The organism is Flavobacterium sp. TC780 (genome assembly GCF_056783245.1).
Genome location: NZ_JBXBAV010000152.1, coordinates 1 through 57,671, shown reverse-complemented (window position 1 = coordinate 57,671; position 57,671 = coordinate 1). Strand labels below are relative to the sequence as shown.

Here is a 57,671-nt window from a genome sequence, read left to right as displayed (position 1 = left end):
TTCTCTTAATGAAAATATAACAAAACTTACTGAAATACAGCAAAATATAAATTAAAACCTACATGTTAGAAAAACAAATTATCTATTTCGCCTGCAGTATACTATTCTGACTAACTACATCATTTTGAATCAAATAGACTTAATCGCAATTTAAAAATATTCAAACACATACTCGAAAAAAGAAAAATTCTTTAACGAGGCTAATCAATTTACTTATCAATACTATACTCAAACCTGTTTTTCAATCTTAATTCACTATTTCATTGACCCTAATGGTATCAAAAATAAAATCTAATCTGCATATATTTTAAAAAATTACACCTTCTACAATTAAATTATTATTTTTTCATACCGTTCCCTTTATAAAGCATAATTGTATCTAAGTCACTCTTAAACATTTTACAAATGGCTTATCTTTGTACAAAATAAATTCTGATGAACAAAAAAGTAATCCTTATGATTTTAGATGGTTGGGGAAAATCTCCTGACCCTAAAGTATCTGCAATAGACAATGCAAATGTTCCATTTATAAATAGCCTTTACAAAAACTACCCAAGCGCACAACTTCGTACCGATGGTTTAAATGTGGGTTTACCTGAAGGGCAAATGGGGAATAGTGAAGTTGGTCATATGAATCTTGGTGCAGGAAGAATCGTTTACCAAGATTTAGCAAAAATCAACCTTGCAGTTGCTAATAATACTTTAGCAAAAGAGCAAGTACTTGTCGATACTTTTACTTACGCTAAAGAAAACAATAAAAAAGTTCACTTTTTAGGTTTAGTTTCAGATGGTGGTGTTCACTCACACACTTCTCACCTAAGAGGATTAATAGATGCTACTCAAGAATACGGCTTAGACAAAGTATTTGTTCATGCTTTTACAGATGGTCGTGATGTAGATCCGAAATCTGGAGCAACTTACATCCAAGATTTAGAAAACCATATTGCAAATACTCCAGTTAAAATAGCTTCTGTTATTGGTCGTTATTATGCAATGGATCGTGACAAACGCTGGGAACGTGTAAAACTTGCTTACGATTTAGTTGTAAACGGGTTAGGTACACATTCTAAAGATGCTGTAACTTCTATTAAAGAAAGTTACAAAAATGATATTACTGATGAGTTTATTGCCCCAATCGTTATGGTTGATGCAGACAACAAACCTTTAGCAACTATCGAAGAAGATGACGTTGTTATTTTCTTCAACTTCAGAACCGATAGAGGTCGTGAACTTACCGAAGCTCTTTCACAAGAAGATTTTCATGAGCAAAACATGCACAAACTAAACTTGTACTACGTTACGCTTACCAATTATGACGAAACTTATAAAAATGTAAAAGTTGTTTACAACAAAGACAACATTACTGAAACTCTAGGTGAAGTTCTAGAAAAAGCCAATAAAAAACAGATTCGTATTGCCGAAACTGAAAAATACCCTCACGTAACTTTTTTCTTTTCTGGCGGAAGAGAAGTTCCTTTTGAAGGCGAAACTAGAATCTTAAGAAACTCTCCAAAAGTAGCTACTTATGATTTAAAGCCAGAAATGAGTGCTTTTGAATTAAAAGATGCATTAGTACCTGAACTAAACAAAGGTGAAGTAGATTTTGTATGCTTAAATTTTGCCAATGGAGACATGGTAGGACATACAGGAATCATGAGTGCTGCTATATTAGCTTGTGAAGCTGTAGATACTTGCGTAAAAGAAGTTATCGAAGCTGCTCTAGCAAATGATTACACTACTATTGTAATTGCTGATCACGGAAATTGTGAAACTATGATTAATCCTGACGGAAGCCCTAATACAGCACACACGACTAATCCTGTGCCAATTATTTTGGTTGACAAAGAATTAAAAACTATACACGATGGTGTTTTAGGAGATATTGCTCCTACTATTCTTGAATTAATGGGAATACCACAACCTGCAGCAATGACTTGTCATTCATTATTGTAAAAGTATTTCAAACAAATAAAAAAAGCTGTTCTTTATCTGAGCAGCTTTTTTTTTGCATAAATAAAAGTTAAATACGCTAACTTAAAAGTAATACTATTACATTTGTATTAAAAATAACTTTTATGGAAATTATACTGTCAAATTTAAAGATCCAAGTCAACGAAAAGATCTATGTAAAAGATCCCGAAACATCTGTATTAGGAAAAAAGATTATTGAACAAAGTATATTACTTATTGATGCTATAGGTTTTGATAATTTCACATTTAAAAAATTAGGCGAAAAAATAGGCTCAAACGAAAGTTCTATTTACCGTTATTTCGAAAACAAACATAAATTATTAGTATATTTATCTTCTTGGTACTGGAGCTGGATGGAGTACAAACTGGTCTTCTCTACTACTAATATTGTGGATAAAAAAGAAAGGCTTAATAAAGCAATCACTATTGTTACTGAAAAAATAACTGATGATACCGCTACGGAACACATTAACGAAGCGATTTTAAATAAAATTATAATCGCTGAATTTACAAAGACACTTCACACTAAAGAAGTGGATAATGAAAATAAAGAAGGTTTTTTTTTAATATACAAAAGAGTCATTAATCGAATTGTTTCTATTGTGAAGGAAGTAAATCCCGAATATCCATTTCCAAAATCTCTAGTATCAACCATTGTAGAAGGAAGCTTGCATCAACATTTCCTAACAGATCATTTAAAGACTATCACAGATTGTAATGAAACTGTAACAACTACTCAATTTTACTTAAATCTTGCAGAAAACGTTTTGCGCTAAAAACAACCAATATGACTCCACTAAAAAGATTTTACAATTTACTTGAGCTAGACAAGAAAGATATTTATCAAATCTTTTTCTATGCTATTTTCGCTGGATTAATAAGTTTATCACTCCCGTTAGGTATCCAAGCAATTATTACTTTTATACAATCTGGCAGGGTAAGCGCATCTTGGATTGTTCTCATAATATTAGTTGTTGCTGGAGTTGCACTTGTTGGAGTTTTATCTTTTATGCAATTACGAATTACAGAAAACTTACAACAAAAGATATTTGTTCGTGCTTCATTTGAATTTGCTGCTCGCTTGCCAAAAATAAAGCAAGCAGAATTATACGGTACATATCCTCCAGAATTAACGAATCGCTTTTTTGACACCATGACTATTCAAAAAGGAACTTCCAAATTATTGACTGATTTTTCGGCAGCTTTACTCCAAATTGCCTTCGGAATCATCCTGTTATCCTTATACCATCCCTTTTTCATCGTATTTGGTCTCTTATTGTTTTTACTTTTATACTTCATTTTTAAATTTTCATACAAATCAGGTATAGAAACCAGTTTAAAAGAATCAAAATTTAAATATAAGGTAGCAAGCTGGCTACAAGAAATGGCACGTAATAATTTTAGTTTCAGAAATGAACTTAATTATGATTTTGCACTTCAAAAAAACAACTCAATAGTAGCTGGATATCTTACTTATCGCGAGAAACATTTTAGCATTATCAAAAGACAATTTACACAATTGATTCTTTTCAAAATCATCATAACAGCAAGTTTACTATCTGTTGGAGGATATTTGGTATTGAGTCAGGAAATGAATATTGGACAATTTGTTGCCGCAGAAATTATTATCTTATTAGTCATTAACTCTGTTGAGAAAATCATTCTTGGACTCGAAAGTTTTTATGATGTTTTGACTTCTGTTGAAAAAATAGGACAAGTAACAGATTTAGAATTAGAAGAAAATTCAGATTCACAAAACGACCGTTGTTACAATAACATTACGTTAGAAACAGAAGGTTTAAGTGTTAAATTTCCAGATTCTCAAAAGAATGCCTTAGATTCTATTACTCTCAAGATAAATCAGGGGGAAAAAATAGTAATTGATGGCCAAAATGGTTCAGGGAAGACGACTCTTATCCGAGTATTATCAGGTATACTTAAACAAAACTCCGGTGCTTTTTATATCAATGATGATACCTTTAAGAAAATAAACCTAAAGCAATATCGCTCACAGATTGGCAGTATTATCCATAATGAAACACCATTTGAGGGAACCATTTTAGAAAATATTACTTTTAACGACCCAACGATTAGTTCTGAAGACCTAAAATGGGCAATTGATGGCGTACAACTTAGCCCGTTTATTAAATTACTACCAAAAGGCTTAGATACACACATTTATCCTGAAGGAAGACAATTATCTTCGTCTAATGCTCAAAAAATTCTATTAGCAAGAAGTATTATTCATAAACCAAAAATCCTATTTTATGAAGACCCAACGGATACTATGGATGATGATGTTGCCAACGAAATTATTGATTTTATAACTTCCGACAAGAATAAATGGACCATTATTGTTTCGTCTAAAAATCCTTATTGGAAAACAAAATCGACTCGAAGATTAACAATGCAAAATGGCCACATTATTCTTGATCAAAAAAACTAATACGTCATGCTAAACATTTCCAATAATAAAACAAAATTACAGTCTCTAGATAAGTATAAAACTATAAAAGACCTAAGCAATAGACCACATTATAAAATTTTAAATAAAATAATAATTGGCACTGCAATCTTAGGAATAATTGCCCTCTTCTTACCATGGACACAGAATATCTCTGGATCAGGAGCCGTGACAACCCTAAAACCGAATCAACGACCACAATCTATCCAGAGTGTTATTTTCTGGTCGTATTGAAAAATGGTATGTACAAGAAGGTGATTTTGTAAAAAAAGGCGATACAATCATGTTCATATCTGAGATAAAGGAAGATTACATGGATCCAAATTTAGTTAAGAATACTAAAAATCAAGTAGAAGCCAAAAAGCATTCACTTGAATCATATGGCGAAAAAGTAAATACGCTGTCTAAACAAATTGAGTTTATAGAAAATGAAAAGAGATTAAAATTAGAGCAAGCTAGAAACAAAGTAAAACAATCTCTTTTAAAAATAAAAAGTGACAGCATTGATCTTGTAGCTGTAAAAACCCAGCTAAAAATTGCAAACACACAATATAATCGTGCATTGCAATTAAACAAAGAAGGATTAAAACCAATGACTGATGTTGAAGAGAAACGCTTGAAACAACAAGATGTTGATGCTAAAATTGTAACTCAAGAAAACAAATACTTAACAAGTAAAAATGAATACATAAATGCTAAAGTTGAAATTACAGAATCACAGCTGAGTATTCTGAAAAAACAGCTAAGGCAAAAAGTGATCAGTATACCACCTTGAGTAATAAATTTGACACTGAAGCTCAAGTTAATAAACTAGAAAATCAATATGTAAATTATAGCGTACGTAATGGTATGTACTATATCAAAGCGGCTCAAAATGGCTACATCAATAGAGCATTAATGGCTGGTATTGGCGAGACCATAAAAGAAGGAACTCCGATTGTAACCATAATGCCATCTGAATATGATATAGCTGTTGAAACTTTCATAAATCCTATCGATTTGCCTTTGATGTCAAAAGGAGAAAAAGTACGTGTTTGGTTTGATGGTTGGCCAACTATCGTATTTTCTGGCTGGCCTGACATGTCTTATGGAACATTTGGAGGTCAGGTGGTAGCTATAGAAAATTTTATTAGTGAGAATGGTAAATACAGAATACTCATCGCTCCAGACCCATCTGAAGCAAAATGGCCAAAACAGCTGAGTATTGGCTCTGGCGCACAAACAATTGCTTTACTAGACACTGTACCGATTTGGTTTGAAATATGGAGAACCCTTAACGGATTCCCTCCAAACTATTATAAAAGCGAGACAAAAAACACTAAAGAAAAAAAATAATGAAACCGATATATTTAGTCTTTCTTTTTATTGGTTTTACCCTTTTTGGCCAAGAACCAATTACCAATGAATTTACTTATAATGAATTTCTTGGATATGTAAAAAAATACCATCCTATGGTTAAAAATGCTAATTTGGAAGTAAGTAAAGCCCAAGCAAATTTAATGATGGCTCGAGGTGGTTTTGATCCAAAAATTGAAGTTGATTTTAGTCAAAAAAAATTTAAAGACAAAGAGTATTACTCCATTTTAAACAGCAGTTTTAAAATCCCGACTTGGTATGGAATCGAGTTAAAAGCAGGATTCGACAATAACGAAGGAATCTATCTTAATCCTGAAAACAACTCCAAATCAAGGATTAACATCATTTGGAATTAGTGTGCCTATTGGGCAAGGATTATTCATTAATCAAAGAATGGCCGATGTTCGTAAAGCCAAGATTCAAATAAAACTAAGTGAATCTGAAAGAAAACTCCATGCTATTGCTATTTTATACGATGCCTCGATTGCGTATTTTAATTGGAAAAAGAACTTTGATGAAATGAAACTCTACGAAACGTACAATAATAATGCACAAATACGCTTAACAGGAATTAAAGCACTGATAAGTCAAGGAGACAAACCTGCAATTGACAGTATTGAAGCTGGAATTAGTTTAAAAAACAGACAACTAAGTTTTGAAGATTCTAAATTAAAACTTGCTAAATCCAAACTAGAACTATCTAATTTCCTTTGGCTAGAAAACGACATTCCGTTAGAAATGTCAGATAGTCTTATTCCTGAAACTGCACTAGAAAACACATTGCAAGAAACTTTAAAAACCAATGACTTATTGCAAAATGACTTTAGCCTAGAAGCTCATCCAAAAATAAATGCGTTACAAAATAAAATAGACATTTTGAATGTAGAAAAAGATCTAAAACAAAATATGCTGCTGCCAAAAATAAATGTAGGCTACTCTTATTTATCTGAACCTAGCTACATTGATAATTATAATTTTAAAGACTATAAAGTTGGCTTAGAATTCTATTTCCCTTTGTTTTTAAGAAAAGAACGTGGGAGTTTAAAACTAGCTAAATACAAACTTCAGGAAAATGAATTTGCTTTGGTCTTAGAAAAAGTTCAACTCACTAATAAGATAAGTGCACAAAAACAGAAATCACCTCTCTGTTAAAACAAAAAAAACTGGCCAAAGATTTGGTCGAAAACAACATTACAATGCTCAACTCTGAAGAACGCTTATTTTCATTTGGAGAAAGTTCGTTGTTTTTAATCAATACTCGGGAAAACAATTTAGTAAGTGCTAAACTTGCTGCTATTGCTTTAGAAAATCGATTTTATATCTCTAATTCAGAACTTTTTAAAATCATGGCAAACCCAGATTAAAACAAAACTCAAAATATCCTAAAAGAGACAAGCCTTACGGCTTGTCTCTTTTTTTAAGTAATAATATGCTCTACAAAATAAATAAAAAGCCCCACAAACCCTCCTACCACCGTTCCGTTAATCCGGATAAACTGAAGATCTTTACCTATTTCCAACTCTAGTTTATTCGAGATTTCTTCTTTGTCCCAGCTTTTTACCGATGAAGCTATTAGGTTCCTATCATTTCTTTGTTTTTCAAAAGAATACCCAACAAATCTATTTTTATAAAATCATTTATTTTGTTCAGCATAACTGGATCACCTTTTATACTAACTCCAAAATTCTGAATCATATTAATGATTTTATTTTTTTATTTTCAGAATCATCTTTCTTTTCTATATCGGCATCAATTGCAACCTTCATCTGACTCCATATAGCATTGATATATTCTTTTACTTCACTTTTATGAGCAAACTCAATCACCAAATCATTTACTTTTTGCTGTAATTCTGGCGAACTATTTAATTCAGAAATAAAATCAAGAACATATGTATTTATTTTTCTCCTGATACTACTGTTAGAATGTTTTGCTTCATCGATAAAATCATAAAGCCCATTAAAAATTCCATCCGCAATCTTTTTATCAGCCACACCAAGTGTGTACCATGGAGTTGACTTATTGACTTTTTCACGAATCACATCTCTATTATTCTGTAATTTCTTCGGTAAGTATTTTCAATACATTAGTGATTAACTGCTCTTGCTTTTCACTTTTGGTTAAGGACTCCAACCCTACTGCAATCCATTCTCCAAAATTTATCTCTCGTAATTTGGTTTCAAATTTGGCTTGAATAAATTTCTGAACATCTTCATCAACTATTGTTCTTAAAACGCGAATTATATCCTCAATAATTAATAAAGCAATCGTATTTGCATTAGACTTATCAGACAACCAGTTTGCAGCTTTTTCTGCAAAATTAAACTGCTCTATTTTCGCTTCTAATTTATCTTTTATCAAGAACTCATCAGAAACAAAAGTGCCTAGATTTTGCCCAATAACATCTTTATTATTAGGTATTAACGCCGTATGCGGAATTGGCAATCCCAGAGGATGCCTGAATAATGCCACTATAGCAAACCAATCTGCAATTCCGCCAACCATAGCCGCCTCACTAAAGGCTTTTAACCAACCTATTTTAAAGTAAATTGCAATTAGAAAAAGAACTACAGCTACACCCAATACTCCCAGAGCAAATCTTTTCATTTTGATTAAACCAGCCGCTTTGCTCTTACCCTCTTGATTACTATTGCTTTTCATAATATGCCGAATTAGTTAATAAGCTAATTTATTCAATTGTTTCTACAACTGTTTTCATTTTAATAAGATAATTTTACAATCTTTCTATATATTTATAGTCTGCTATTAAGCTAATTATAAATGATATAATTAAATACAAAGGCTATTTTAAAAAAAATAATATTAAAATTGTACTTTTGCCAACTGAAAATCCGAAATTATGATTATTGTAAAATCACGTGAAGAAATAGAGTTAATGCGCGAAAGTGCCTTAATCGTATCAAAAACATTAGGAATGATTGCTTCTGAGATAAAAGAAGGAGTTACCACATTATATCTTGATAAACTAGCCGAAGAATTCATTCGTGATCACGGTGCAGTTCCAAGCTTTTTAGGTTTGTATGACTTCCCAAACTCACTTTGTATGAGTCCAAATTCACAAGTTGTTCACGGTATCCCAAATAACACTCCTTTAAAAAGCGGTGATGTTATCTCGGTAGATTGTGGTGCATACAAAAACGGTTATCATGGAGATCATGCCTATAGCTTTGAAATAGGAGAAGTTGCTCCAGAAGTTAAAAAATTACTACAAGTTACCAAAGAATCTTTATATGTTGGAATCCGTGAATTTAAAGCTGGAAACCGTGTAGAAGATGTTGGAAGTGCAATACAAAAATATACAGAAGCACATGGATACGGAGTTGTTCGTGAACTTGTTGGACATGGACTTGGGCAAAAAATGCACGAAGACCCTGAAATGCCTAACTATGGTAAAAAAGGAAGAGGGAAACTTTTTGTTGAAGGAATGGTTGTTGCCATTGAACCAATGATTAACCTTGGAACAAGAAACATAAAACAACATAAAGATGGCTGGACAATTACAACAGCCGACGGTAAAGCAAGTGCACATTTTGAACATGATGTAGCTTTAATCGATGGTAAACCAGAAATCTTATCCACTTTCCAGTACATCTATAAAGCACTAGGAATCGAGAGCAACGAAGAAGATGAGTTCAGAAAAGTGCCTTTAGTCTTGTAGATTCCACAGAGATTCACAAAGATATGCGCCAAAATTCACAAAAATCATAATTTAAAATGTATTCAGAAAACTTAGTTTCGTAAGATGAACTAAATGCGATTTCATATAAAATTATTGGTTTAGCAATCGAAGTTCACAAACAATTAGGTCCTGGTTCATTAGAATCAGCTTATCAGGAATGTTTGTATTATGAACTTGTCAATTCCGGTTTAATCGTTGAGAAACAAAAAGCATTACCGATAATTTATAAAGACATAAAATTAGATCACGGATATAGAATTGATTTGCTGATAGAAAATAAAATTGTAATTGAACTAAAAACTGTTGAAGCTTTTACTGATGTACATTTTGCGCAAATCCTTACTTATCTAAAACTAGGAAATTATCCGTTAGGATTACTTATTAATTTTGATTCAAAAATTTTAAAAAATAACATAAAAAGATTTATAAACACTTTGTGATGCTCTGCGCCTCCTTCGTGAATCTCTGCGAAACAACCCCATGAAGAAACTTTTCAAACTAGTTCTTAATACCATTCCACGTCCATTATTAATTCGTTTGAGTTATGTGGCACGTCCTATTTTAGCCTTTACATTAAAAGGAGATAAATTTACCGATCCTATCGATGGTAAAAGTTTTAAAATGTTTTTGCCTTACGGATATGGCAAACAACGTAACAATGTACTTTCACCAAGTACTCTATCTTTAGAAAGACACCGTTTGTTATGGCTATACCTGAACGATCAAACTGATTTCTTTACAGCACCAAAAAAAGTATTACACTTTGCTCCCGAACAAGCTTTTTACAAACTATTTCGCAAGCAAAAAAATCTTGATTACACAACGACCGATTTATTCTCTCCTTTAGCAGATGTAAAAGCAGATATCTGCAATTTACCTTTTAAGGATAACGAATATGATGTCATTTTATGCAATCACGTTTTAGAACACATTCCAGATGACACCAAAGCGATGCAGGAATTATTCCGTGTTTTAAAACCTGGAGGAATGGCTGTTTTACAAATCCCACAAGATTTATCTAGAGCAGTTACTTTTGCCGATGACACTATTACAGACCAAAAAGAACGTGCTAAGATATTCGGACAATATGATCATGTACGTATTTATGGCCGTGATTATTTTGATAAATTAAGAAGCATTGGCTTTATCGTAATCGAAGAGGATTACACCAATAAAATAGCTCCAGAGCTAGTAGAAAAATATTGTTTAACCAAAGGAGAAATTATCCCACTTTGCTTTAAACAGGAAAACTAAATAGTTTTTTCACCATATTAAGTGACATAAATTCATTTAAAAAGTTTTCAAAATAGCAATAATTTGAAAACTTTTTAAATTTTATACAACTTCCTAAATTACAACCAAACCAAACCCTTAATCTTGAAACCCTCGAAATCATTTCAATTTTGCTTTGACATCAGTTTTGAAAAAAATCTGAATACCCATATTCCAACCGCTTACATTCTTCAAGATGTTAATGCTAATGACATTAAATATTTAAACAAAAAAGCAACTCCAGACGTTCTTGAAAGTTTTGGAATTGTTTTCGAAAATTTAGATTCCAATACAAAAAAAATACTGACTGCTTGTGATTCTTTAAAACCTGAATTTATTTTCAAAAAATTTAGTGCAAAAATAAAATCAGCAAAAACAATTACTGACCTGCAAAAAGATTCCAAAATTGATTTTGCAATTCGCCAGCATTTAAAAGTAAATTTAGATTCCTTTTATACGCTAATTGTAAAAGAACAATTTCCGTTATCTATTAATATGGGAATTGAAAAGGATTTTTATCGCACACAAGTTCGTACTAATCCTCTTGATTTTGAGCCTCAGATTCAATTTGACAAACACTCAGAAGGAATTACATATACGCTATCTTTAAAAGAAAACAACACTACTTTTTCACCCATGAATAGTAGTATCGACATACTATTAGATGAACCAGGCTGGTTGATGATCGATAAAAAATTAGGACAGCTAACAGCCTTGAATTCTAAGAAGCTTTCACCTTTTTTAAAGAAAAAATCGATCGAAATCCCCTCGAGATTAGTTGATGACTATTTTAAAAATTTCATTCCTGAAATAGCCAAAAAAACAGACATTGAAGCAACTGGTTTTGAAATTGAACTTCGTGATAAAATTATTTCCTGCACGATTCAACCTGTTTATGATTTCTTCAAAAACTGTTATTATCTCAACCTCCATTTCGATTATGACGGGTATTCATTTGATTCCAGTAAAACTAAAAAAACACATACGTATGTCGATTTTAGCATTGCTAATGAACCTAAAATAATTCAGTTTAAACGAAGTTCTAGCGAAACTTCATATACAGAAAAACTACTTGAAATTGGTTTTATAAAAATCAAAAATGAATTGTTTGGATGGAATTCTGAAACAGAAATTCCCGACCCTTATGCTAATATTCAATTGGTAATTAATCGTAAAGAAGAGCTAGAAAGTTTAGGTTTTACAATTGAAAAGCTTCAACTGGAAAGCAAAGCAATCATTACAGAAAATCATACCGTTTTATTTTCAAAAGGAGAAACAAAAGAAGATTGGTTTGACATCAAAATAATCCTTAAAATTGGAACTTTTACTATCAATTTTAGTGAAATTATTCCGAATATAAAACGCAAAGAAAGACTCTTTTTATTACCTGACGGAAACTATTTTTTGATTCCATTAGAATGGCTCAGTAAATATAGCTCGCTGGCAAAATTAGCCAGAACAGAAAATGGAAATCTACTTTTGCGCAAAAGTAATTTTGCAGCTTTGGATGCAATTCCGGAAATCAAAAACGATGTAAACCCTATTCTTAAAGCTGAATACGCCTCTTCTGATTTGTTAAAAGCTACTTTGAGACCATATCAAATTGATGGCGTTAAATGGCTTTTGAGTCATTTTAACTCCAATTTAGGGGCTTGCCTAGCTGATGATATGGGACTTGGAAAAACGTTACAAACTTTGGCTGTATTAGTTGCCGTTCAGGAACAGCTAGGATTTACAACCAAAACTACAAATTTTGATTTGTTTCAAAACGAAACCGTTATTGAAAGAGATCCTTTAAAAACCTTGATTGTTCTACCTTCTTCATTGGTTTTTAACTGGTACAATGAATCTCAGAAATTCACACCGCATTTTTCAAAAATGCAGTATGTTGGTAACGACAGAAAACTATTAGCAAGTAGATTAGAATCATCCGATTTGATTTTTACCAGCTACAGCATCATTCATCGCGATATTGCAATTTTAGAAAAATATAATTTTCGCTATTTAATTTTGGACGAAAGTCAATACATCAAAAATAAAAATTCTAAAATTTTTAAAGCGATTAATAAAATAAATACAGAACATAAAATAGCTCTAAGTGGTACACCTATCGAAAACTCATTAGACGATTTGTGGTCGCAAATGCAATTTATAAATCCTGATATTTTGGGTAGTTATAATTTCTTTGCAGAAAACTTCAAAATACCGATTGAGAAAAAGCAAGATGAAGATAGTTTAACAGAGCTAAAAAATCTTATTCAGCCTTACATCTTAAGAAGGACCAAAGAGCAGGTATTAAAAGACTTACCAGAATTAACCGAGCAGATTTATTATTGCGACATGGATCCTGAACAGGAGAAATTATATGAAAAAGAAAAATCAAAAGCTCGTAATTTTTTATTAAAAACAGATGGCTCCGGTCCAGACAAAATTAGCATCATCAATACGTTGATGAAGTTAAGACAGCTGAGTAATCATCCTAAAATGGTAGATCAGGAATCAGAAATTGATTCTGGAAAATATAATGCAGTTACAAACTATCTGGAAACTTTAGTAAAAGGGAAACAAAAAACCATCATTTTTAGTTCATTTGTTACCAATTTGAGTTTTTATACAACTTGGTGTAAAGAAAACAAAATAGATTTTTGCGAGATAACAGGTGAAACTCCTGCTAAGAAAAGAGAAAACAAGTAAATCTGTTTCAGGGAAATGAAAATCCTTTGTTATTTTTTATTTCACTCAAAGCAGGTGGCGTTGGTTTAAATATCACCAAAGCTTCTTATGTTTTATTCTTAGATCCATGGTGGAATCCCTTTGCCGAAAAACAAGGAGTAGGAAGAGCTCATAGAATTGGAACATATTAAATAAAGTAAATGTCATTCGATTTATTTCTGAAAAACACAGTCAAGAAAAAGTAATTAAACTGCAAGAAACAAAAAACTACTATCAGATTCACTATTAGAAGAAAGCTATATATATGACGAAATCGAAATTAATTTAGAATACATATTAGGTTCTTAACAAGTAGGCCCATTTTTCGTTGTATAAAATTGTTATATTTACATTTTGCAACATAATTATTATGCTAAAATTATCTTAAAGAAAAATAATTTTCATCCTTATTTTGACTTCGGCAAAAGCCCAAGGACAATTGAAATTACCCCTTCATATAACATCAAAACTGTTTTGTTTGTACAAAGCGGGCAAAATGTTGTTCCGATATTTGAATTAGGAAGTGAAATCTCAATTGCAATTTGATGATCTCTTTGGCAATGAAGCCGATTATTACTACGAAATAACACACTGTGACTATAATTGGATTCCTTCAGATATTCCAAAAACAGAATATTTACAAGGATTTGATGGGCAACGAATCGTCAATTACACCAATTCCTTTAATACTTTACAAATATATTCGCATTATAAAATTTCTTTTCCAAACCCAAACACCCAATTATTAATTACTGGTAATTACATTCTCAAAATTCTGAATGAGGATAAAGAAATTGTCTTTTCCAAAAGTTCATTGTGTATGAAAATCTAGTCACAGTTCCTGCTCAGGTAACAAGCAGAACTGTAAGTAATATCGAATACAAGCATAAATTAGATTTACATAAAATCCAGCACCCTCGACTTTTCAAACTCCTTTACGAAGTGTGAAAGTGCTTTTATTACAAAATGGAAATTTTAACACTGCAATAAAAAACGTACCTCCACAATACACTATTGGGAATGACTTGATATACAAATACAACGATGAAACCCAATTTTGGGCTGGAAATGAATTTTTATATTTTGAGAATAATACATTTGTAACGCTGGTAATAATGTAGGAAGAGTAACTCAGCAAAGACATTTACAACTCCTATTTATACACTAACCAAGCCAGAGGAAACTTTCCTTATACAAACTATCAGGACATAAATGGTAACTTCGTGGTAAAAAATATAAATGCCTCAAACAATGAGGTTGAAGCTGATTATGCTTGGGTTTATTTTACACTTTGGTATCGGCTTTCCGACTCAACAAAGACATTTATATCAATGGAATGTTCAATAATTATGGTTTAACTCCAGAGAATAAAATGGAATACAATACTGAAAAAGGGGTTTATGAAAAAGCAATAATGATAAAACAAGGATTTACGAATTACCAATATCAAATAGCTGATAAAAAAGGAGTAATCGATTTCGAAAATGCAATTGATGGTAATTTTTTCCAAACCGAGAATGAATATACCATACTGGTTTATTATCGTGAGAACAATGACCGTTATGATCATGTAATTGGAAAAGGATACGCTAACTCATTGAATATCATTAATTAAAAAACATTTTAAAAATGATTCTTTTGAATCATTTTTTTTTGTAAATTTGCTTCTATTACGCACATATATAACACTTTAGTATGGTTTCTCAAATAACAAGAGGCATAAAAATATCCGTTTTAACTAGTTTTGAAGGTACCTACTTCAAGAACTACAAGATTCATTTTGCCTTTAGCTATGTGGTTACTATTGAGAACCATAGCAAGGACTCTGTGCAGCTTACTTCCCGCCATTGGGAGATCTTTGATTCGCTAAACGATATCGAAATAGTTGATGGTGAAGGAGTAATAGGTAAAAAACCAGTTTTAAAACCTGGCGAATTCCACACCTACAGTTCAGGTTGTTTATTGTCATCTCCATATGGAGCAATGAAAGGATATTTCAATATGGTGAACTTTACTACTACAAAAATTTTCAAAGTTATTGTACCTACTTTTAGAATGTGCGCTCCATTTGCGTTGAACTAATTTTTTTTCTATATTTTTTTTATAGTTATCTTATACTAAAATTATCAAATTATTAGTTTAACCTTCGTACTTTTGTACAGCGTTAGATAATTCGTATAAAATGAATTATCCAACTGTTAATTTGTCTAATTATCTAATTTTAAACAATATGCTAAAAGGATTTTTTCATGTACCTAAAGCGGTAAACGAACCCGTAAAAGGATATGCGCCAAACTCACCAGAAAAAGCAGCTGTACAAGCAGCTTATACTACAATGTGGAATTCTAAAATTGATGTTCCGTTATACATTGGAAGTGAAGAAATTAAAACTGGGAACACAAGAAACATCACGGCTCCTCATGACCACAAACATGTAGTAGGAACTTACCACCTAGCCGAAAAAACACATATAGAAAAAGCAATTGCTAATGCACTTGAAGCAAAAGATGCATGGGCAAGTATGGCATGGGAACAACGTGCTGCTATTTTCTTAAAAGCTGCTGAACTTATTGCTGGTCCTTACAGAGCTAGAATAAATGCAGCTACAATGATTGGACAATCAAAAAACATTCACCAAGCAGAAATTGATGCTTCTTGTGAATTAATTGATTTCTTACGTTACAATGTAGAGTTTATGACGCAAATTTACGCAGATCAGCCAAAATCAGATTCTACAACTTGGAACCGTCTTGAATACAGACCTCTAGAAGGTTTTGTTTACGCAATTACTCCTTTTAACTTTACTGCTATTGCTGCAAATCTTCCTGCAAGTGCTGCAATGATGGGGAATGTTGTTATCTGGAAACCAAGTGATAGCCAAGTATTCTCTACAAAAATTATCATCGACGTATTTAAAGAGGCTGGAGTTCCAGACGGAGTAATAAATGTTGTTTTTGGTGATGCATTAATGATTACTGACACAGTATTAGCAAGCCGTGATTTTGCTGGAGTTCATTTTACAGGTTCAACTCATGTATTCAAAGATATTTGGGCAAAAATCGGTGCAAACATTCACAATTACAAAACATATCCAAGAATAGTAGGAGAAACTGGTGGTAAAGATTTTATCATTGCTCACCCAAGTGCTAATGCTAAACAAGTATCAACAGGAATTGTACGTGGAGCATTTGAGTTCCAAGGACAAAAATGTTCTGCTGCTTCAAGAGCTTATATTCCACAAAGCTTATGGCCTACAATTAAAGAACAATTAATTACTGATGTGAAATCTATGAAAATGGGGTCACCAGAAGATTTTGGTAACTTTATTACTGCTGTTATTCACGAAGGTTCTTTTGATAAACTAGCTAGTTTCATTGACCAAGCTAAAAAAGATGCTGATGCTGAAATAATCGTTGGTGGAAACTACGATAAGTCTGTTGGGTACTTTATTGAACCAACAATAATAGTAACTACCAATCCAAAGTATACAACAATGGAAACCGAATTATTCGGACCAGTTATTACTATATATGTATATGAAGATGCAAAATGGGAAGAAACTTTAGAATTAGTTGATACTACTTCTGAATATGCTCTTACTGGAGCTGTATTTAGTCAAGACCGTTATGCTATTGAAGTAGCTACAACAAAATTGCAAAATGCTGCAGGTAACTTCTATATTAATGACAAACCAACTGGAGCAGTTGTTGGAATGCAGCCATTTGGTGGTGCAAGAGCATCAGGAACAAATGATAAAGCTGGTTCTGCATTAAATTTATTGCGTTGGGCTTCTCCAAGAACAATAAAAGAAACTTTTGTAACTCCTGAAGATTATAGATATCCGTTTTTAGGAGAATAATCTCTAAAGTTTAAAAACTATAAAACCCCACAAGCTTCAACTATTTTTGAAACTTGTGGGGTTTGCTTTTTCATAAAGAATTTTAATCAAACGCTGTTTTATTTGTACTATTTTTCACTCTTTATTGGTTTTCAAAAATATAACACCAATAAAAAACCCTATTGTGCTATTTTTAAAACTTATCATGACATAGAAAAAATTAAGTTCACATGTAAATTTGGAAATTCTTGATTGAACAGATAGACTTAAGAAATAAAGAATAAAATATTCATACATAAATATTAAATTAAGTAATTATGAAAAGTATAGAAAAAGCACCTAAAATAATCCGTGAAGCCAAAAGCATCAACCATCCAATTGATTTCAAATGGAATGGAAAAATAATGGAGAAACTTATCGATCCTGCAGAAAATCATACCAAACTAGAACTTGCCTTAACAAGCATTAGTTACAAAGCTTCTTTAGGACTAACAGCGGCTCTACTTGAATGGATATATTGGCGTTATAAAAATCACACTGAAGCATCTCATGAAATGAAACAGCGCATCGAAGCACTTTGGTGCTCAGTATCAAATCCTGAATACACTAAACCATTAGTTTTTGACCTCAACATGAATGCTCCTGCATCTGGTCCTATAGATGGCCCACTTTGGGTTGCACTTATGAATGTGAGAATAATAGATGTACTACGTCGAAAAGGATCTTATTACCTTCAAAGTGAAATTGTTGGCCTAATATTACTTGCACGCCATATCTCTCCTAAGAAAAAAACATTTAACAAATGGCTTAAAAGCACCTTAAAAAAACTTAATATTTTATTTCCTTGTCAATATAATTATGAGGATTTAAATAATAATGAGGAAGTATACAATCCTTCAGCAGAACCTGTAATATGTCGTGATTTTTTCTTTGACCCATTTTACAAATACACAACAAAATCTTCTGAAATTGCAATTAAGACTTTTGTTGCAAGGTTGGATTACGAAATAAATCCCTTTTTATGTTTTCCAATTGAAAACAGCTAACATTCTTTTTATAAAAGCCCCATAAGCTCTAACTACCTTTAAAGCTTATGGGCTAGTTTTTTAGTTATAAATTAAGTTTATTTATCTAGTTCAAAACTAGAAATAGTATGAAAAGAATCTATTTCAGTATTTTTTTTACCTTTAAAAGTATCGTAGTTTACAACCAATAATTTCCCTTTATAAATTATCGTTTCACAAGGATTATCTAATTGCCCATCAGAACCATCAGCATTACCATTTTCCCATATTAAATGTATTGTATTTGTATTTAAATCCAACTGATGAACGCTATTATTATCATAATTGGCAATAAAAATAGAATTCCTTTTTTCATCATAAAAAAATCCATCACAACATTTTAATTTATCCGAGTCTAAAACTACTTTTTTAGATTTAAGCTTACCCTCTTTTGTAAATTCAAGTTTTGTAATTACACCGTCTCCAAAATTTCCCGCATACAGATTCCCTTTTTTATCAAAAGCAATACCGTCAATGCCAATGGTTCGTTTTGTTACTTCGGGTTTAAGAGTAAATGTGGTTACTAGATAATTGGGTTTCGTATCCTTATCCAAAATTATTTTCCCAGAATTTAATTCCTTTAACGAAAAACTATAAATCCCACTTTCTCTTCTATTCTCAAAAAGAGCATCAGTAATATAAACTCTATCTTTATACCATCTTACAGCTTCACCAAAATTGAAACCTTCTGCTAATACCTCAGCATATTTAGGTTTTCCATTCTCAACTATAACCCTTATCAGTCTAGAAAAATTTTCATTATCAGTAAAAAACTGATTATCCATTACATATAAATTCCCATCAGGGCCAAATTCCATTCCCATAGGATGTACTTTCTTCGTCACCGGATGTACAGGCAATTTATCAAACCACGTTATTGGTTTATCATTTTTATCAAAAGTCAGAATCTTACTTCCGTGCTTTTCAAACGTAACCGGATTAGTGATTGATAAATAAAGATTCCCTTTTTTATCCAAAGCCATCCCGTCGGGTGTTTGAGAAGTTTCTCCTAAATCGACAAATAAAGTTGGTTTAATTAATTTAGAAGTTTTATCGATTGTAATCTCTTGCTTTGTTTCCTGCGAAAACATGCTTAGAGAATAAACCGCCATTGCAATAGCCATTACACTTTTAAAATTTGATTTCATATTGATTCTGATTTGAGATTGTTATTGATTAACTTCCTGTTCTATTTCTTTCTTCTTCATTACCAGTAATTCTTTGTTTTGCGACAATCTCTTTTTATTCCCAAATTTATAAGAAACAGCTAACTGAAAAGATTTATTGTCATAGTAATTCTTACCTTCATGATAGACGCCATTAACAACAGAACTTCTGTTTATTTTCTCAGTTTTAAATATATCAGTACCTCTAATAGAAATTTTTAGATCTTTATTCCATAAAAGATATTGGAACGCCAGCGAAAAAGAACTCATTTTTTTGTTAGTAAAAATCCCTTCTACACCAGGAAAACTATACCAGTAACTTACATTAAAAAGTACTGTTTTATTGGTATTTAAATTAAAATCATTACTGGTTGATAACCTAAAATTAAAGCCATTTTGTTCTCTTTGTGCAACGATTAAACTGGACTTAGAAATAACATAACTAAAATCGACCGCATTATTACTTGTCCACCATTTAAATTTATCGAATACAAATTCCTCCGAATTCCGTAACGTTGCGTGTCTATATAGTTTTCACTTGTATGAAGAATTTCATTTGAAACAGGGTCAGCAATTGTAATCTCAGAAAATAAATTGTTCTCATAACTAAAATACAACTTGCTTTCTATTTTTTTATAAGTATAAATAAACTCTACATTATCAATAAATGCAGGCTGCAGAAACGGGTTCCCTTTAAAAGACTGAAAAGGGTTCCAAAAATGAGTGTTAGGATTCAAATCTCGAAACTGAGGTCTTTCGATTCTTTTACTATAACTTAAGCTAAGAGTTGAATTATCATTGTCAGTATACGTCAAGTATGCAGTGGGGAAAAATTTAATATAATCCTTATCAATTGACTGAATCAAAGCTCCTGTAAGAATCCTTGTCTGTGTACTTTCTACTCTTAATCCTAATTGAAAATTCCAGTGGTCATTTATCTTTTTGTTTCCTGAAAAATAAACCGCTTGTATATTCTCTATATAATCAAACTCACTTTGCTCTAAAGGTAGGCCTAAAACCGGCGAATCTACTAAGCCACTATTGAAAGCTGAAATATGATTCTTTGATTTTGAATTCGATACTTTACCTCCAAAACTCAAAGCTGCCCATTGGGTAGGGTAATCGAAATCTAATTTCCCAGATAAATTTGTTATACCCTGCACATTCCTATTTATTCCTGAAAAATATTGCTGTGAGTCAGAATCTTCAACAATTGAAATACCGCTATAAGTTCTATTGTCTCTTGATTCGTAATTAAAATAATCCAGATTTAAAGTTATTTTTTTTCCTAACGAATCAATTTTATATTCATTGTAAATATTTAATGAATTAATAACAACTTTTAGTGCTGCCACTCCTCCATTTGACTTTAAATAGCTAATAATTTTACCATTTGTATTATCATAAACACCTGTGAAAGGATTATCAGTAAATAAAGGTTCCGAATTATTAAATAAAGTTTGGACTCCCACAATCCATTTTGGAGATACCTGATAATCAACACCAATATTCCCATATGTTCTAGCATTCACACTTTTATACGAAGAATTCGTATGCCAAATCTCCGTTGGAAAGTAGGTGTAATCATCCTGAATATTATATCTTTTACCCGACATATAATTTAAGGTCGATGTGATGCTTAATCCATTTTTATTGTAATTAAAGTTCCCCATTAGAGCACCTTGGCTGTAAAATCTTTGAAGATAAGTAGCTCCCATCAAGGCATTCCAAGAATCTTTTTTTGCCTTTTTTAATTTAATATTGACTAAACCACTTTTACCTTCCGCTTCATACTTGGCTGGTGGCGTTGTAATTACCTCTATACTTTTAATGTTATCGGATGGAATTGATTTTAGATAATTAGCCAGATCTTCTTGAGAAAGTTGGATAATTTTATCATCGATCAGAACCATTAAAGTACTTTTCCCTATTATAGTTATATTATCATTCTGCACTTTTATCCCCGGAGTAACTCTTAGTGCTTCCAAAGCATCTCCTCCTGTAGCATTAATCGAATTTTCAACATTAAAAACCAAACGGTCTACTTTTCTTTCAATCAGTTTCTTTTTTCCTCCCACTACAACCGATTCTAACTGAACACCGCTATCGATTGTTATAGCCCCCAAGTTTAAAGCAGCCAATATTGATAGATTTTTAGAAAATAGAAGCTCGTTTCCTTGTCGGATTTCCAATATGTATTTTCCTTGTTTCGCGTTTAAAACAAAATCTCCTTTATCATTTGTAAACTCGCTCATTCTATTTCGTGTGTCTTCTTCTATTAAGATAACTTCTGAAAAAACAATGGGTTCCTTTTTAGTAGTTACAACACTCCCCTCAATTTTAAACTGGGCAGACATTGATGCGCAAGAGAACACCAATAAGGTAATAATGTATTTTAATTTCATATCAAGCTAATATTTGTTTTTTAAGGATGAATCATACTCCTTGTAGATTGCTATTTTCGACTAAAGTAATCCTCCAATCTCAATCTTAATTTAGCCGCAAATAAAAAGACAACTTTTACATATGAAGAATGTCATTTTTAATAATAATGCATTCATGGGCCGAAATGGCGTTTTCATAAGCTAAAGACTATTATCTGACTCACGTAACTAGCCAAACATAGATATTTTACTAACTTGCCTGTTGATAAAAGCATAATATGGATTTCATAAAAAACATAACCCCAAAAAGAATCTTGACCCACATTATGTTTTGGCTAGTCTTTTTGATCATACATTTTGTGACAAAAAGTTTTGACTATAAAAAGTACGATGACCTCGTTTATATCTTTCTTGCAGAAACAGTCATTCAGGCTATTGGAGCGTATGTCTTGATTTACGTTCTAATCCCTAATCTACTCATTCAAAAGAAATACCTCCTTTTTATTATCTTGTTTATTATTTGGGTATGTCTTGTTTTTGTGATGCTTACAACCTTCAAATTTTTTTATCTAGAACCCAGATTCCCTCAGTATTATTTAGAATGGGATAAATGTCCTGACACATTAATTCAAAGGTTAAGTAGTTTTAGGTTGTTTTTCACAAAAATTATTTGGTTATTTTTCCCTGCGTCAGTAATTGGATTAATTCGTTTTTATAAAAATCAACAACGTCTTTCCAAAATAGAAGAAGAAAAAAAATCAATAGAACTCAAAACCTTAAAAAACCAATTAAATCCTCATTTTCTATTTAATACGCTAAATAACTTATACACTTTAACCCTAAAAAAAGACGATAAAGCGCCTGAAGTAATTGCGAAACTATCTGAAATTCTGGATTTCGTTTTATACCGCTGCAACGAAGATTATGTTTCTATCGAAAAGGAAATTACGTTAATCGAAAATTATATTGCATTAGAAAAACTCCGCTATAGCGAAGATAGATTAGACATTTCATTTACTAAAAGTATTGAAGTTAGCAATAGAATATCTCCTTTAATAATATTGACTTTTATCGAAAATGCCTTTAAACATGGCGTAATCAATGAAACCGAAAAAGCAATAATTCGGTTAAATTTAGAAAGTAAACCACAACAGATCATTTTTAGTATTGAAAACACAAAACCACAAAATGAAACTGCAAAAAAAAACAAACAAATCGCAAATTGGACTCGAGAATGTCCGAAAACAACTGAACTTACTGTATCCCAAAAAACACTCTTTGGAAATTATAGAAGATCAAAAAAAATTCTTCATTAAATTAAAACTAACTGTTTAATTTTTCACATGACATACAAATGTATCATCATTGACGACGAGCCTCTGGCGAGAGAATTAATTACCTCTCACCTACTAAATTTTGAAAATTTCGAACTAATCGATTCGTTTGAAAATGCACTAAAAGCGTATACCTTTTTAGAAACCAATACCGTTGATTTAGTTTTTCTGGATATTGAAATGCCTTTACTAAAAGGAAATGATTTTCTAAAAAAACTAAAAAATCCACCAAAGGTAATTTTTACAACTGCTTATCGAGAGTACGCTATCGAAGGATACGAACTTAATGTTATAGACTATCTTTTAAAACCAATAACTTTTGATCGCTTTTTTGTTGCTATCGAAAAATTCAAACAGTTCCAAAATCCAAAAAAAGAAGAAAAAGCAATTCCTGAAAATCATATTTTTGTATCTAGTGGAAGTAGGAATATCAAAATAATTTTTGAAGAAATCCTATACATCGAAAGTTTAAAAGATTATATTACAATACATCTTGAAAACGATAAATCGCATCATCTCAAACAGAACATCTCTGCCTTCGAAAAATTATTAGATTCAAATTTTGTCCGAGTTCATCGTTCTTTTATTATTCAAACAAAAAAACTAACAGCTTATTCTAAAAATGAAGTAGAAATAAATAATGTAGAAATCCCAATAGGAAGCAGTTATAAAGAAAACTGGCTAACTTATTTAAAAAACATCTAATAATATAAAACCCCATAAATTTCATATGAATCTGAAATTTATGGGGTTTATTTTTTATCAAATAAATTAAAATTTATTTTCTATTTCTGCGGCTTGCAGCATCAAATAGTGTAAATCTGTATTCTTTACAAAAGGTTTTAAAAGCTCACTTCCGGGACCAAACATGGCCAACTCAACATAATCAGCAGAGTGATCCATACTAATCCAACCAACAGAGTTTATTTTACCCTGCATTTCTGCAAAAGCTTTATAAGGCAATTTTTTATAGTTGTATAATCCGTCTTCTTTATGTAAGCCATCATAATAACTCAAAACCGTTTTTGCATCATCATCTGATACCGAATGCCCATTTGCCTTTTCAATAATTTCTTTTACTTGTGAAATTGAAGAATCAGGTTTAATCTGATTTAAAATCCATTCATTTGTCTGAGTGTATTTCTGAATACTATCAAAATTTTCATTTGCGTATTTACCATAAATAATTCCCGGATTAGCATTCCCATGATCAGTAGTAATAATAACTAGCGTTTCCTTGTCTTTTTCAGCAAAATCAATTGCAATTTTCACCGCTTCATCAAATTCAATTTGGTCATTAATTAAACCCGCAATATCATTACCGTGTGCAGCCCAATCAACCTTTCCGCTTTCAATTTGCAAAACAAAACCATTTTTATGCTCTTTCATTCGATCAATAGCTTTCTGAGCCATTTCGGCTAAACTTGGAACTGTTTCTTTCAAGTTTTTATCACTATTTCTGTCTACATAATACGGAAGTCCATCTTTCTGAAAACACCCCTAAAATAGGTTTTGAATTAGAAGCTGCATCCATTTCAGAACGCGTTTTTACCACCTGATACCCTTTTGTGCTAAAAGCAGCATACATATCCTTCTTATCTTTTCTTACACTAGAGTTAAAATAGTTTGAACCTCCACCCATCATAACATCAAAACCAAGGTCTAGAATATTGTTCAGCAATATCATCCTGAGCATTTCTGCTTTTACTATTAACACAAAAACCAGCAGGAGTAGCATGAGTTATTGGAACTGTAGTTACGCAACCAGCCATTTTCCCTGATTTCTTGAATTTTTGCCAAATAGGCAAATGTGGTTCTCCTTGAGGGCTAACATTAAGCACTCCATTATTTACTCTAAAACCGCCACCCCATGAAGAGCTGGCTGCCGATGAATCGGTCACAATAGAACTAGCCGAAGCAGTATCCATCAATGCTCTCGAAACTCGATTGTCTTTATATAACTGTATCCAATTAGATCCTTTTCCTGTTTTTCTGTTCAAATACAAATCGGCCATATTTAATGTCCCAGTACTCATCCCATCACTAACTAAGAGAATAATATTTTTTGCTTTCTTATTTTTATTAACCGATTCTAAATCTAAAATATTAGCCGAACCCTGAAAAGGACTCATAACTGCTGCTCCAATTGTAAATAAAGAGCCATTTCTAAAAAACTTCCTTCTATCCATCATTACTTTGTTTATGTAAGTATTTCAAAGATAAAAAAATACACCAACTAACAAAATTATCTTTCTGTTATCATACCGAACTTGTCGCCTAGTCATAAATTTTCTAAATCCATTTAAACACGAATGGCACTAATTAATTTATAAAATTAATTCCTCTAACAAAGTCAACCTATTAAGATTGGTACAAATTGTTGTGATTCATATTTGTACTTTATACTTGTATTCAAAACTTAGTAAAACAATCTAAAAAGCAAAAACCCCATCTAATCTAGACAGGGCTTTATAAATTGCATTTTGATAAATCTTAAACTGTAAATTTCAAAGGCAGATGAACTACTTTTTTAGTTTCAAAAAATTCATCTTCAAAGAAATCAGCTAAATTATATTCTGTTGCTTTAGGAAAATCTTTCAATTCTTCCGTTAAATCTCCTCCTTTAAGGTATAAAATTCCGTTTTTAAGTTCGTGTTTGTGTTTTTTCTTGATTTTATCTTTAATCCAAGAAACAAAATCAGGCATATTAGTTACTGCACGACTTACAATAAAATCAAAATCTCCTTTAACATTTTCAGCACGAAGCTGTTCTGCTTTTACATTTTTTAAATCCAAAGCATCAACAACACCCTGAACCACTTTTATTTTTTTAGCAATAACATCAATCAAATAAAAACGTGTTTCTGGAAAAAGAATCGCCAAAGGAATACCTGAAATCCACCACCAGTACCCACATCAAGAACATAAGTCCCTGGTTCAAATTTTATAATTTTTGCAATTCCAAGCGAATGTAGAATATGCTTGGTGTATAAGGCATCAATATCTTTACGTGAAATAACATTAATTTTTTCATTCCAATCATGGTATAAAAAATCTAATTTTTGAAATTGTTCTTTTTGAGCGTCAGTCAAATCAGGAAAATATTTCAGAATCTCATTCATTGTTCTATTTTTTTAACAAAAGTACTACTTTACAGTCGAAATATTTAACTCATTTTTGTAAATTGAAAATTTATAATAATTACCTTTGAGGACTATTTAAAATTTATATGAATAAGACCATACCTACATTTGCTAAGCAAGACAATTTAAAGTTTTTCAGAACGCTTAACTCGCGAGTGAACAGTTACTTTAAAGATAATAATATCCAAAAGACAGGAAATTGGAAACTTCATTTAAAAGCCATTATTCTGTTTACAGTTTTTCTTGCGCCGTATTTTTTAATACTTACACTCGATATGCCATTTTGGGCTCATTTACTATTAACCATTGTTATGGGAATTGGAATGGCTGGAATTGGAATGAATGTAATGCATGATGGAAACCATGGATCTTACTCGACAAAAAGTTGGGTAAATAAAATCATGGGAGGAAGCATTTATGTTCTTGCAGGAAACGTACACAACTGGCAAGTACAACATAATGTTTTACATCATACTTATACTAATATTCATGGTCATGACGAAGATCTTGATGCAGGAAGAATTATTCGTTTTACACAAAATGCTGAGTGGCATCGTTTTCATAAATTTCAGCATTACTATTCATTTTTCCTTTACGGATTATTGACTTTCAATTGGGCATTAACAACCGATTTTAAGCAAATGAAAAATTACTTGAAAAGAAAATTATCATACGGAACACCACAAAGTCCTGCCAAATTATGGACTGTATTAGTAATTACAAAAATTATTTACGTACTAATCTGGATGGCATTACCGATGCTTTTAGGTATTGTATGGTGGAAAGTTGTTATTGGATTCTTCGTGATGCATTATACAGCAGGATTAATTTTAAGTATCGTATTCCAATTGGCACACGTAGTTGAAGAAACATCTAACCCTATTCCTAATGAAGATGGGGAAATGGAAAACACATGGGCAATTCACCAATTATACACTACAGCTAATTTTGCTCCAAAGAACAAAGTTGTAAACTGGTTTACAGGCGGATTAAACCACCAGATTGAACATCACATTTTTCCAAACATAAGCCATATACACTACGGAAAAATTGCCGAAATAGTAAAACAAACCGCAATCGAATGCAATTTACCATATCATGAATTCAAAACCATGAGAGGAGCTGTTTTGGCACACTACAAACATTTACGAGACTTGGGCATGAAACCCGAAATGGCGTAATATCAACACAATAACAAACCACAATTAACTATAAAATGAATCACATTCTTTCAGACAGAATTAACAATTTAGCTACATCACAAACTTTAGCAATGGCCGCTTTGGCGCGCGAATTAAAAGCACAAGGAAAAGACATCATTAGTTTAAGTTTGGGAGAACCAGACTTTAATACGCCTGACTTCATTAAAGAAGCAGTAAAAAAAGCAGTTGACGAAAATTACAGTACATATTCTCCAGTAGAAGGTTATTTAGAATTAAGAGAAGCAATTTGCAGAAAATTCAAAAGAGATAACGGCTTAGACTACAAACCAACTCAAATTGTAGTTTCTACAGGAGCAAAACAATCTTTATACAACATTGCACAAGTAATGTTAAATGATGGTGACGAGGTTATTTTACCAGCACCATACTGGGTTTCTTATTTCGAAATCGTAAAACTTTCTGGAGGAGTTCCAGTTGAAGTTCCAACATCTGTAGATACTGATTTTAAAATCACACCTGAGCAATTAGAAGCTGCTATCACACCAAAAACAAAAATGATGTGGTTCAGTTCTCCTTGTAATCCTTCTGGATCTGTTTACAGTAGAGAGGAATTAACAGCTCTAGCAAAAGTTTTAGAAAAATACCCAAACATATACGTTGTTGCTGACGAAATTTATGAGCACATTAATTTCTCAGGAACTTTCTGCAGCATCGGTTCAATTCCGGGAATGTTAGAAAAAACAATCACTGTAAATGGAGTTGCAAAAGCATTTGCTATGACAGGATACAGAGTTGGTTACATCGGAGCCCCTGAATTCATTGCAAAAGCATGTACCAAAATTCAAGGACAAGTAACTTCTGGAGCAAATTCTGTAGCACAACGCGCTACAATTACTGCAGTAGATGCTGATCCAAGTGTATTAAATCACATGGTTAAGGCTTTCCACGGTCGTAGAGATTTAGTAGTTGGATTATTAAAAGAAATTCCTGGTGTAAAAATTAACGTTCCTGAAGGTGCATTTTATGTTTTCCCAGATGTTTCTTCTTTCTTCGGAAAAACATTAAAAGGAACAGAAATTAAAGATGCAAACGATTTATCAATGTATCTTTTAGGAGAAGCTAACGTAGCAACTGTAACAGGTGACGCTTTTGGAAATCCAAACTGTATTGTTTTTCTTACGCAACAAGCGAAGACATATTAAAGAAGCTTTACGCAGAATCAAAGAAGCTTTAACAGCTTAATCAAGATTCAAATTATATAAATCAAAGCCTCAAGGAAATTTTCTTGAGGCTTTTTTTGTTCTTCTAATTAATCAATAAAGAGGCTATATCTCTTGTAAGTGCAGTTGGGAATTGCAATCACAATTACTCAAACCTACCACATAAATCTGCTCCGTTGGTTCATAAATTCCCATTGTTTTAAAGCCAAAAATGCTACCTCCATGCTCACGCACAAGTTTTTTATTCAACTCTTTTATATGCCATCCATATCCGTAATCAATATTAGCACCATTATTTAATTTATAATTAGTGAATACTTTTTCAGTAGAAATAGAATTAAGCAACACATTAGCATCAATTGCATTTTGCCATTTTAACATATCATCTACATTTGACATTATCGAACCTGAAGCATAAGGAATAGAAAAACTGATATAAGTAGCATTTACATACCCCTCTTTATCTCGATAACCAGAAACTCTGTTTTTTATTACCCTTTCATGGCTTGCATAATAAGTATCTGTCATTCCTAATTTCTCAAAGATATTATGATTAACAAACTCTTGATACGTCTGACCCGATGCAATCTCAATAATATATCCTAATAAAACGTAACCTGAATTGCAATATTTAAATTGTTCTCCAGGTTTAAAATCTACTGGTTCATTCTTAAAAAAATCAACTAATTCTTTAGGTGATAAATCACTTCTAGCAATATTCTTAATTGATTTCATACTCGTAAAATCTTTAATTCCAGAAGTGTGCGTTAACAAATGATGAATTGTAATCCTATTTCCATTAGTCGGATAATCAGGAATAAACTTTGTAATTTCATCATCCAATTTAAGCTTAACCTGTTCAACTAACATCAAAATTGAGACAGCTGTAAATTGCTTAGTCATTGAACCAATTTCAAAAACAAAATCTGGTTGCATCTTAACATTCAATTCTAAGTTAGCCATACCAAAAGCTTTCCTATATATTACTTTATCCCCTTTCGCAACTAAAAAAACTCCACCAGGCGCTTCTAACTTAAAGTTTTCGTTCAACAATTTATCTATTCGATTCTCTAAAGTTTGAGAAAAAACAACAGAATGAAATATTAAAAATATCACTGTAAAAATTCTAAGAACTAATTTCATTTGATTATTAATTTAATGATTGATGTTTATTCTGACGACATTATAACTCATTAGGTTACAAAACAAAAAGCATAAAACATAACATATCTAAAATTATGAATTCTAAATTTTTAACATCCCTTTTCAAGCAAGCATTGCTTTTCAGATTATTTTATTAGTATTTTAGCCAAAAAAAAACTTTTATAGCGCTTAAAAAAAACTCAATAGTAATTAGTTGCAGACATTAGTCTTAACAAAACATTGCAGACCAAAAACTATCTAATCATGACCTCTCTATTCCGAAAAATATTATCATTATCATTGTTATAACATTTTCTTCTCATCGGGCAAAAGCGCAAACAACTGGCAATTACATCAAAGCGTCAATCGGTTATGGATCAAGCAGTTCTTATTACATCGAGAACTATGGAAGTCAAGATGAATTAGATGTTATGGGAAGAGGACTATACCTTCAAGGTGAATATGTTGTAGGAATAAAAACATGGTATAGTGTACGAGCATATGCGGGTGCAATTTTTGAATCTGTTGATAAAAATCAAAACATGCAAAATCAACCGCTATATAAAGTTACGACGAATGCCTTTTTAATGGGAGGAAAAGTCCGTATTTGCGCACCTATACCTTGGGTAGCTCCATTCATTGAAGGTGGTATTGGAGCTTCAATAGGTAAATTCGAAACGTTTACACCCAACGTTAATTTTAATAAAAGTACTGTTTTATTACATATCCCATTTAGTATCGGATTAGCTGTAGGCAGACATAAAAGTCTAGAAATCGGTATTTCTGCGCTACTTTCACCAACGGCTAAACAATCTACGGGGGGTATTTGCTGTAGGATATACTTTTCCGCTTGATTAAAACTTAATAGCAATTAAGAAATCGATTGTTTGTTTAAAAAAATAAATCTCTCTTAGACGACTTTACACTAACTATAATTTATAATTATGAATAAAGAACGATTTGATATTTCTTTGCTATTAGTAGTTTTCACCACTACCATAGCAATTTGGTTATATTTATTTGAAACAATTGTAACGCTGACAACAAATCAACCAACAAATAATTTTCTATTCACACTAAACTTATTTCACTTTCTTTCTTTTTTCTATGCATTACTTTTTCATTCGTTATTCTTGTTACAAAATGTCTCAATGCAATAGAAGTTTCTAAAAAACAAACAATAAGGCTAAATCAAATTGCAGAAAATGTTAAAAATATTTGTTTTCATTGTGGGGGATTTTATTATTATTTAGTATTATTTCTTTTTTGTCCACCAATTTTTTTCTTAAAGTAAGTTTTCATGTATCAATTTACTTTAATAGCATTCACTTCTCTAATATTGACTTTTATTTCTAAGTTCATTTGGCATAAAAATTAACAATACTCGCGAAACGAATTATCAAAAATTCATTTAAAATACTATATAACGATTATAACAATATATATACTTTATTTTCCAGTAGCAGTATTATTAGTTCTGGAATAAACTTTAAAAGCGAAAAAGAATTTTTATACCCAAAATGAAATAATAAGAAATGGAAATCAAACCACGAGGTTATATCTTTTTACCACGGATAGAAAAAGTCAATTATGGATTTCGTTTTAAAGACGCAAAACACGGATCTCGAAATTGTTATTATGTTAATTTAAAAGAGTATGATGGAAATGAAGAAGCTGTTATAGAAGTAACGTATAAATTACAAAATTAGGAATTCAAAAAAAAGATTATTTCTATTTAAATCTCTCTTGCTCTTTAAAAGCGCTCCCACTATTTTTCACTTTAAAACACGCATTTCCTTTTCATTATTATCCCCTATTAGTTAACTATTTCAAAAAAAGTCACTTCAGTATTAGCAAACTCAGATTATTTATAGAACTTTGCAAACTTTTTTCCATAATACCATAGAATGTTAAAGTCTTAAAAATGAAGAAGAAAATCGAAATATTAGCTCGGCTGAAGAGTTAATTGGAGGAATGGCAGCTATAAATCGTGGAGCCGATGCAGTTTATATTGGTGCACCCCAATTTGGAGCACGTTCTAATGCAAATAACCTTTTTGAAGATGTTGCTGCTTTAGTAAAATACACCACTCTCTTTAACGCTACAGTGGTAATGAATACCATTTTGTGTCAATCATTAAACTGAGGGTTGGACAAATGATCTATGAATTATACGATATTGGTGTAGATGCATTAATCATTCGGATATGGCCATCGTGTGTCGATGGAGCTGTCTATTGTATTTATGCTAGCACACAAGCCAATAACCGTGATGCTGATAAAATTAAATTCTTAAAAGATGCAGGGATAAAACGTGTGGTATTAGCCGTGAATTAAACTTACATCAAATTAAAACAATATACGACGAGGCTGATGTTGAACTAGAGTTTTTCGTAACTGGAGCTCTATGTGTGTCATTTAGTGGAAACTGCTATATGAGTGTAGCAAACGGAGAACGCAGTGCCAATCGTGGATCTTGCGCTCAAAACTATCGTTTACCTTATAACTTAATTGACGGAAACGGAGAAACTTTAATCAAAAACAGTCACTTACTGTCGATTAAAGATTTAGATATATCTGATCAAATTCCGAATTTAATTGAAGCAGGAATCGTTTCTTTTAAAATCGAAGGAAGATTAAAAGATGTCGTTTACGTAAAAAATAACGTGTCTTTTTTACGCCAAAAACTTAGACAGTTTTTAGAAACAGAAGGAAACGATAAATACATAAAAGCTTCTTCAGGAAAATGTACTTATACTTTTGATTCTTCTCTAAACAGAACATTTAATCGTGGCTACACTGATTATTTTGTAAACGATAGAAATCATAGTATTGGATCTCTGGGAAAGCCCAAAGTCAAAAGGACAATATATTGGTAAACTAATCCGAACTGTTGGAAACGCTTACGAAATCGAAAATGGAGAATTGTTAAACAACGGTGATGGACTTTGTTTTATACAACGAAAACAATGAAGCTGACGGAATTTATGTAAACAAAGCCGAAAACGGAAAAATATACCCAAACGTTTTAAAAGAAGTAAAAGACGGAACTTTTATTTACCGTAATAACGACGCTGCTTTCATCAAAATTATTCAAGAGAAGACAGTGCTGTTCGTAAACTAAGCACCACTTTACTACTGAAAACGAAACTGGTTTTGAATTAATCGCAACTGATGAAGATGGAAATGTAAGTGTTGTTACTTTAGAACATTCAAAAGAACAAACTAAAACTGGCGAATCAATAGAAGAAAACATCAAAACACAATTGGCAAAAACAGGTTTTACACCTTATACAGCCGATGAAATTAATGTGATGTTTACTCAAAACTGGTTCCTTCCTATTTCAAAAATCAACGAAATGCGAAGAACTGTTTACGATCAATTAACCGAGATTCGTTTAGCAAATTACAAGCGCGAAGAACACCAATTGGTAAAAACATCGCATCCGTATCCTGAAACCAAATTAGATTTCATGTACAACGTTTCAAACAAAACGGCACGTCAAATTCTACAAACGTCATGGCGTAACCGAAATCGAAAAAGCTTTTGAATTGCAATGGGATCCAGGAAAATCGCGTGTAATGACAACCAAATATTGTATCAAATACGAATTAAAAAAATGCCCAATACACCAAAAAGATATAATGGGTGTTAAAGTAAAAGAACCATTGGTATTAAAACAAGGCGAACTAGAATACAAACTAAAATTCAACTGTAAACCTTGCGAAATGGAAATTTGGGAAAAAGATGCCGAATTTGGAATCGAAGAAGATCATTTTCATTAATAAGTATTAACCTCAAGGTTTTTTACCGCAAAGAACACAAAGGTTCGCTAAGATTAATTTTAAAATCTTTGCGAACCTTTTTATTTCAATTATACAAAGTATCTATTTACACGTAAAGATTGTAGAGACACATCTCAGTGCATCTCTACAGTAATTGATTATCAATAATTAAATCTGCCGAATCTGCAAAATCTGCGTGAGAATAAATTCCATTTTTTTATCTTTACTTTCAAAACCAAATTCAAATGAAAATTAAAAATAGCATAACAAAACATTCGATTATTGCTGGCGTTTTTGTTTGCTCTTTTTTTCCACTTTTAATTTTTTCAGATAGCTATTTTATTTTTCAATGTATTCAAATATGTGATTTTGGTATTTTTTGGAATCCAATCTTCTGGGGAATCCTATTTCCATTATTTATCATTTTTCTATTTTGGAATACAGCTAAAAAAATCAGTTTTTCATTAAACCAAATACCTTATCTCAAAGCTTGCTCACAATTCTCATTTGCAATAAGCTTAAAAATTACAATAGCACTTTTCATCCTTTACATAATCTGGGCAATTTGTTAATGGAATATCTATTACACTACAATCTAAAATTCCTTATCAAATTTTATTCTCAATACTAATGATATTATTTTTATCCTTTTTATTAATGATACTAACTTTTATTAGTAGTTTGGTAATTATGAAACTGAGTAGAAACCCTCAAACTTTAAATTAAACAAAATGAAAATACTACTTTCTAGGCTCAGGCGAATTAGGCAAAGAATTTACCATCGCTGCACAACGAATCGGACAAACCATAATTGCTGTAGATAGTTACGAAAATGCCCCTGCAATGCAAGTTGCACATGATTTTGAAGTGATCAATATGCTCGATGGCGAAGCTCTTGACCGAATCGTTGCCAAACACAAACCTGATTTTATAGTTCCCGAAATAGAAGCCATTCGTACCGAACGTTTTTACGATTACGAGAAACAAGGCATCACAGTTGTTCCTTCTGCAAAAGCAGCAAACTTCACTATGAATCGTAAAGCCATTCGAGATTTGGCAGCTAAAGAACTTGGGCTTGAACTCCCAAATACCAATACGCAACCTCAGCTTCAGCACTACAGAAAGCCGTTCAGGAAGTTGGAATGCCATGTGTAGTAAAACCACTAATGTCCTCTTCTGGAAAAGGACAATCTACTATAAAAATCAAGATGACATACTGAAAGCTTGGGAATATGCTGTTGCAGGTTCTCGTGGAGACGTTATCGAAGTTATCGTTGAAGCTTTTGTAAATTTCAATTCAGAAATTACCCTTTTAACGATTACACAAACAACAACCCAACACTTTTTTGTGCCCCAATTGGCCACCGACAAGAACGTGGCGATTATCAAGAAAGCTGGCAACCTGCTAGAGTTTCTGATAAAGATTTGTACGAAGCTCAAGACATGGCCGAGAAAATTACAGAAGCTTTAGGGGGAGCAGGCCTTTTTGGAGTAGAATTTTTTCTGACTAATGGAGAGGTGTCTTATTTCTCCGAACTTTCTCCTCGTCCACACGATACCGGAATGGTAACTTTAGCAGGTACCAAAAGTTCAATGAATTTGAACTTGCATTTACGTGCTATTTTAAGTTGTACCAATTTTCGAAATAACCTTAGAAAAAGCTGGAGCAAGTGCCGTAATTCTAGCCTCCAAAGATTCAAATAATCCAACTTATACCGGAATCGAAAAAGTTGCTGCATTACCTAAAACCGACTTCCGTATCTTTGGGAAAACCAACTTCAAGACCTTATCGCCGTATGGGAGTCGTTTTATCAAATGATCTATTAGAAACCCCTATTGAAGAAGTGGTAGAAAGAGCCAAAAAAAATGCCCAATTAATAACCGTAAATTCATAAAACATGAAAAAAATAACTGCCTTACTATTTCTATTTTTAAGCATCACAATCAGCGCTCAAGATAAAAAAACAACAGAAAAACCTCAAATTGTAGAAGCTGCTTGCGGTGAATGCCAATTTGGAATGAAAGGTAACAGCTGTGATTTAGCTATTCGAATCGATGGCAAATCTTATTTTGTAGATGGAACCAAAATTGACGAACATGGAGATGCTCACGCTAAAGATGGTTTTTGCAATGCTATTCGTAAAGCTTCGGTTACTGGAAAAATAGAAAACGACAGATTCAAAACAACATCGTTTACATTGATAAAAGAAAAATAATGGCTTTAATTCTAGAGAACATTGCCAAACACGTTTTGCTAACACCTGAAGAGGAGGCACATTTTTATCAAAAACAGAAACTCGCTTTTATAAGGCAAAAACTATTTTGTTAAATGCAGGAGAAGTTTGCAAAGAATCTTATTTTATAAATTTAGGAATCATTCGAAGCTTTAATATTAACGATAACATCGTAGAACATGTACTAGTTTTTCGTGCGAAGGCTGGTGGATTAGTGACATGTATAGCTTAATTACACAAAAACCAGGTCAATTATTTATCGAAACTATAGAAGATTCTGAAGTAGTAGTACTTAGTAAAGAAAATCAAGAACAATTGTATTTTGATATCCCAAAATTGGAACGTTTTTTCAGGATCTTAACAGAAAATTCATTAGTAGCTAATCAGCAGCGACTAATGGATAACTTTAAGTTTATCTGCCGAAGAACGCTTTGAAAAATTCTGTACCAAATATCCAACACTAATCCAAAGTACCTTACAAAAACAAATAGCTTCTTTCATAGGAGTTACTCCCCAGTTTTCAGCAAAATGAAAGCAAGACTTTTAAAGAAATAGTTTTTGTTTAACCATTAAAACGTTAAGTTTTATTAAGCCCGAAGCTTAATTTTCTTAATATTTTAATGGTTTAATTTTAAAATCTGTTCAATTTTAAACTGATTTTACTGAATTAAAACTGTTCTACTTGAGTAGGAAATGTTTCATTGCTGTGGTAGTTGATTTTCCTATCGTTACTGTATTTTGTACTGCATCAAAATAAGAAGTCCCTCAGAAGCATGATGTTTTACAGCTCTAAATCCGCTACTTTGCAAAGCAAATTCTTTCTCTTGTAATTCAGAATATCAGCCATTCTTTTTTATATGCTTTAGACAATTCAAACATACTTGTATTTAAAGCGTGGAATCCTGCCAACGTAATAAATTGAAATTTATACCCCATTGCAGCCAAATCTTCTCTAAAAGTTTCCATCTCAGCAACAGATACATTTAGCAGCCCAATTAAATGATGGACAAAGTTATAAGCTCAGCATTTTAGGAAATTGTTCACGCATAGCATCGGCAAACTTTTTAGCATATACCAAATCAGGATTACTAGTTTCCATCCAAATTAAATCAGCATAAGGAGCATTAACTTTTGCCCTCTTGCAATTCCTTGATCGATTCCGCTATTTACGTAAAAGAAACCTTCGTTGGTTTTTTCGCCTGTAATAAATTGAGCATCTCTGGGTCAACATCACTCGTTAACAAATTAGCTGCATCAGCATCTGTTCTTGCCACAATAAGTATAGTTACCATAACATCTGCTGCTAATCTCGCTGCTACCAGCTTATTAATAGCCTCTTGAGTTGGTACTAAAACTTTCCCTCCAGAGATCCCCGCATTTTTTTGCAGAACTCAATTGGTCTTCAAAATGTACTCCAGAAGCTCCAGCCTCAATCATAGATTTCATCAGTTCGGAATGCCAACTTCAATTCCTCCAAAACCAGCTTCGGCATCAGCAACAATTGGTACTAAATAATCCTTTTTATATGAACCCCATTAACAACCTGAATTTGATAGGCTATTAATAAAGCATTGTTTATTTTCTTAACCACCATAGGCACACTATTTACAGGATAAAGAGATTGATCAGGATACATTTCGCCGGCCAAGTTTTGCATCAGCAGCGACTTGCCATCCACTCAAATAAATAGCTTTTTCTAAACCTGCATCAATTTCTTGTATTGCCTGATTCCTGTTAAAGCTCCTAACCCTGCTACAAAATCCTGACTTTTAAGTTTTCTCCAGTTAATTTTTGAGCTCCCATTTTCGGCAATGAAATGTTGTATTTCGTAAGACCCTTGTAAAGTAACCACTTCAGTTGCTGTGTAAGGTCGCTCTACTCCTGCCCATCTTGGGTTTTTAGCCGAATCGTTGATGAATTCCTAAATTCTGTCTTCTGTTGTTTTCATCGTATAGTTATTTGGTTGTTAATAAGTAAAAAAGTTTTAAGTTTTACTGAGTCTCAAAAAAGTTTTTTTTATTGCTACTTGATTTTTAAATTAAAATCTCGTTATCTGCTAAATCTGTGTGAAAAATTATTTTTAATTTTTAATCCATTATAAATATTTATAACATGGTATAGTAAGAAAGTTTTCAAAGTCGAGTGTCACAACCAACCTTTCTAGCACTTTTTCAGCCAAAGGAAACCAGCGTTTTTCATAGTTTTCTTCGCCCAATTCCTTTTTAATTTTACTGAATTCATCTAAAGCTAATTTGTGATAATATGCCAGATTCGACTGTTTTCCGTACCAAAACGCTTTCTTATTATATAACCATTGCCACAATTGAGATCTCGAAATCTCTGCTGTTGCCGCATCTTCAATTAACTTATGTATAGCCGCGGCACCCTGTCCGTTAAGCCATGAAGCCAGATACAAAACTCCTACATTAATATTTTTTCGGAAACTCCTTCTTCAGTTATAGTACCATTTGGCACTTCAAGCAAATCTTGTTCGGTAATTGTAAGATGTGGTCTTGGTATATGAATCTGATTTGGTGTTGGCATTCCTGCATCAAATATCTCTTTTGCTAATGAAACCAAATCTGGATGTGCTACCCATGTTCCGTCGTGACCGTTACGAACCTCACGCTCTTTATCGGCTTTTACTTTCGGAAAGCAATAGCATTGGCTTCATCATTCTCTTAATCGGAATTTGAGCTGCCATTCCTCCAATTCATAAATACTGTTATGACATCTCTGAATTACCAGGATTAGAATACGCTTTCATAAAAGGAGAAGTCATATTTACCTGATCCCTATCTTGGAACCAAAAACGAAGGATGTTTATGGAATTTCTTTATGTATGAAAAGATATAATCCCAACGCCCACAGTTTAACCCAACGATATGCTCTTTTAATTCGAATATAATTTCATCCAACTGAAAACTTGCTGTTATCGTTACTATAAGGACAGTTATTCTTTTAATCGTTCCCTGAGGTATTCTTAAATAATTTTGAGTAAACTCGATAACATTGTTCCACCAGCGCGCTTCTAGATAATGCTCTAATTTTGGAATATAGAAATATGGAGCTGTACCATTTTCAAGTAATTTTTTATGATTATGAAAAACATCTGAACCAAAACATATCAACCAATGATCCCGAAACTACCTGCCCCTCTACCAAAACATGTTTTTGTGTAAGATGTAATCCTAGGACGAACAATCAAGGTCGCTATGTTTTCATTTAACTGATAGGTCTTATCTTTAACTTCATCTGTTAAACTGATCGTTTTGTTTACAGCATCAATTAAATTTACCTGTCCATTCATTAAATTAGCCCATGTTGGTGATGTACTATCTTCGAAATCGGCCATAAACGTTTTTGCTCCAGAATTCAAGGCGTTGATAATCATTTTTCTATCCACTGGCCCTGTAATCTCTACTCTTCTGTCTAATAAATCTTTTGGAATAGCTCCAGCTGTCCAATTATCTTCTCTAACCAATTTAGTCTCAGCTGGAAAAACTGGCATGACACCTTTTCAAATAAAACTTGTTGTTGCTCTCTTTGTGTCAACAATAATTTTCGTTGTGAATCAAATTTTAAATGCAATTCTGTAATAAATGTAATCGCCTCATCTGTCCAGATAGCTGCATAAGAATTGTTTTTTTCGGCTAAAAATTCCATTGCCGACTCTGTAGTTTCTAATTGATTTTTCATAGCTAATTCGTTTTACATTACAATGTTATAAAAAAAGTTTAATACAAAACAAGCGAACGTTCGCTAAATATTGAAAATATTTTTTTGGCGATTATTTTTTTATTGGTTACATTTGATATTATGGATATCGAAAAAGACTACATCAAGCTTATTTTTGGGCTAAAACTCGAAGCAAGTCCGAACTCAAAAAAACCTTTCGTTATTTGGCTTAGCCAAACTCACGAACCTTTCCAAATCTTATTTGAACGAAATAGAAAAAGGGAAGAAATATCCGAAAACTGATAAGATTTTACTCTTGTGCGAAAATCTTGACATAAGCTATGATCAAATGGTTTCTTTGAAACTAGATAACAACTTGGCACCGATAGGCGAAATTTTAAAATCTGGTATTTTAAAAGAAATTCCATTAGAACTTTTTGGCATACATGAAAATGATTTAATCGATATTATTGCTAACGCTCCTGCAAAAGTCAATGCCTTTATCAGTACCATAATAGAAATTGCTCAACATTATAATTTAAGCCGAGAGAGTTTTTTCTTAGCCTCATTGCGCTCCTATCAAGAAGCACACATTAATTACTTTGAAGATCTAGAAAATAAAGTAATTGCTTTCTCTAAATCATTTCAGATTAATCTTGAAAATCAAATTTCGACACTTGAACTGAGTGCCATTCTAAAAGAAGAGTATGGCTATACCATTAAAGATCTTCTCTTTAAGGATCAAGAAGCTTTGGGTGATTTACGATCTATTTATGTTCCAAAAAGCAAAACACTATTGCTCTCTAAAAGAAATAGATGATACTCAAAGAGCCTTTATATTAGCCAAAGAAATAGCATACAACTATTTAGAAATAACTGACAGATTACTAACATTCAGCTGGATAAAATTTGACAATTTTGATCAGGTCTTGCATAATTTTTACGCTTCCTATTTTGCCGGAGCATTATTACTGCCTAGAAAATTATTAATAGATGACATTAATCTTTTCTTAACCAAAGAGAATCCAAAACCGGAAGAGTTTGTTGCGTTAATCGAAAAATTTAGTGTTTCGCCAGAATCTTTTTATCAGAGATTAACCAATCTTCTACCAAAAGATTTTCATTTAAAGAATTTATTTTTCCTAAGAATGTCACACCAAATAGGATCTGGGACCTATCAAATAAAAAAAGAACTCCATATCACCAATCAGCAAGAACCGCATGCCAATGAGATGAATGAGCATTATTGCCGCCGATGGGTTTCTATTAAAACTATAGACGAAGCGATTAAACAAAATAAAGCACATTTTTTTGACGCTCAAATTTCAAGTTATGAAAACAGCGGAAACGAATATTTGGTTTTTTCATCAGCAACTAAAGATCCATTTGTAGAAAATTGCATGCGAAGCATTTCAGTGGGAATATTAATTACTCCCACTATGAAAGAGAAAATTCAAATTCATAGATGCAAAACCAATCGTAAAACAAATTGTTGGTGTTACTTGCGAAACCTGTGCTGTTAAAAATTGCATGGAACGAGCTTCTCCTCCTAAACAATTAGAAAGCAAAAAACGCCATGAAAATACTGATTTAGTAGTACAACAGTATATAGCGAAATATAGTTAAATTAGATTTCTAGACTTCTTAGACATTAGATTTCTTAGAATTTCACACAATCTTGTCATTTCGACGAAGGAGAGATCTCCACAAGAAACTAACACAAAGCATTCACAGATAGTCGAACTATTTGATGTTATTTTTCGACTCCGTCTCAAAAGACAAAATTGTAGTTAGTTTCTCTTAAAATAGAGTAAATACTCAATCTTGCTTTTCACATAGAAAACATTCCCAGACCACCAAGCTCTCGTAGAGATCCTTCCTACGTCAGGATGACAATGTTGCGGTTAGGTTGTGGTCGCTTTATGCGGTAAAACAAGCCTTTGTTTCTTTATCACTCAGACCATTAGAGCCTCAGCAACTCAGTCCAAGAACTTCGGGGTTGTCTCTTTGAACCTTTGAACCTCTCAAAAAAAACCTTTGAACCTCAAAAAAAATCACTTCTTAATCTAGGTTAAGTGCTCCCCCTTTACTTTGGTTGTAAATTTGCACTATCAAATAACAATTAACATACACAATCATGGAAAATATAGTAATTCACAAAGCAGAAACAAGAGGAAACGCAAATCACGGCTGGCTAAATGCATACCACACTTTTAGTTTTGCTGCTTATTACGATTCAGAGCGCATACAATTTGGAGCTCTTCGTGTTTTAAACGATGATACTATTGCAGCAGGAATGGGCTTTGGCACACATCCTCACGATAATATGGAAATTATTACCATTCCGCTTGAAGGTGATTTAGCACATAAAGATAATATGGGTAATACCGAAATCATCAAACATGGAGATATCCAGGTAATGAGTGCAGGAACAGGAATTCAACATAGCGAATTCAACCCAAATGCAGATCAACAAACTAAATTATTGCAAATTTGGTTATTCCCAAACAAACGCAATGTAACTCCTCGTTATCAACAAATTTCTTTAAACACAGAAGACAGACATAACAAATTACAGCAAGTTTTATCTCCAAATCCAGATGATGACGGTGTTTGGATTCATCAAGATGCTTGGTTTCATATGGGGAATTTTGACGCAGGAACTACAACAGAATATTCAATTAAAAAGGAAGGAAATGGTTTATATGCTTTTATCCTAAAAGGAAATGCAACTATAAACGGTCATGAATTAAACACTCGTGATGCTATTGGAATTACAGATTTTAAAACTGTAAATATTAAAGCAAACACTGACGCTGAGTTTCTATTAATGGAAATTCCGATGAATTATTAATTCAAAACTACAATAAACAAATTTTTCTAAACGGGGCTAACAATTAAACTATTAGCCCCGTTTTTTTCTCTATAAGGCTAATTGATTTATAAAAAATAGAATAAACAGAAAAAACTAAATAACAAAAAAACATTTCTTTTTCATTTCTTAATCTAGGTTAAGTGTAATTCATCTACCACCGAAGTAACTTTGTCCTATCAAAACGAAATTATTATTATTTAAATAAAAACAAAAAATTATGGCAACTACAAAATGGTCAATTGACCCAACTCACTCAGAAATTGGTTTTAAAGTTAAACACATGATGTTTACTAATGTTTCAGGTAAATTTAACGAATACGAAGCAACTATTATTAGCGACGAGAATAACTTCAGAATGCAGCGATTAGTTTTTGCAGATATAAAATCTATTGATACTGGAATACCAAAAAACAGAGATAATCGTTTAAGCAAATGCTAAATTTCTTTGAATTGAAAACAGCCCAAAAATGACTTTTAAATCTAGTTCATTTACAAAATCGATGATGGTGTCATTCTGAACTTACTGGTAAATTAAATATTAGAGGTGTTGAAAAAGAAATAAAATTTACAGTAGAATTTAGTGGAATCATGACTGATCCTTGGGGAAACACAAAAATAGGCTTGAATATTACAGGAAAAATCAATCGTAAAGATTGGGGATTAAATTGGAATTCTGCTATAGAGAGCTGGAGGTGTTTTAGTAAGCGATGATGTTCGTTTAAACATTGAACTACAATTTGCAAAACAATAATTATCCCTACATAAATTTTAGTATTTAATTTGGTTAAAACCCTATGCTTTGAAAAAAGTATGGGGTTTTGTTTTTTGTCTTTTCTAAACAACACCGAAATATTTAGGGGCTTCGACTCCGCTCAGCCTGACAACCGTTTTCACCTCACATCTAGCTTATCTCATCTTACCTCTAACATCTACACTTCTCTTATCTTGCTTCTCTTATCTTGCTTCTCTCACCTCTCTCAAAAAGCTACTTCTTCAAATTCCTAAACTCTGTTGGTGACATATTAGTATATTTTTTAAAAACTCGGGAGAAATAAGAATAATCATCATAGCCAACTTCTTCTGCAATTTCATTTACAGCTAGCTGCTTGTCAATTAGCATTCTTTTTATTTCCAAAACAACACGATCTGTAATTACTTCTGTTGCCGTTTTTTTCAAGATATCATTACATATTCTATTGAGATGCTTTAAGGTAATATGCAATTGTTCTGCATAAAATGAAGGTGATTTATTTGTCTTGTAATGCAATTACGCAAAAACGCTTCAAACTTTTTATATTTACATTATACAATGAACCTCATGGATCTCAGAATCATTATATTTTCTTGCAATTTCAACTGGGTGGATTTAATAGATTAAGCATCTTATCCAATTGAAATTTCTTTTTGCTTCTTTCCCGCATTAGCAATTCAAAATAAGGAGCAATTCCTTTTGCCGCTTTCGTATCAAAATAAACTTCTGGCTTATTATTTATTGAACTGTAAAAAGCATAATCATTGATTTTTTTTTGACCAAAATACAGATTGTACATTTCCTGAGAAAAGATTACCACAAATCCTTCTACATCTTTGTGACATTCCTAAAAATGAATTTGCCGAGGCTGAAGTAAAAACAAACTTCCCTCTTTTATTTCAAATCTGTCAAAATCAATCTCATGAATTCCTGAACCAGCTGTAAAAAAAACCATTAAGTAAGAGTCATGACGATGTGGTTTTTCGACAAAACTATGTGTTTTTAAATGTTCAGTAAAAGAATTTACATAAAAATCACTTCTAGTATCATTACAACTAAAATTGGCAACACTATAAATTGGGTATTTTTTCACGGCTACAAATGTCTTTATTGTGCTATAATAAGCGAAGATATAAAAATTGAATTGAAAACTAGCAAAGTATCTTTGTATATAATAAAAAATGAATCAATTATGTCATATATGATCACCCATGTTTTACGAAATGAATGTCCTAATTGTCACAAAGGAAAAATTCTTGATGGAGAAAAATATATTTTTCACCTTCAAATTTCCAAAAATGCACAAAGAATGTAGTGAATGCGGTTTTAAATTCGAAAAAGACCAGGTTCTTTTTTGGCGCCATGTACATGAGTTACGGACTGACCGTTGCACAAGGTATTGCTACTTACTGCATTGCTCAGTTTTTCTTTGAAAAAAATTTCGATTTAAGAATCATTCCTATTATCGCTGTTGTGATTATCGCATTTTCTTTCTTTAACATCCGACTCTCGAGATTGTTATGGATTTATATGTTTAAGAATTATTCAAGCTAAAAAAATACTATTTTTGCCTTTCAATTGAAACTAATTTTTCAATTTTAGAATCATTAAATTTTTAAATTAAAACAAATGAAAGCATACGTATTTCCAGGTCAGGCGCACAGTTTACAGGAATGGGCAAAGACTTATATAAAAATTCAGCTTTAGCCAAAGAATTATTGAAAAAGCTAATGAAATATTAGGCTTCAGAATCACAGATATCATGTTTGAAGGTACTGCTGAAGAACTAAAAGAAACTAAACAACTCAGCCTGCAGTATTCTTGCATTCTGTTATTTTAGCTAAAACTTTACGAGAAGATTTTAAACCAGAAATGGTAGCAGGACACTCATTAGGAGAATTCTCTGCTTTGGTTGCAAATGGAACTCTTTCTTTTGAAGACGGATTAAAATTAGTTTCTCAACGTGCTTTGGCAATGCAAAAAGCATGCGAAATCACCCCATCTACAATGGCTGCAGTTTTAGGATTAGCAGATAATGTTGTTGAAGAAGTTTGTGCTTCGATAGACGGAATTGTAGTTGCTGCAAATTATAACTGTCCTGGACAATTAGTAATTTCTGGTGAAACAACTGCTGTTGAAAAAGCTTGCGAAGCAATGAAAGCTGCTGGCGCAAAACGTGCTTTGATATTACCTGTTGGTGGTGCTTTTCACTCACCAATGATGGAGCCTGCAAGAGAAGAATTGGCTGCTGCAATTGAAGCAACAACTTTCGACTCCTATTTGTCCTGTATATCAAAATGTAACTGCAAGTGCCGTTTCTGATGCAAATGAAATAAAAAAGAATTTAATCATTCAGCTTACAGCTCCTGTAAAATGGACTTAATCTGTACAGCAAATGATTGCTGATGGCGCTACTTTATTCACAGAAGTAGGCCCAGGAAAAGTTTTAGCTGGATTAATCGGTAAAATTGATAAAGAAGCTGTTACTGCAAATGCATAATTTTTTTATGTTGATAGCTATCGAATCAATCACAGTTTTCAATTTTTCACTCTAAAAATTGTCAATACAAATAGAATCCTCACAAGCATATGTTTGTGGGGATTTTTTTAATATTTTTGTTTCACACATTGAACCCTCTCCCGATGAAAAGAATAATTCTATTAGTTCTACTTTTTAATTGCCTTACTATTTTTTCACAAGAATTTAAATTTGAAGCTCCTGATTATAAAAAAATTGAGAACACTATTAAAGACAAAAAATCAACTTTATATTATCCAAAATTACAATTAAAGTTTGAAGCTGCAGACTCGACAATGACCCTTGAAGAAAAAAGACATTACTATTATGGCTATACTTTTCAAAAAGAATACGCTCCATATACTAAATCTAAACATTCCGAAAAACTAGAAGACTTTCAGAAAAAAGAAAACCTTACCCAAAAAGAATACGAAAAAGCAACTGAACTTTGTAATTTAATTTTATCAGAAAATCCATTTGACATAAGAACCAGAAATTATAAATCTTACTGCTTAGACAAATTAGAACGTAAAAAAGAGCTCGAAAATAATATCATAAAAACTAACATTATATTTGAAACCATTTTAAGCTCTGGAGACGGCGTAACTAAAGAAACAGCTTTCTATGTTATCAACACATCTAATGAATACGCGCTACTAAATGCATTGGGCTTTGAATATGGAGGAAACCAAAGTCTAATTGAACATTATGATTTTCTTACCTTAAAAGAGAATCAATATAAAAATAAAAGGATTTTATTTTGACATAAGCCCGTGTTTAAACAGTTTTAAATTTTAAAACCGTAACAAACCAAAAACTAACAATGACATCTGAAAAATTTACCTTCATTAAAACCGATAAAAAGATAATCAAATTATACTTTGATACTATCGCTGTCATTACTGGTTTAGGTAATTATGTACAAATAATAACTGTAGATAATACAAAATACACTTATTACAAATCCCTGAAAGATTTAATAGATGTATTACCCAATGAATTTATGAGAGTTCACAATTCTTCGATAGTTAATTTAACCAATATTGATAGTATCGAAGACAATCATATTATGGCCAAAGGAAATAAAATTACCATTGGCAAAACCTACAAAGAATGCCTTACTACCGCTCTGGATAAATTTATGTTATAACCGCACACATAAAAAAACAAGCAGTGTGTGTAGTATTTACACACGTTTGTATAAAATAGTTTCATGTGCTTTATACTTTGTTTTCATTTGCCTGAATATTAAACAATTCAGTAATGATGAAAGTAATTTTAAAAATCATATTAACTATTATTATGTCTACACAAATTTCAAATGCACAAAAATATCCTTTAAAGGAAGATGTAGCTACTATTAACGGAATTATAAAAGCTACTTACGAAGCCGTTTCGGGAGAAGCTGGAGAAAAACGACAATGGGAACGTGACCTTTCACTTCATGACCCAAATGCGATTTATTCTTTTCCGCTAGAAAATACTGCTGGCAGAACGCAACAAACCACAATGTCTCTTAAAGATTTTCATAAAGAAACCGATACTATGGTTGCAAAAACTGCCTTTTATGAAAATGAAGTGAATAGAGAAGTTCGCGTATTTGGGAATATCGCCCACGTTTGGAGCACTTATGAAACTAGATTAGCAAAAAATGGTCCTGTTGCCCGAAGAGGAATTAATAGCATACAACTTTATTACAACGAAGGCAGATGGTGGATTATATCTTGGACTTTTGACAAAGAAAAAGAGGACAGGAAAATCCCTCAAACTTTCGATCCACAGTAAAAAAAGCTGTAAAACAAAAAAAATCCCAAACCATCAAATTTGATAGTATGGGATTTCTATTACTTAAAGCAAAATTATCTTGCTTGAACCGCTGTATCTGTAAAATCAGAGAACACGCCATCCAGCCCTAATTTATAAAAAGCCTGATATTCTAAAGTTGGATTATTTTTATAATTACTCAACAATCGCTTCCCTTCATTTCTGAACGTATAAGCATGTACTTGTAATCCTTTTTTATGTGCGTCTGAAATTAAAGTCGTTGGTGGCAACGCTACTTTATCGGCATCATCTACTTTGCCATCTGCGTTAATATCGTCTGCTTTGCCATCATTATTTGCATCTACTCCTTTATACGGAATAATAAATGGCTTCCACGGACCAATTCCAGTTGCATAGGTTTTAACAAAATCTAAACCTTCCTGAGTTCTAAAAAATCCGTAATCTCTACTATCTCCTTTTAAGTGCCAATCATATGGTTTTCCATCAGAAATCATTCCTCCATCTGGAACTACAAAAACTAAATCTCCATTTAAAGCCACATCATAACAACCTAACAACTGAATTGTTTTCACACTTGATTTAGTTCTTATGTATTGTAAATTAGAAACTTCAAATGACTGAATATAAACTGGAGACGAAACATTATTCCATCCCTCGACAGCTAACATTTCTAATAATTTATCGGTAATTTTTAAACCCAAAGCCTCATGAAAAGAGGGATGTTTTGTTTCTGGATAAATCCCGACTACACGACCTAGTTGTTTCGATTTTTCTTTTGCCAAAGCAATTACTTCTGCAAATGTTGGAATCGCATATTTATTATTATATTCTTGTGAACGCTCCGCAAAAGCTTGTTTTGCTTTTAATTGTTTAATTTCTGCTAAAGTAAAATCAGAAACAAACCAATCGGTTATCATTGCTCCATCAATATTCTTAGTTGTTTTTTTAGAAGCAAAAGCTAGTACTTCTGATACGTTTGTTGTTCCGGACAACATTGGTTCGTGACGCACTACAAGTTGCCCATCTTTTGTCATTACTAAATCTGGCTCTATAAAATCAGCTCCCATTTCAATAGCTTTAGTATATCCCTCAATAGTATGTTCTGGTAAATAACCTGATGCACCACGATGAGCTACTACAATAGGATTTGCCCCAGTTAAAGTAGGATATTTTCCATTTTCGGGCGTTTGATTATCATCATTCATATTACAAGCCAATAACAAAATTACAGCACTTAAGAAAATTGTACTTTTTAAAATTTGAAATGAGTTCATAGTTTATATTTTTAGCAAATAAATGCCATTTTCACTCAACAAACGTTAGCACTCAGTTAAGCATCAGTTATATAATTTTACAATAAAAATAAATTTACAAAACATTTGCATCTTCGCAATGATTATTTAAAATTCCCGTAATCAAGAAGTTTTCATTCTGCCTTTCAAAGAAAATAAACCATGTAGTTCTTTTATTTACTTTATAGAAAATGTAATTTGAACCTAAATATTGTATTCTTTTAGGAGTTATTCTATGCTGACTTGATTTAATATTTCCAGAAACAAAATCATAAATATTCAAAACATATTCTTCAGCCGTTTCTATAAAACCAAAATAGTCATTTTTATATAAAACACGAACCAAATCATCTAAATAACTAATTACATGTGATGTGTAAGCAAGCTTCTGTTCCACCACTCACGTATTCGTTTAATCGATTCTGCTTTTGCTTCTTCGGTCGTATACCCTTTTTTCATCTCTTCATCAAAATCAAAAGTGGCCTCTCAACAATTCCTTTAAATTTAACTTTAAAAGATCATATTCAACCAAAAGTTTATTAAAGACAGTTGCTTATTTTGGAGTTTTCTTTTTTAGCATTCATGATAAATTTATTTAACAGTCAAATTTACAACATTTTACACCAAACAAAAAATCCCAAACTATCAAGATGATAATTTGGGATTACTATTAATTAGAAACAAGATTTTATGCAATCTTTTTTTCTTTCTTTTTATAGTTAATAATAAAAACTCCTGAAATAATAAGTACTGTAGCAATAATAAAATCGACAGTGATTACTCCGTCCAACAACAACCAACCTAAAAAAACTGCAATTATAGTATTAAAGTAAGACAAAATAGAAACCTGAATAGCCGTTACTCGTTTTAAAGCATAATGATAGGAGAAAAAAGCAAGTATAGACCCAAAAACAGACAAATACAAAGCTGCCAAAATACTTCTCGTACTCCATAAACTCACATCTGAATTTGGAGAAAAAATAAATGCTAAAACCAACTGAACCAAAGTAGCAATTGTAAACTGATAAAATAAATTCAGTGTAATATTATTCGACTTATGAGTATGAGTCTTTGTATAAATTGTTCCTGCTGCCCAACCTGAAATTGCTAAACTCATAAATATAAGTCTCGTGTTGATAATTAGAATCTAAAAATGAACCCAATCCATCTTTAAAAATAAAAACAACTCCTGTGAAACCAATTATAACTTCCTATAATCCACTCTTTTAAACTTGGTTTTTCCCAAATCCAAACAAAACACTATTATAAAGATAAGTACAGGCGACAAAGCACTCATTATAGATGCTAACCCACTTGGTAAAGTTTGTTCGGCGACAGTAGTAAAACCATTTGCAATAACAATCATTAATAAAGCTGGAATTAATTGGTGTTTAAAATTCTCCCAACCAATCCATTTTAATTCTTTTTTAAACAGTAAAATAGTCATCGCTATTAATCCTGCTAAACCCTGACGAATAGAAGTTACAAACCACGGCGGAATAGTTTCTACCGCAACCCTGATTCCTAAAAAAGTCGTTCCCCACACAATCCCTACTGTCGCCATGCAGAGGTATAATTTATAATCTGGCTTTTGTTGCATTGCTAATACTATCTATTTTAAATAAAAAAATCCCAAATTATAATGCTATAATTTGGGATTTTTAAAATACTATCTATTTTAAACTAAAAGCTTGTTTCTTATCTTTTTTCCCATTTCCAAGCGCTCTTCATCGCTTCATCAAGCGTTGATTGAGCTTTCACCCAGCACATCATTAGCTTTGGTTGTATTTGCATAGGCCTCGGTAATATCACCTTCTCTTCGTGCTACAATTTTATATGGTAATTTTTTATCACTTACCTTTTCAAAACTCGTAATCACCTCAAGAACAGAACTTCCTTTTCCTGTACCCAGATTAAATGTTTCTACTTTTTCCAGATTTTTTTTATTCAATAATCTTTGCAGTGCTACGACATGCGCTTTTGCTAAATCGACCACATGAATATAATCCCGTACACAAGTTCCATCGGCTGTAGGATAATCATCTCCATAAACAGATAATTCCTTACGCAATCCGATTCCGGTTTGCGTGATAAAGGGACTAAATTCTGAGGAACGCCAATTGGCAACTCTCCTATCTCTATTGAAGGGTGCGCACCAATAGGATTGAAATAACGCAATAAAATAGCATTGATATTAGTTGCTTTTGCAGTATCTCTAATAATTTCTTCGCCTATTTTCTTCGTATTTCCATATGGAGATATCGGTTGTTGTACAGGAGCGTCTTCTGTAATTGGCATTTTTTCAGCTTGACCATAAACTGTACAAGAAGAACTAAAAATAAAACTAGCTTCTGGTTTTTGCTGTAATTCCTGCAAAAGATATACTAAAGTACTGATATTGTTTTCATAGTACAAAAGTGGATTTTCAACACTTTCCCCAACCGCTTTTGAAGCCGCAAAATGAATTACCCCAGTAACATCATCATATTTTTTAAAGAAATTTTGTACCGCTGCTTTTTCTCTCAAATCTAATTTTTCGAATACTGGTGTTTTACCTGTAATGGCTACGATTCCTTTTAAAACATCTTCTGAGGAATTAGAAAGATTATCAATTATTATAACTTCAAAGCCTTCTTTTTGCAATTCGACTACAGTATGCGAACCGATAAATCCTAATCCTCCTGTTACTAATACTTTCATTTTTTGGTTGTTTTTTGGCTATTTATTTGGTTTATTTCAAAAACTCAATCACACTATCTGTAATAAACTTAATTTGCTCGTCGTCAAGCTCAGTATGCATTGGCAATGAAAGCACTTCCTGCACCAATTGATTGGTTACTGGAAAATACTCTTCTTTATAACGAACATCAACATAAGCTTTTTGCGAATGCAACGGAATTGGATAATAAATTGCACAAGGAATTCCTTTATCTTGTAAATGTTGCAACAATCCGTTTCTATCTGCATTTATAATTCGCAATGTATATTGATGAAAAACGTGATCATTTTCGTCAGGATTAAACGAAGGCGTAATAATATTAGCATGTCCTGCCAATGCTGCATTATACTTAGTTGCTGCTTCACGACGCGCTTTATTATACTCATTTAATAACGGAAGTTTTACATTTAAAACTCCTGCCTGAATACTATCTAAACGTGAATTTACACCAACAACATCATGATGATAACGCTCGTACATTCCGTGATTTACAATTCCACGAATAATGTGTGCCAAAGCATCATCATTAGTAAAAATAGCACCACCATCTCCATAACAACCTAAATTTTTAGATGGAAAAAAAGAAGTTGCTGCTACATGCCCCATAACTCCTACTTTACTTTTTACACCGGATTTAGAAATATAATCTGCTCCTATTGCTTGCGCATTATCTTCGATCACGTACAAATTATGCGCTGCTGCAAGTTCCATAATTGCATCCATATTAGCTGCACGACCGAACAGATGCACAGGAACAATTGCTTTTGTTTTTGGAGTTATTGCTTTTTTAATAGCGTCAATAGAAATATTCATACTATCCATTTCAACATCTACCAAAACAGGTGTTAATTGCAACAAAGCAATCACCTCTACAGTAGCTGCAAAAGTAAAGTCGGCAGTAATAACCTCATCCCCTGGTTTTAAATCAAGTCCCATCATTGCAATTTGCAATGCATCAGTACCGTTTGCACAAGGAATAACATGTTTTACTCCTAAATACGTTTCAAGATTTTTTTGAAACTGATGAACCAATGGCCCATTAATATATGTATTTGAATCTAAAACGTCTTGAATTGAAGCATTTACAGCTACTTTTATTTTATCATATTGACTTTTTAAGTCAACCATTTGAATTTTTCTCATTGCGATATTCTAATTTAAAGTTTGCATTCTCAAATAAAGAAAGTCCAATTTTAATTGACTTTCAAAATAATACTTCCGAAAACGAGGAACAAAAATAGTTATTTAATGAGTTTAAACCAATGAAAATAATTGAAAGAAACGTATTTTAGCCCCAAATATCCAACTATGCTTTTCTTATACAATCTAATCGTAATTATTGTAAGCTTTTTATTAAAAATAGTAGCCCTTTTTAGCCGTAAAATCAAACTTTTTGTAGATGGCAGAAAAAGTGTTTTTACAACTCTACAAGAAAAGATAAAACCCACTGATAAAACGATTTGGTTTCACGCTGCTTCACTAGGCGAATACGAACAAGGCTTACCTGTTATTGAAAAAATTAAAGAAAAATACCCTTCGCATAAAATTATTGTAACTTTTTTTTCTCCCTCTGGCTTTGAAGTACGAAAAAACAATACTGTTGCCGATGTAACTGTTTATTTACCATTGGATACAAAACAAAATGCCAAACAGTTTTTAAAACATGCTAATCCAGAGATGGTTTTCTTTATCAAATATGAATTTTGGTTAAACTACCTTAATGAATTAAAGAAGACAGAACACTCCAACCTATTTAGTTTCAGGAATATTTAGAGACAATCAGATTTTCTTTAAATGGTATGGTGGTTTTTACAAAAAAGCACTTGATGCGTTTACTTATTTTTTTGTTCAAAACGAAAGTTCCAAAAACAAAATTGAATCTATTGGCTACAAGAACGTAATTATTTCAGGCGATACCAGATTTGACCGTGTGGTTGCTATTTTAGAACGCAACAATACTCTAGATTTTATTGCTGAATTCAAAAACAACTCAACTACTATTGTTATTGGCAGCTCATGGCCAAAGGATGAAGTTTTATTAACCGAATATATCAACACCACCCAAGAGCATGTAAAATTTATTATTGCTCCTCATAATATCAAACCAGAACAAATTACTACTCTACAGCAATCTATCACTTAAAAAGACAATCTTATTTTCTGAAAAAGAAGGCAAAAACCTAGCAAATTATGATGTATTCATCATTGATACTGTTGGAATATACCAATATATACAGTTATGCAACAATTGCATATGTAGGTGGCGGTTTTGGAAACCCAGGCGTTCATAATATTCTCGAACCTGCAACCTTTGGCCTTCCTCTTATAATTGGACCGAATTATTCTCATTTTGCTGAAGCAACTGAACTTGTTCAACTAGGAGGTTGCATCTCTATCACTAACGCAACAGAACTGGAAACCGCTTTTAACAATCTTATTTCAAACCAAAACTATCTTGACGAGAAAGGCTTAATTTGTATGTCTTATGTACAAAATAAAAAGGGCGCAACAGACATAATTATGAGCGCAATTTAATCTGGCTCCCTAATTTTTCCTAAAATATGTTATCCAAATCACAATTTTTTTCATTGTATTGAATAAAAAATGAATTTATAAATTTATTTTTTACACAACTAAAACTAGTACTTTTTTATTGAAGCAAATTCAATAAAAAAAACAGGGAAAGCACTGTGTTTACTAGCATTACCAAGTAATTTATTTTTAGAAACATTTAATTAAACACTAAATTATCACTTAGAAAAGCTATTTAACGTTTTTGGCACGTTAATTGATAATATGATAAACGTAGGCAATAAAGAATATTTTAAAAAAAAAATAAAAAAATATTTTACATATTTAAAAAATTTATATACTTTGCCACGAATTAATAATTAACCTTTTATAATAAAGTAAGATGAAAAAAGTATTTTTAAGTTTAGCTGTTGTTGCTGTTTTAACTGTTGTATCTTGTAAAAAAGCTGACGCTGCTCCTGCTGACGACGCTGCTGCTGTAGTTGATTCTGCTGCTGTAGTTGTTGATTCTGCTGCTGCTGTAGTTGATTCTGCTGCTGTTGTAGTTGATTCTGCTGCTGCTACTGCTACTGAAGCTGCTAAAACTGCAACTGAAGCTGCAAAAAAATAATTAGAACTTTAGATTCTAAAATTTTTAAAGCCATCCGCTTATCGCGAGATGGCTTTTTTATTACACTAAACTTTAGCTTACATTTTAAGCAAAAAAAAGAGAGCGCATTTTGATAAGTCAAAATGCGCTCTCTTTTTTTATTTTAACCCACCATCTAATCCTCAAAAACAAAATCATCCACAGAGAAATCTAAAATCTCAGCTTTAGCCCCATAATTAACAATTTCTTTTATTCCTTCTGAAGAAGTAACTCTGTCGTATATTTTCTACTCGTTGCAAAATGATTATCATTAAAAACCAACTTAAAAAAATACTTCCCTCCAGACGATTTAAACTTCAAAAATTTAGCCGACTCTATACCGCCCTTAAATTTCTCAATCTCCTCTTCACACTCAAATTTAAGCTCATAACTAAGACTTGTAAAGATGACCTTCCCTTTTCTGGAAGTAAACACAAATTTATACTCATCATTAAACCTCTTACTTATTACGAAAGCACCCATTTATTTTTTAGATTTTTTAATTGTCATTCCGATAGCCACCGGAATTAGAATTAACGAAGATTTACTTAAAGTCCAAAATCAAGTATTGCAAATTACAGACTTCTGTAAAATAAAAAAACCTCTTCAAAAAGAAGAGGTTTCTTGTACTCAGAGCGGGACTTGAACCCGCACGAACATTGCTGTTCACTGGATTTTAAGTCCAGCGTGTCTACCAATTTCACCATCCGAGCATTATATGGCTTTGAGCGAAAAACGGGGCTCGAACCCGCGACCTCGACCTTGGCAAGGTCGCGCTCTACCAACTGAGCTATTTTCGCCTTTCAAATTCTAATTAAGAACTACAACACTTGAATTGTTCTGTATTGCGAGTGCAAATTTAAGACATTTATTGAGTTACACAAGCGTTTTTCGAAAAAAAAATCTACTTATTTCATAACCTACTGATAGCCTAAACTTTAAATTTAAAATTATTTTCTAGTGATCATTCTTTTAATCTCATTCAATTTCATTAACGCCTCAACAGGAGTTATTGCATTTATATCAAGATTTAAAATCTCCTCTTTAATTTCTTCTAACAATGGATCATCTAGATTAAAGAAGCTCATTTGCATTTCATCGCTATCAGATTTAATTCCATTTAACGCATCACTTGAATGATCTTTCTCTAATTTCTTCAAAAGCTTTTGTGCTTTCAAAATCACAATCTGAGGCATTCCAGCCATTTTTGCAACGTGAATACCAAAACTATGTGCGCTACCACCTTTTACAAGCTTTCTAACAAAAAGAACCGTATCCTTTAATTCTTTTACTGCGAACATTATAATTCTGAATTCTAGGTAACGAATCCGTCATTTCATTTAACTCGTGATAATGCGTAGCAAATAACGTCTTTGGTCTCGACGGATGTTCATGCAAGAATTCAGCGATAGCTCCCATGCAATCGAAATTCCATCATACGTACTTGTTCCTCTTCCTATCTCATCCAGCAACACTAAACTTCTGTCTGAAATATTTATTCAAGATTGAAGCTGTTTCATTCATCTCGACCATAAAAGTAGACTACTCCATCGAAATATTATCTGACGCTCCTACTCTAGTAAAGATTTTATCAACCATGCCCATCCTAACACTATCTGCAGGAACAAAACTTCCCATTTGAGCTAATAGCACAATTAAGGCCGTTTGACGCAAAATAGCCGACTTACCAGACATGTTGGGTCCTGTAATCATAATTAACTGCTGTGTTTCTCTATCCAAGAAAACATCATTAGCAATATACGGCACACCAACTGGTAATTGTTTCTCGATAACGGGATGTCTTCCATTTTTAATTTCTAATTCGAAAGTATCATCAATTTCTGGACAAACATATTTATTCTCGATTGCCAATTGTGTAAACGAACACAAACAATCTAGTTGCGCCACCAAGCTTGCATTCATTTGCACTGGCTTAATATATGTTGTTATCCAAGAAACCAATTCCTCGAAAAGCTCTAATTCTATTTTATCGAATTTTTTCTTCGGCTCCTAAAATTTTAGTTTCATACTCTTTTAGCTCTTCGGTAATATAACGTTCTGCATTTACCAAAGTTTGTTTACGAATCCCTTCTGACGGTACTTTATCTTTATGTGTATTCCTAACTTCGATATAATATCCAAAAACATTATTAAAAGAAATTTTTAGAAGTAATTCCAGTTCGCTCCGACTCTCTTTTTTCAATTCCCTCTAAAAATTCTTTTCCTGAAGTAGAAATTGCTCGTAAATCATCTAACTCTTCGCTAATTCCTTTTGCAATGGCATTACCTTTATTAATAGATACTGGTGCTGAATCTTGATTTAAAGTTGTTTTAATCTTTTCACGCAATAAATCACAACTATGTAAATTATCACCTATTGTTTTTACCGCTTTTTGCGAACTCTTAAGCGCAAGATCTTTTATAGGAATAATTGCATCTAGCGATTCTTTCAGATAAACTATCTCACGTGGAGAAACTTTACCTGCAGCAATTTTAGAAATCAAACGCTCTAAATCTGATATTTGCTTAATTTGATACTGAATATTATGCAGTACCTCTTGATTTTCCTTTAAGTAAGACACCACTTCGTGACGACTCTTAATCTTATCGCTATCTTTAAGAGGCAATGCCAACCAACGTTTTAACAAACGCCCACCCATTGGCGAAAGTGTTCTATCTATAACATCCAGAAGTGTAACTGCATTTGGATTATAACTATGATACAGCTCCAGATTTCGAATCGTAAATCGATCCATCCACACATAAGCATCTTCGGCTATTCGCTGAATCGCTGTTATATGCTGCACTCTATTATGTTGTGTTTCGGACAGATAATATAAAATAGCCCCCGAAGCAATAATTCCTTCTTTTAATTCTTCTACTCCAAAACCTAGGTGCTGCCTCCCTAACAACAGGAGCATGTATTAACCTTAGCAATACATAG

The 57,671-nt window shown here is 32.3% G+C and carries 41 protein-coding genes, 2 tRNA genes and 18 pseudogenes; 36 read left to right on the top strand and 25 right to left on the bottom strand.

Annotation, left to right across the window (positions count from 1 at the left end; all coding sequences use genetic code 11):
* Positions 1 to 435 precede the first annotated feature (435 nt).
* The 5 genes and pseudogenes from gpmI to AC1RYN_RS16645 all read left to right on the top strand — a co-directional run bounded on the left by gpmI (position 436) and on the right by AC1RYN_RS16645 (position 7,155).
* A complete protein-coding gene (gene gpmI, locus AC1RYN_RS16665) occupies positions 436 to 1,953 on the top strand; it encodes a 2,3-bisphosphoglycerate-independent phosphoglycerate mutase (RefSeq protein WP_481807833.1) in 1,518 nt (505 codons plus the stop codon).
* A 122-nt stretch (positions 1,954 to 2,075) separates the two neighbouring features.
* Positions 2,076 to 2,747: a TetR/AcrR family transcriptional regulator gene (locus AC1RYN_RS16660; protein WP_481807832.1), complete on the top strand. Its 672-nt coding sequence runs from the start codon at positions 2,076 to 2,078 to the stop codon at positions 2,745 to 2,747.
* A gap of 11 nt (positions 2,748 to 2,758) precedes the next feature.
* On the top strand, positions 2,759 to 4,417 hold the full coding sequence (locus tag AC1RYN_RS16655; RefSeq protein WP_481807831.1) for a peptidase domain-containing ABC transporter: 1,659 nt from the start codon (positions 2,759 to 2,761) through the stop codon (positions 4,415 to 4,417).
* Between the two features lie 6 nt (positions 4,418 to 4,423).
* Positions 4,424 to 5,770, top strand: a pseudogene (locus tag AC1RYN_RS16650) (HlyD family secretion protein).
* Positions 5,770 to 7,155 (top strand): annotated as a pseudogene (locus AC1RYN_RS16645) (TolC family protein). Before AC1RYN_RS16650 ends, AC1RYN_RS16645 begins: the two co-directional pseudogenes overlap by 1 nt.
* A 53-nt stretch (positions 7,156 to 7,208) precedes the next feature.
* On the opposite strand, the pseudogene AC1RYN_RS16640 reads toward AC1RYN_RS16645, so the two are convergent.
* Positions 7,209 to 8,452: pseudogene (locus AC1RYN_RS16640) on the bottom strand (DUF445 domain-containing protein).
* 199 nt (positions 8,453 to 8,651) lie between these two features.
* Here AC1RYN_RS16640 and map point away from each other — a divergent pair.
* From map to AC1RYN_RS16595, 9 genes and pseudogenes are all read left to right on the top strand, one after another.
* Positions 8,652 to 9,470, top strand: coding sequence for a type I methionyl aminopeptidase (gene map, locus AC1RYN_RS16635; protein WP_264206540.1), 819 nt, complete (start codon positions 8,652 to 8,654; stop codon positions 9,468 to 9,470).
* A 98-nt stretch (positions 9,471 to 9,568) separates the two neighbouring features.
* Positions 9,569 to 9,931: a GxxExxY protein gene (locus tag AC1RYN_RS16630; protein ID WP_481807847.1), complete on the top strand. Its 363-nt coding sequence runs from the start codon at positions 9,569 to 9,571 to the stop codon at positions 9,929 to 9,931.
* A 40-nt stretch (positions 9,932 to 9,971) separates the two neighbouring features.
* The gene (locus tag AC1RYN_RS16625) at positions 9,972 to 10,745 is read left to right on the top strand and encodes a methyltransferase domain-containing protein (protein WP_481807830.1); all 774 of its coding nucleotides are present in this window, start codon (positions 9,972 to 9,974) and stop codon (positions 10,743 to 10,745) included.
* Between the two features lie 123 nt (positions 10,746 to 10,868).
* Positions 10,869 to 13,457: a DEAD/DEAH box helicase gene (locus AC1RYN_RS16620; RefSeq protein ID WP_481807829.1), complete on the top strand. Its 2,589-nt coding sequence runs from the start codon at positions 10,869 to 10,871 to the stop codon at positions 13,455 to 13,457.
* 26 nt (positions 13,458 to 13,483) lie between these two features.
* Complete coding sequence (locus AC1RYN_RS16615) at positions 13,484 to 13,627, top strand: C-terminal helicase domain-containing protein (RefSeq protein ID WP_481807828.1); 144 nt, start codon at positions 13,484 to 13,486, stop codon at positions 13,625 to 13,627.
* Between the two features lie 242 nt (positions 13,628 to 13,869).
* Positions 13,870 to 15,090, top strand: a pseudogene (locus tag AC1RYN_RS16610) (type IX secretion system plug protein).
* Between the two features lie 80 nt (positions 15,091 to 15,170).
* The gene (gene apaG, locus AC1RYN_RS16605; protein WP_035618015.1) at positions 15,171 to 15,557 is read left to right on the top strand and encodes a Co2+/Mg2+ efflux protein ApaG; all 387 of its coding nucleotides are present in this window, start codon (positions 15,171 to 15,173) and stop codon (positions 15,555 to 15,557) included.
* A gap of 148 nt (positions 15,558 to 15,705) precedes the next feature.
* Positions 15,706 to 17,334: an L-glutamate gamma-semialdehyde dehydrogenase gene (gene pruA / locus AC1RYN_RS16600; RefSeq protein WP_481807846.1), complete on the top strand. Its 1,629-nt coding sequence runs from the start codon at positions 15,706 to 15,708 to the stop codon at positions 17,332 to 17,334.
* Between the two features lie 296 nt (positions 17,335 to 17,630).
* Positions 17,631 to 18,359, top strand: a complete 729-nt coding sequence (locus AC1RYN_RS16595; RefSeq protein ID WP_481807827.1) for a hypothetical protein — start codon at positions 17,631 to 17,633, stop codon at positions 18,357 to 18,359.
* A gap of 77 nt (positions 18,360 to 18,436) precedes the next feature.
* Here AC1RYN_RS16595 and AC1RYN_RS16590 read toward each other — a convergent pair whose 3' ends face one another.
* The 3 genes from AC1RYN_RS16590 to AC1RYN_RS16580 are packed head-to-tail and all read right to left on the bottom strand — an operon-like array spanning position 18,437 to position 21,948.
* Complete coding sequence (locus tag AC1RYN_RS16590; RefSeq protein WP_481807826.1) at positions 18,437 to 19,525, bottom strand: NHL repeat-containing protein; 1,089 nt, start codon at positions 19,523 to 19,525, stop codon at positions 18,437 to 18,439.
* Positions 19,526 to 19,546: 21 nt separating this feature from the next.
* The gene (locus AC1RYN_RS16585; protein ID WP_481807845.1) at positions 19,547 to 19,978 is read right to left on the bottom strand and encodes an outer membrane beta-barrel protein; all 432 of its coding nucleotides are present in this window, start codon (positions 19,976 to 19,978) and stop codon (positions 19,547 to 19,549) included.
* Positions 19,960 to 21,948: a TonB-dependent receptor domain-containing protein gene (locus AC1RYN_RS16580; protein WP_481807825.1), complete on the bottom strand. Its 1,989-nt coding sequence runs from the start codon at positions 21,946 to 21,948 to the stop codon at positions 19,960 to 19,962. Before AC1RYN_RS16580 ends, AC1RYN_RS16585 begins: the two co-directional genes overlap by 19 nt.
* A 629-nt stretch (positions 21,949 to 22,577) precedes the next feature.
* On the opposite strand from AC1RYN_RS16580, the gene AC1RYN_RS16575 reads away from it, so the two are divergent.
* Together AC1RYN_RS16575 and AC1RYN_RS16570 are read left to right on the top strand one after the other, a co-directional pair.
* Entirely contained in the window at positions 22,578 to 23,243 is a 666-nt protein-coding gene (locus AC1RYN_RS16575) for a sensor histidine kinase (protein WP_481807824.1), read from the top strand.
* Between the two features lie 27 nt (positions 23,244 to 23,270).
* Complete coding sequence (locus tag AC1RYN_RS16570) at positions 23,271 to 23,966, top strand: LytR/AlgR family response regulator transcription factor (protein WP_481807823.1); 696 nt, start codon at positions 23,271 to 23,273, stop codon at positions 23,964 to 23,966.
* A gap of 66 nt (positions 23,967 to 24,032) precedes the next feature.
* Here the strand turns inward: AC1RYN_RS16570 and AC1RYN_RS16565 are convergent.
* Positions 24,033 to 25,450, bottom strand: a pseudogene (locus tag AC1RYN_RS16565) (alkaline phosphatase).
* 304 nt (positions 25,451 to 25,754) lie between these two features.
* Positions 25,755 to 26,383 (bottom strand): annotated as a pseudogene (gene rsmG / locus AC1RYN_RS16560) (16S rRNA (guanine(527)-N(7))-methyltransferase RsmG).
* Between the two features lie 107 nt (positions 26,384 to 26,490).
* On the opposite strand from rsmG, the gene AC1RYN_RS16555 reads away from it, so the two are divergent.
* Both AC1RYN_RS16555 and AC1RYN_RS16550 read left to right on the top strand, forming a co-directional pair.
* Complete coding sequence (locus AC1RYN_RS16555; RefSeq protein ID WP_481807822.1) at positions 26,491 to 27,585, top strand: fatty acid desaturase family protein; 1,095 nt, start codon at positions 26,491 to 26,493, stop codon at positions 27,583 to 27,585.
* A gap of 35 nt (positions 27,586 to 27,620) precedes the next feature.
* Positions 27,621 to 28,809: pseudogene (locus AC1RYN_RS16550) on the top strand (pyridoxal phosphate-dependent aminotransferase).
* Between the two features lie 83 nt (positions 28,810 to 28,892).
* Here the strand turns inward: AC1RYN_RS16550 and AC1RYN_RS16545 are convergent.
* Positions 28,893 to 29,930: a serine hydrolase domain-containing protein gene (locus AC1RYN_RS16545; protein ID WP_481807821.1), complete on the bottom strand. Its 1,038-nt coding sequence runs from the start codon at positions 29,928 to 29,930 to the stop codon at positions 28,893 to 28,895.
* Positions 29,931 to 30,361: 431 nt separating this feature from the next.
* On the opposite strand from AC1RYN_RS16545, the gene AC1RYN_RS16540 reads away from it, so the two are divergent.
* The 9 genes and pseudogenes from AC1RYN_RS16540 (at position 30,362) to AC1RYN_RS16500 (ending at position 36,384) form a co-directional block, all read left to right on the top strand.
* On the top strand, positions 30,362 to 30,784 hold the full coding sequence (locus tag AC1RYN_RS16540; RefSeq protein ID WP_481807820.1) for a hypothetical protein: 423 nt from the start codon (positions 30,362 to 30,364) through the stop codon (positions 30,782 to 30,784).
* 681 nt (positions 30,785 to 31,465) lie between these two features.
* A complete protein-coding gene (locus tag AC1RYN_RS16535; RefSeq protein WP_481807819.1) occupies positions 31,466 to 31,639 on the top strand; it encodes a hypothetical protein in 174 nt (57 codons plus the stop codon).
* Between the two features lie 215 nt (positions 31,640 to 31,854).
* Positions 31,855 to 33,715: pseudogene (locus AC1RYN_RS16530) on the top strand (peptidase U32 family protein).
* A gap of 780 nt (positions 33,716 to 34,495) precedes the next feature.
* Entirely contained in the window at positions 34,496 to 34,870 is a 375-nt protein-coding gene (locus tag AC1RYN_RS16525) for a hypothetical protein (protein WP_481807844.1), read from the top strand.
* Positions 34,855 to 35,419: pseudogene (locus tag AC1RYN_RS16520) on the top strand (ATP-grasp domain-containing protein); the annotation flags it as partial. The gene AC1RYN_RS16525 and the pseudogene AC1RYN_RS16520, both read left to right, overlap by 16 nt.
* On the top strand, positions 35,352 to 35,534 hold the full coding sequence (locus AC1RYN_RS16515; RefSeq protein ID WP_481807843.1) for a hypothetical protein: 183 nt from the start codon (positions 35,352 to 35,354) through the stop codon (positions 35,532 to 35,534). The pseudogene AC1RYN_RS16520 and the gene AC1RYN_RS16515, both read left to right, overlap by 68 nt.
* Complete coding sequence (locus AC1RYN_RS16510; protein ID WP_481807818.1) at positions 35,479 to 35,610, top strand: hypothetical protein; 132 nt, start codon at positions 35,479 to 35,481, stop codon at positions 35,608 to 35,610. The genes AC1RYN_RS16515 and AC1RYN_RS16510 overlap by 56 nt, the downstream gene beginning before the upstream one ends.
* 3 nt (positions 35,611 to 35,613) lie before the next feature.
* Complete coding sequence (locus AC1RYN_RS16505) at positions 35,614 to 35,931, top strand: DUF6370 family protein (RefSeq protein WP_481807817.1); 318 nt, start codon at positions 35,614 to 35,616, stop codon at positions 35,929 to 35,931.
* A 237-nt stretch (positions 35,932 to 36,168) separates the two neighbouring features.
* A complete protein-coding gene (locus AC1RYN_RS16500; protein WP_481807816.1) occupies positions 36,169 to 36,384 on the top strand; it encodes a hypothetical protein in 216 nt (71 codons plus the stop codon).
* A 232-nt stretch (positions 36,385 to 36,616) separates the two neighbouring features.
* Here AC1RYN_RS16500 and aceA read toward each other — a convergent pair.
* Positions 36,617 to 37,864, bottom strand: a pseudogene (gene aceA / locus AC1RYN_RS16495) (isocitrate lyase).
* A 180-nt stretch (positions 37,865 to 38,044) separates the two neighbouring features.
* A pseudogene (gene aceB, locus AC1RYN_RS16490) lies at positions 38,045 to 39,648 on the bottom strand (malate synthase A).
* 120 nt (positions 39,649 to 39,768) lie between these two features.
* Between aceB and AC1RYN_RS16485 the strand changes: the two are divergent.
* The 3 genes and pseudogenes from AC1RYN_RS16485 to AC1RYN_RS16475 all read left to right on the top strand — a co-directional run bounded on the left by AC1RYN_RS16485 (position 39,769) and on the right by AC1RYN_RS16475 (position 43,253).
* A pseudogene (locus AC1RYN_RS16485) lies at positions 39,769 to 41,253 on the top strand (helix-turn-helix domain-containing protein).
* A 511-nt stretch (positions 41,254 to 41,764) separates the two neighbouring features.
* Positions 41,765 to 42,481: a pirin family protein gene (locus AC1RYN_RS16480; RefSeq protein WP_481807815.1), complete on the top strand. Its 717-nt coding sequence runs from the start codon at positions 41,765 to 41,767 to the stop codon at positions 42,479 to 42,481.
* Positions 42,482 to 42,719: 238 nt separating this feature from the next.
* Positions 42,720 to 43,253 (top strand): annotated as a pseudogene (locus tag AC1RYN_RS16475) (YceI family protein).
* A 234-nt stretch (positions 43,254 to 43,487) separates the two neighbouring features.
* On the opposite strand, the gene AC1RYN_RS16470 reads toward AC1RYN_RS16475, so the two are convergent.
* The 3 genes from AC1RYN_RS16470 to AC1RYN_RS16460 form a co-directional block, all read right to left on the bottom strand.
* Positions 43,488 to 43,679: a helix-turn-helix domain-containing protein gene (locus tag AC1RYN_RS16470; RefSeq protein ID WP_481807814.1), complete on the bottom strand. Its 192-nt coding sequence runs from the start codon at positions 43,677 to 43,679 to the stop codon at positions 43,488 to 43,490.
* A 175-nt stretch (positions 43,680 to 43,854) separates the two neighbouring features.
* Positions 43,855 to 44,073: a hypothetical protein gene (locus AC1RYN_RS16465; protein WP_481807813.1), complete on the bottom strand. Its 219-nt coding sequence runs from the start codon at positions 44,071 to 44,073 to the stop codon at positions 43,855 to 43,857.
* A gap of 27 nt (positions 44,074 to 44,100) precedes the next feature.
* Entirely contained in the window at positions 44,101 to 44,346 is a 246-nt protein-coding gene (locus AC1RYN_RS16460) for an AraC family ligand binding domain-containing protein (protein ID WP_481807812.1), read from the bottom strand.
* A gap of 536 nt (positions 44,347 to 44,882) precedes the next feature.
* Between AC1RYN_RS16460 and fabD the strand changes: the two are divergent.
* The 4 genes and pseudogenes from fabD to AC1RYN_RS16440 all read left to right on the top strand — a co-directional run bounded on the left by fabD (position 44,883) and on the right by AC1RYN_RS16440 (position 47,556).
* Positions 44,883 to 45,753, top strand: a pseudogene (fabD, locus tag AC1RYN_RS16455) (ACP S-malonyltransferase).
* Between the two features lie 143 nt (positions 45,754 to 45,896).
* Positions 45,897 to 46,535, top strand: coding sequence for a DUF4919 domain-containing protein (locus AC1RYN_RS16450; protein WP_481807811.1), 639 nt, complete (start codon positions 45,897 to 45,899; stop codon positions 46,533 to 46,535).
* 59 nt (positions 46,536 to 46,594) lie between these two features.
* Positions 46,595 to 46,921, top strand: coding sequence for a LytR/AlgR family response regulator transcription factor (locus AC1RYN_RS16445; protein ID WP_481807810.1), 327 nt, complete (start codon positions 46,595 to 46,597; stop codon positions 46,919 to 46,921).
* A gap of 113 nt (positions 46,922 to 47,034) precedes the next feature.
* Positions 47,035 to 47,556 carry a hypothetical protein gene (locus tag AC1RYN_RS16440; protein WP_481807809.1) on the top strand — a complete coding sequence of 174 codons (522 nt, stop codon included), beginning with the start codon at positions 47,035 to 47,037 and terminating at the stop codon, positions 47,554 to 47,556.
* Positions 47,557 to 47,630: 74 nt separating this feature from the next.
* Here AC1RYN_RS16440 and AC1RYN_RS16435 read toward each other — a convergent pair whose 3' ends face one another.
* The 6 genes and pseudogenes from AC1RYN_RS16435 to AC1RYN_RS16410 all read right to left on the bottom strand — a co-directional run bounded on the left by AC1RYN_RS16435 (position 47,631) and on the right by AC1RYN_RS16410 (position 52,710).
* Positions 47,631 to 48,830 (bottom strand): glycerophosphodiester phosphodiesterase, encoded by a 1,200-nt coding sequence (locus AC1RYN_RS16435; protein WP_481807808.1) that lies wholly within the window; start codon positions 48,828 to 48,830, stop codon positions 47,631 to 47,633.
* Positions 48,831 to 48,924: 94 nt separating this feature from the next.
* The gene (locus AC1RYN_RS16430; protein ID WP_481807807.1) at positions 48,925 to 49,245 is read right to left on the bottom strand and encodes a hypothetical protein; all 321 of its coding nucleotides are present in this window, start codon (positions 49,243 to 49,245) and stop codon (positions 48,925 to 48,927) included.
* Positions 49,246 to 49,536: 291 nt separating this feature from the next.
* A complete protein-coding gene (locus AC1RYN_RS16425; protein WP_481807806.1) occupies positions 49,537 to 49,965 on the bottom strand; it encodes a DMT family transporter in 429 nt (142 codons plus the stop codon).
* Positions 49,966 to 50,049: 84 nt separating this feature from the next.
* Entirely contained in the window at positions 50,050 to 50,448 is a 399-nt protein-coding gene (locus tag AC1RYN_RS16420) for a DMT family transporter (protein WP_481807805.1), read from the bottom strand.
* A 98-nt stretch (positions 50,449 to 50,546) separates the two neighbouring features.
* Positions 50,547 to 51,548: pseudogene (galE, locus tag AC1RYN_RS16415) on the bottom strand (UDP-glucose 4-epimerase GalE).
* Between the two features lie 31 nt (positions 51,549 to 51,579).
* Positions 51,580 to 52,710, bottom strand: coding sequence for a DegT/DnrJ/EryC1/StrS family aminotransferase (locus AC1RYN_RS16410; RefSeq protein WP_481807804.1), 1,131 nt, complete (start codon positions 52,708 to 52,710; stop codon positions 51,580 to 51,582).
* Positions 52,711 to 52,875: 165 nt separating this feature from the next.
* Here AC1RYN_RS16410 and AC1RYN_RS16405 point away from each other — a divergent pair.
* Both AC1RYN_RS16405 and AC1RYN_RS16400 read left to right on the top strand, forming a co-directional pair.
* Positions 52,876 to 54,102, top strand: a pseudogene (locus AC1RYN_RS16405) (3-deoxy-D-manno-octulosonic acid transferase).
* Positions 54,103 to 54,481: 379 nt separating this feature from the next.
* Positions 54,482 to 54,709 carry a hypothetical protein gene (locus AC1RYN_RS16400; protein WP_129540885.1) on the top strand — a complete coding sequence of 76 codons (228 nt, stop codon included), beginning with the start codon at positions 54,482 to 54,484 and terminating at the stop codon, positions 54,707 to 54,709.
* A 154-nt stretch (positions 54,710 to 54,863) separates the two neighbouring features.
* Here AC1RYN_RS16400 and AC1RYN_RS16395 read toward each other — a convergent pair.
* The 7 genes and pseudogenes from AC1RYN_RS16395 to AC1RYN_RS16365 form a co-directional block, all read right to left on the bottom strand.
* Positions 54,864 to 55,210, bottom strand: a pseudogene (locus AC1RYN_RS16395) (YegP family protein).
* A 144-nt stretch (positions 55,211 to 55,354) separates the two neighbouring features.
* Positions 55,355 to 55,440, bottom strand: a tRNA-Leu gene (locus tag AC1RYN_RS16390).
* 14 nt (positions 55,441 to 55,454) lie between these two features.
* A tRNA-Gly gene (locus AC1RYN_RS16385) sits at positions 55,455 to 55,527 on the bottom strand.
* A gap of 150 nt (positions 55,528 to 55,677) precedes the next feature.
* Positions 55,678 to 56,220: pseudogene (locus AC1RYN_RS16380) on the bottom strand (MutS-related protein).
* A gap of 49 nt (positions 56,221 to 56,269) precedes the next feature.
* The gene (locus AC1RYN_RS16375) at positions 56,270 to 56,650 is read right to left on the bottom strand and encodes a MutS-related protein (RefSeq protein WP_481807803.1); all 381 of its coding nucleotides are present in this window, start codon (positions 56,648 to 56,650) and stop codon (positions 56,270 to 56,272) included.
* A gap of 64 nt (positions 56,651 to 56,714) precedes the next feature.
* Positions 56,715 to 56,930 carry a hypothetical protein gene (locus AC1RYN_RS16370; protein ID WP_481807802.1) on the bottom strand — a complete coding sequence of 72 codons (216 nt, stop codon included), beginning with the start codon at positions 56,928 to 56,930 and terminating at the stop codon, positions 56,715 to 56,717.
* Positions 56,878 to 57,648, bottom strand: coding sequence for a hypothetical protein (locus AC1RYN_RS16365; RefSeq protein WP_481807801.1), 771 nt, complete (start codon positions 57,646 to 57,648; stop codon positions 56,878 to 56,880). The genes AC1RYN_RS16370 and AC1RYN_RS16365 overlap by 53 nt, the downstream gene beginning before the upstream one ends.
* Positions 57,649 to 57,671: the final 23 nt, after the last annotated feature.

Bases quoted from the DNA above. Each gene is read 5' to 3' on its own strand.
- gpmI (WP_481807833.1), top strand. From the start codon at position 436: ATGAACAAAAAAGTAATCCTTATGATTTTAGATGGTTGGGGAAAATCT.
- AC1RYN_RS16660 (WP_481807832.1), top strand. From the start codon at position 2,076: ATGGAAATTATACTGTCAAATTTAAAGATCCAAGTCAACGAAAAGATC.
- AC1RYN_RS16655 (WP_481807831.1), top strand. From the start codon at position 2,759: ATGACTCCACTAAAAAGATTTTACAATTTACTTGAGCTAGACAAGAAA.
- map (WP_264206540.1), top strand. From the start codon at position 8,652: ATGATTATTGTAAAATCACGTGAAGAAATAGAGTTAATGCGCGAAAGT.
- AC1RYN_RS16625 (WP_481807830.1), top strand. From the start codon at position 9,972: ATGAAGAAACTTTTCAAACTAGTTCTTAATACCATTCCACGTCCATTA.
- apaG (WP_035618015.1), top strand. From the start codon at position 15,171: ATGGTTTCTCAAATAACAAGAGGCATAAAAATATCCGTTTTAACTAGT.
- pruA (WP_481807846.1), top strand. From the start codon at position 15,706: ATGCTAAAAGGATTTTTTCATGTACCTAAAGCGGTAAACGAACCCGTA.
- AC1RYN_RS16595 (WP_481807827.1), top strand. From the start codon at position 17,631: ATGAAAAGTATAGAAAAAGCACCTAAAATAATCCGTGAAGCCAAAAGC.
- AC1RYN_RS16590 (WP_481807826.1), bottom strand. From the start codon at position 19,525: ATGAAATCAAATTTTAAAAGTGTAATGGCTATTGCAATGGCGGTTTAT.
- AC1RYN_RS16580 (WP_481807825.1), bottom strand. From the start codon at position 21,948: ATGAAATTAAAATACATTATTACCTTATTGGTGTTCTCTTGCGCATCA.
- AC1RYN_RS16570 (WP_481807823.1), top strand. From the start codon at position 23,271: ATGACATACAAATGTATCATCATTGACGACGAGCCTCTGGCGAGAGAA.
- AC1RYN_RS16555 (WP_481807822.1), top strand. From the start codon at position 26,491: ATGAATAAGACCATACCTACATTTGCTAAGCAAGACAATTTAAAGTTT.
- AC1RYN_RS16545 (WP_481807821.1), bottom strand. From the start codon at position 29,930: ATGAAATTAGTTCTTAGAATTTTTACAGTGATATTTTTAATATTTCAT.
- AC1RYN_RS16540 (WP_481807820.1), top strand. From the start codon at position 30,362: ATGGGAAGAGGACTATACCTTCAAGGTGAATATGTTGTAGGAATAAAA.
- AC1RYN_RS16535 (WP_481807819.1), top strand. From the start codon at position 31,466: ATGGAAATCAAACCACGAGGTTATATCTTTTTACCACGGATAGAAAAA.
- AC1RYN_RS16505 (WP_481807817.1), top strand. From the start codon at position 35,614: ATGAAAAAAATAACTGCCTTACTATTTCTATTTTTAAGCATCACAATC.
- AC1RYN_RS16500 (WP_481807816.1), top strand. From the start codon at position 36,169: ATGTATAGCTTAATTACACAAAAACCAGGTCAATTATTTATCGAAACT.
- AC1RYN_RS16480 (WP_481807815.1), top strand. From the start codon at position 41,765: ATGGAAAATATAGTAATTCACAAAGCAGAAACAAGAGGAAACGCAAAT.
- AC1RYN_RS16450 (WP_481807811.1), top strand. From the start codon at position 45,897: ATGAAAAGAATAATTCTATTAGTTCTACTTTTTAATTGCCTTACTATT.
- AC1RYN_RS16445 (WP_481807810.1), top strand. From the start codon at position 46,595: ATGACATCTGAAAAATTTACCTTCATTAAAACCGATAAAAAGATAATC.
- AC1RYN_RS16440 (WP_481807809.1), top strand. From the start codon at position 47,035: ATGATGAAAGTAATTTTAAAAATCATATTAACTATTATTATGTCTACA.
- AC1RYN_RS16435 (WP_481807808.1), bottom strand. From the start codon at position 48,830: ATGAACTCATTTCAAATTTTAAAAAGTACAATTTTCTTAAGTGCTGTA.
- AC1RYN_RS16425 (WP_481807806.1), bottom strand. From the start codon at position 49,965: ATGAGTTTAGCAATTTCAGGTTGGGCAGCAGGAACAATTTATACAAAG.
- AC1RYN_RS16420 (WP_481807805.1), bottom strand. From the start codon at position 50,448: ATGCAACAAAAGCCAGATTATAAATTATACCTCTGCATGGCGACAGTA.
- AC1RYN_RS16410 (WP_481807804.1), bottom strand. From the start codon at position 52,710: ATGAGAAAAATTCAAATGGTTGACTTAAAAAGTCAATATGATAAAATA.
- AC1RYN_RS16400 (WP_129540885.1), top strand. From the start codon at position 54,482: ATGAAAAAAGTATTTTTAAGTTTAGCTGTTGTTGCTGTTTTAACTGTT.
- AC1RYN_RS16375 (WP_481807803.1), bottom strand. From the start codon at position 56,650: ATGAATGCAAGCTTGGTGGCGCAACTAGATTGTTTGTGTTCGTTTACA.
- AC1RYN_RS16365 (WP_481807801.1), bottom strand. From the start codon at position 57,648: ATGCTCCTGTTGTTAGGGAGGCAGCACCTAGGTTTTGGAGTAGAAGAA.